Origin of the sequence: Comamonas sediminis (assembly GCF_041107495.1) — a bacterium.
Taxonomy (GTDB): Bacteria; Pseudomonadota; Gammaproteobacteria; order Burkholderiales; family Burkholderiaceae_C; genus Comamonas; species Comamonas sediminis.
On sequence record NZ_JBGBDC010000004.1, the window covers coordinates 342597 to 400267 of the forward strand.

Below are 57671 nucleotides of genomic sequence, written 5' to 3' on the forward strand. Positions count from 1 at the left end.
CCGGAAAGCGCTCCAGGAGAAAAGGGGTGCGCATGCCGCCAGCAAACAGCGTGGTCACCCGGATGCCCAGCGCGCGCAGCTCGGTATGCATCGCTTCACTCAGGCCCCGCAGGCCCCATTTGCTGGCGTGGTAGGCACTGGCATTGGGCCAGGCCCGCAAGGAGGCTGTCGACGCGACGTTGACGATGTGCCCGCCCCGGCCCGCGTCCGATTGGCGCAGCAGCGGCAGCGCCGCCTTGGTCAGCAAAAACGGCCCGTAGAGGTTGGTGTCCACCACGCGGCGCCATTCCTGCTCGCCGATCTCGTCAATCGATGCCGTATGGTCGGTGCCGGCGTTGTTCACCAGGATATCGAGGCCGCCCCATTGCGCCTGCAACGCGGCCATGGCCTCGGCCACTTCGGCGGGCTTGCTGACATCAAAGTGCAAGGACATCGTTGCGGTGCCCCAGCCGTCGGAGCACAGCGCCACCTTGCCGACTTTGCCGCCCTGGCCCGAGGGCAGGTCGGCCAGCGCAACGCGGGCACCAGCGCCCACCAGCTGCTTGGCGATGGCAGCGCCCAGGCCGCTGGCCGCTCCGGTGACCAGCGCAATCTTGTTGTGCAAAGCATGCATGTTGGGTTCCCATTGATAGTCTTCCCATCCCGGGGCAATCGCCATGCCCGCACGCTGCCCACCGCTGCCGCAGCGCCGGGTGGGCTGCGGGTAAGCGATGCCGCAACGCTGTCATGCCATCGGTAAATGCTGCCGCAGCATCGTCCAGCACCCCCGGCGCGGCGTGGCTGGCAGGTACGCCGCTTGCCCCCGGTTGGCATGCTCTTGGACACCCTGACTTCCCAATCGGCCTGGCTTTCCAGGATCTTCGGCTTTGTGCTGGTGCAGATGGGCGACCTCCGGGTCACCGTCGGCACCCTTGCCAAACTGCTGCTGCTGGTCACCCTGCTGGTATGGTTTGCCGGCGCGATGCAGCGCTGGCTGGTGCGCCATATGCCGCAGCGCTGGCATGTGGACGAGGGCACCCGCATCGCGATTGCGTCGGTGCTGCGCTACCTGGTGCTGGTGCTGGGCATGGTGCTGATCCTGCAGAACGTCGGCATCAAGCTGTCGGCGCTGGGTGTTGTCGCCGGGGCCGTGGGTGTCGGCGTGGGTTTTGGTCTGCAGAACATCGTCAGCAACTTCATCAGCGGGCTGATCGTGATGCTGGAGCGCCCGATCAAGGTCGGCGACCGGGTCGAAGTAGGCGCCGTCGAGGGCGTAGTGCGCGAGATATCGGCCCGGCGCACGACGATTGTCACGGCGGACAACATCGCGGTGCTGATACCGAACCAGCGCTTCATTGTCGAGAATGTCAGCAATGCCGCGTACCTGGGCGAGCCGGTACGCCTGCGGCTGAGTGCCGGTGTGCCGCCGGCCACGGACCGGGCTGCACTGCTGCAACTGTGGCGCCAGGTGGCAAGCGCCCATGCAAAGGTGCTGGCCGAGCCTGCGCCCGCGCTGCTGCTGCGCAACCCCGGCGGCAGCCCGCAGTGGGAGCTGAGCGCCTGGTACTGGCCCGAATCGACCAGCCGCGAGCAGCTGTCCAGCGAGCTGGCGGCGGCTTTCGCCGAGCACGTGCCGCGCCTGGAGGCGGCACATGGTTGAGGCAGCAACGCCAGGCCCGGCTGCTGCCGCTGAGGCGCCGCGGCCGCAGCGCTGGGCGCTGGCGGCGCAGCTGTGGCAGGCCGCCTGGCGTTTTCGGGGGCGTACCGTGCTGGCCGTGCTGCTGCTGGTGCTGGCCAAGCTCGCCAGCGTGGCGGTGCCGCTGGTGTTCAAGAAGATCATCGACCTGTTCAGCACCCCGGGCAGCCTGGTCAGCGACGTGGTGCCCGGCACCTCGCCGTTGTTGCCCGGCGGCGGCCATGTGCTGGTGCTGCCATTGCTGCTGCTGGCCGGCTACGCGCTGCTGCGCTTTTGCAGCACCTTGTTTACCGAGCTGCGTGACCTGTGCTTTGCGCGGGTCACGCTGGTGACGGTGGCCGATTTTGCGCAGCGCGCGCTGGCGCATCTGCACCGCATGGGGCCGCGCTTTCACCTGCAGATGCAGACTGGCGCGCTGATCCGCGATGTGGAGCGGGGCACGGCAGCGGCCGGTTTCTTGCTGGCGGCGGCGCTGTTCACCTTGCTGCCTACGGTGGTGGAGATCGCTGCGGTGGTGGCGATTCTGGCGATGGCCTACAGCGCCTGGTTCACCGCGATCATTGGCGCCACCTTTGTCGCGTATGCGGCCTACACCGCAGTCATGACGCGGCGCCGCGTGGCGCGCCAGCGCCAGGTCAATGCGATGGACTCCCGGGCCAGCGGCCTGCTGCTGGACAGCCTGGTGAACCAGGAGGCCGTGCGCAACCATGCGCATGAAGCGCAGGAAGTGGCACGCTACGGGAGCGCGCGGCTGCAGTGGGTGGCGCAAAGCGTCGAGAGCCAGAAGGCGCTGTCGGCCCTGCACCTGGGCCAGGGCGCGATCATCGCCGCCGGTGTCGGCGCGGTCATGGTGTTTGCCGGGCTGCAGGCGCTGCAGGGGCACATCACGGTGGGCGACCTGGTGCTGCTCAATGCCTATGTGATCCAGATCTGCCTGCCGCTCAATGCGCTGGGCTTTCTGTTCCGCGAGGCGAGAGACGCGCAAACCCATCTGGAGACCTTGCGGCAATTGCTGGCCTGGCCGCCCGAGGTGCAAGACAGTCCCCAGGCGCAGCCACTGCCGGTCTCGCATGGCGAGGTGGTGTTTGAGCATGTGGATTTCTCCTATGAACCCGGCCGGCAGGTGCTCTGGGATGTGAGCTTTCGCATCGCTGCAGGGCAGACCTTGGCGGTGGTCGGCGGCAGCGGCTCGGGCAAATCCACGCTGGCACGGCTGCTGCTGCGTGTCTACGATCCGCAGCAGGGCAGGGTGCTGGTCGATGGCACCGATATCCGCACGGCCACCTTGGCGAGTCTGCGCCAGGCCGTCGGCATTGTTCCGCAGGACAGCAGCCTGTTCAACGACAGCGTGGCCTACAACATCGCCTATGGCCGCCCGGGCGCGGGCATGGCCGATATCGTCCAGGCCGCACAGGCGGCCCAGATCGATGCGCTGATCCGCACGCTGCCGCAGCAGTACGACACGCCGGTAGGCGAGCGGGGCATGAAACTCTCGGGCGGCGAAAAGCAGCGCATCGCGATTGCGCGGGCGTTCCTGAAAAATGCGCCGGTCATGATCCTGGACGAGGCAACCTCGGCGCTCGACACCCGCTCGGAAAAGGCCATCCAGGTACAGCTGGACCGGCTCTCGGCGCAGCGCACCACGCTGGTGATCGCGCACCGGCTCTCGACCATCGTCGATGCCGACCAGATCCTGGTGCTGGACAAGGGCCGCATCGTCGAGCAGGGGCGCCACGACGAGCTGCTGGCGCAGCGCGGCCTGTATGCGCAGCTGTGGGAGCTGCAGCTGCAAAAGCAGGAATTCGACCGGGCTGAGCGGCGCCTGCTGCGCCAGTCGCTCCAGCTGGCGGTGCTGCTGGCCAATGTCGTCGATGGCATTCGCGCTCCGCTCGACGCCCGCGGGGTGCAGCTGTACACCCATCTGGCGTCCGAGCCGCTGTATGTCAGCGGCGACCCGGCGGTGCTGTCGCAGGCCCTGACCGACATCGCGCTGCATGCCATCCAGGCGAGCCCGCCGGGCGGGCGTATCGAAATCCGGCTGGAGCGTGCCCAGGCGCGTGCGCGCATCCTGTTGAGCGACAGCAGCCACCGCGCGCCAGCGCCGTCCCAAACCCCGCCCCCCGGGCAGGCCAGGCTGGACCCGCTGGTGCTGGCCTCGGCCCTTGAGCGCCAGGGCGGGCGCTTCGAGATACAGCTGCCCACGGCGCTGCGTGGCGCGCGTTACCTGGTCGAGCTGCCGCTGCGGGCGCCGGAGGAAGCCCCCGATGCCACGCCCCAGGCGCAGCAGCAGCCCGGCCAGCGCCTGGCGGCGCTGCAGGTGATGGTCGTCGATGACAGCGGCAGTGCCCGCGCATCACTGGCGCAACTGCTCGGCCAGGAGGGCGCGGAAGCCGCGTTGTTTGCCGATGGCGCGCAAGCGCTCGGCTGGCTGCAAAGCCGGGGTGGGGCGAATGGCGCGCCTTGGCCGCAGGCACTGCTCTGCGATATATCGTTGGGCGAGGAGGATGGACGGCAGGTATTGCGGCAAATTCGGGCGTTGGAGGAGGAGCGCGGCCTGCCGCTGGAGCAGCGCATGTTCGCCGTGGCCCTGACCGGCGCAGATCTACCCAGCGAACGGCTGGTGGCGCTGATGTCCGGCTTTCAGACGCATCTGCCCAAGGCGGCGCTGGCTACCGCGCTGGTGCCGATGCTGGCCCAGCTCACCGGGACCACTCAGGCACGCGGATTGCCCGATGAACCAGGCAGGCCCGCTCCGAGGCCTGATGTCACATGAAAGGACTCAGCAATGACACAGCATGACGACAACGGCCGCCAAAGTGCACGCCGCCAGATGCAGCAGGACATGGAAGACCGGCAGCAAGGCGGTGGGCGCAGCCAAGAAGACTACCGCCGCCCATCCGGTGGCAGCGGCCAGGGTGACTGGCGGTCCGAGCAACAGCAAGGCGGCTACCAGAACGAGCAGCAAGGCGGCTACCGGGGCGAACAGCAAGGCGGCTACCGGGGCGAGCAGCAAGGCGGCAGCTACGGCGGTGAGGGCGGCTATGGACGCGGCGCTTCGGGCGGCTACCAGGACGACTATGACCGTGGCTATGGACGCGGTCCGCAGGAGCGCGGCCAGCCAGGGCGCGGTCAAGGCGGCGAGGCCTGGGGCGGGGGCTACCAGGGCAATACGGGCGGCGGTGGCTATTCGCAAGGCTATGGCTCCAGCTCCGGCCAGCGTGGCTTCTATGACGACCAGGACTTCTCACGCGGCGGGCGCCAGGGTGGCCAGGGCCAGGGTGGCTACCAGGGGAACTACCAGGGCTCGCAGGGCGGCTACCAAGGGGGCTCGCAGGGCAGCTACCAGGGCGGTTTTCCCGGCGGCGGCCCGCAGGACTTTGGCCGCAGCTACGACAGCCAGGGTCAGGGCGGGCAGACCTACTCCCGCCAGGGACAGCAAGGTGGGCGCCACCAGCAAGAGCACTACGACCCCGACTACCACCAGTGGCGCGATGAGCAACTCCACGCCCTCGACGAGGATTACCGCTCCTGGCGCAACGACCGCTACAAGAAGTTCTCCGATGAGTTCTCCCAGTGGCGCAGCCAGCGCGCAGGCCAGGGCGGCCAACGGGGTGGCAGTACCGGCAGCGGCAGCACCGCGGGCAACACCAGCGCCAGCACCGGTGGCGGCTCCAGCGCGGGCACCAGTGGCAGTGCGGACTCCGGCGCCGGCAGCAGTGCCGGTGGCAGCACGAGCAGCGGCAAGGACAGCGGTACCTTGTCGACCGGCCAGAGCGGCTCGGCGTCCGGCGGCAAGACTAGCAAGTAAACCCGGCTTCGCGGTCTGAACGCTGCCCCCGCCTGTGATGGGCGGGGGCATTGCCATTCCTATTGCCGCTTCAGCTGTGGCGCCGGCGCTTTTCCACCGGCTCCAGCCGCAGCAGCTGCCGGTACTTGGTCACCGTACGGCGGGCTACGACCAGGCCTTGCGCGGCCAATTGGCGGGTGATGTCGGCATCCGACAGCGGCTGCAACGGGTTTTCTGCAGCGATCAACTCGGCAATCACCTCGCGGATCGCGGTGGCCGAACAGGTCTTGCCACTGGCGCTCAGCAACGGGCGCGAGAAAAAATGCTTGAGCTCGAACACGCCCTGGGGCGTGGCGATGTACTTGTTGTTGGTGACACGCGAGACGGTGGATTCATGGATGCCCAGCTCCGTTGCAATTTCGCGCAGCATCAGCGGCTTCATCGCCATCGCGCCAAACTCCAGAAAGCGGTGCTGGCGCCGCACCAGCGCCTGCGCAACATCGAGGATCGTCGCGCAGCGCTGCTCCACGTTGCGCAAGGTCCAGCGGGCGTCCTGCAGATGCTCGCCCAGATCGGCATGGCCGCGTTGCCGGTGGCGCTGGAACAGGCTTTCATAGACCCGGTTCATCCGCACCCGGGGCATCGCTGCGGGGTTGAGTTGCACATGCCAGTGCGCACCGCTGCGCTGCACAATCACATCGGGCACGATGTAGTCCACCTGCTGGGCGCCATAGGCCCAGCCGGGGTGCGGGTTGAAGCGCTTGATGGCATCCATCGCCCGCTCGATGTCACAGCGGCCTTTTTTCAACTGCCGGGACAGTTTGGCCACATCATGGGAAGCCAGCGCGCGCAGATGGTCCTGCACCAAGGCCAGCGCCAGCGCGCGTACTTCCGGATCGGCAATCGTCTCGCACTGCAGCGCCAGGCATTCGCCAACATTGCGGGCGGCCGTGCCGGCGGGCTCCAGCGACTGCACGAGGCGCAGTGCCACCAGCAGCTCGTCCATCTCGAGTGCAGGGCTGGCGGGCAGCAGCGCCAGCAGGTCCTCGAGCGGCGTGCGAAGATAGCCGTCATCGTCCAGCGACTCGACAATGGCGCGCGCCGCACACAGGTCTCTGGGATTCAATGGCATCACGTTGAGCTGGCTGTGCAGGTGCATGGCCAGGCTGACCGGGCTGGCGGCCAGGTCCATCGCCGAGGGCTCGAGCCCGGCACTGACCTGGGCGCCCAGGCCCGGCTCAGCGGTCCACATCAGCCGGTCGTCGGCCGCCGCATCATGCAGCACCACACTGGGCTCCTGTTCCTCGCTGTCATCGGGCTCTTCGAGAAACGGGTTTTCGTCGATCTTGTGCCGCAGCAGCGCCGAAAATTCGAGCGACGACATCTGCAGCATCTGCACCGCCCGCTGCAGCCGTGGTGACAGGGTCTGGGACTGGTGCGTGTCGGCGCGCAATAGCATGGAGCCCATGTGCATTCCTTGTGGTGAAGCTAAACACAGCCGTCAATGCAATGATCATGCCCAGTGACGCAGTGGGGGCGGGCCTGCATGCCGCCGGGAGCGCAAACTGCAGAGGCAGTGGGGACCGCGCGGTGGTTGCGGCGAAAACGGCCCGCAGCGCAGATCCGGATGCCCGTATTTGCAGAAAATCTTTCCGTCTGATGGCGGTTCCATCGGCAATTTCTGCCAGCGCAGCAAAGCTAGGAAGAGGTACAGACATGCACAACAGCAGCGGGCCAGGCCCGGCAAGAACGGGCGATAGCCGCAGCGGCACCCACTGCGGCGGCAAAAGCGGGCAGGACACGGCATGGACAGCACATTGAAACCGGGGCTCGTCTGTCTGCTGGTCGTCGCCGCCGCTGCCGGTGCGGCGGCGGCGATAGCACTGGTGGACCGATGGGGTGCAGGCACATCCAGCCGCGCTGCGGCCGGCTGGCTGGCACTGTGGCTGGCCGTGGCGTTGGGCGTGCTGCTGGGCTGGCGCTGGCGGGCGGCGGCAACTGCCAGCCGGCCCACGGCAGTAGACCCGGGATTGCGGGCAGCCGCTTACCGCCAGGTCGCCGACCGCTTTTCCCATGAGCTGAACAACCAGCTGGGCATCATGAGCAACAGCGCCTACCTGATCGAGCGGCGCTCGCAGGACCCCCGGCTGGACATGCCGGTGCAGGCCATGCTGCGGGCGGCCGACTGTGCGAGCAAGCTGGGCTTTCACCTTTACCGGCTCAGCAGCAGCCAGGGTAGGCCGGGGCAGACCATGGACATCAGCCATTGGTTGCCCAGCCTGCAGGATGTGATGGCGCTGGCGCTGGGCAAACGTGCCAGCCTCGACCTGCATGCCGCGCCTGCAGCCCTGCAGATCTGCATCGATCCAGATGCGCTGGAGCTGGCGATGGCGAGCCTGCTGTCCGGCATCGGGCCCAAGCTGGAACCTGGCAGCCGTGTCGGCCTGAGCGTGCACCAGCTGGAGACTGCAGAAGGCTGGCCGATCCCGCCCGGCGCCTATGTGGGCCTGCATTTGCAAATGCTCTGTGTGGTGCCGCCAGGCGCGGTGGGCGAGGGCCCCCGGCCTGATGCGCAATGGGTGCCTGCCCAGCAAGCGGACGACGCCGGCATGCAGTTGCTCGGCCAGGTGGTGACGCTCGAAGGGGGGCATGCGCGGCTGCGCGAGGAGCCCGGTGGACGGGTGGCGCTGTGGGTACTGCTGCCCCAGGCGCTGAGCCCGCTGCGGGCAGCCACTTAAGCCCTTGTCCCACGGCCGCTGGGCATGGACCTTGCCGGACCGGGAGGCGGTCGCCTTTGACCGTCACCACAGTCACAGGAGCACACCATGCACTCGTTCCATACCTCGGCCCTGGTAGCCATCTCCGCCTGCATCCTCATGCCTCTGGCCGCCAGCCATGCGCAAACGCCCTCGACGGGCATGTCCGGCAATGCCGACGCCCAGCAGACCCAGCCCGCGTCATCCGGCGCCAACGCTACTGGCCAGGGTGGCAGCAACGCCAGCGGCAGCACGAGCGGCGCCACCGGCAGCAGCGGCACAGCGACGCCACCGGTAGGGGATTACTCCAACCGTCCGGGCGCTCCGAGTTCGCCCGCCAATGCAGGCGGCACGAGCGGTGCAGGCAGTACCGCAACGGACCGTCAGTCTACCGGAGGCGCGGGCACGGGCGGCACCGGCGGCACCAATGGCAACGCCAGCGGTGCCACCGGTGGCAGCAGCAGCGGCAATGGCGCCATGGGCAACACGCGTCCTGCACGCGCCGACCGGGGCTGAGCGCCCCCCACGCCCCCCTGCGTCCTGGCAGCCGCAGCCCTCGCTGCCAAGGGCTGCACGAACGGAAAGGCCTGCCGCAAGCTTTGCACCTCCGGCAGCACATAGGCGTAGCCACCGCCGCTGGAAAATGCAGCGTGCAGGCTGCGGTTGTAAACGGCGATCGGCACGTTGATGCAGCCGTAGGAGATACGGTTGTCGGCGGCCGAGCGGGTCATCAGCCGCGGCAGCCGGCGATCCTGCGGTCCGCCGGGCCGTACCCGGTGCAGCGAGACGGCCGCACCATAGTCCAGCCACAAGATGTCTTCCCCCGCCAGATTGCGTCCCGGCTCGAGCCAGAAGCGCCCGGCAGGTGTCGTGCGTTCATCAGCGCGAATCTGGCCGAGCGGGCGCTGGCCGATGCCGGGCACTGAGGCATCACCTCTGGCACTTCCCAGCAGCACCGCCGTGCTCTCGACCAACTGGCCGCGCGCATCGTAGATCCACAGCCGGGCCTCGCGCTTGTCGACGATCACGAACGGGCGCGCGCGGTGGTCGCCGGTCCGCACAATCCAGTGCTGCATGCTGGCCGCCTCGGCTGAGGGCTGCGCCACCTGCGCTTGGCTGGTGGGCACCAGCAGTACCAGAACGGGCAACAGCACCTGCGCTGCACCGCAGCGCAGAGAGCCGGCGGTTCGCCGCTGTGGCGGTGGTTGCATACGAATTCCTTCGCTGGGGGGTGGCCCTGGCCGGGCAAATGCTGTGCCGATGCCGCTGCGCGTGGCCCGCAGGAATGCCGATTGCCCGAGACCGGCCATGAAACCCCATAGCCATTTTGTAGACCATGATGCGGCCCGCGCGGCCGTTGCGCTGGCGCTGCCGTCCATCGAGAAACTGCTGCAGTGCCCCGGCGTCAGCGCCTGCCATGTGCTGCATCTGGTGGTGCTCGACCCCGGCCGCCCCCATGGCAGCTGCCCGTTTTATGAAGCGGTGCTCTACGAGCATTCGGTGGGTCCGCGCGCGCACTGGGATGCGGACTACGCCCAGTTTGCCCGCGACAAGGCGCGGCTGTGCTGGCGCCACCGCATGGGGGGCCGCCAGCTGATCCTGATGGAGCCCCACCGTTTGGCGCATGACGACTCCCTGCTCTGGGGCGGCGTCTGGCTGGACGGCCTGGTGGTCGCGGCCAGTGGCGCCCTGTCCAGCTGGGACGAGGCCTGCTCGCTGATGGTGGCTGCCCACTTGCGTGCGATTGCGCTGGACCGCTCCACGGGTATGGAAATTGCCGGGGTACTGGCTGTGAAGTCTTGAACCGGTACAGCGATCCAACAGCAAGGAGCGAGTGATGGATGACGACAAGCGTTTGAACATTGCAATGATCAGCGAGCATGCCTCGCCCCTTGCGTTGACCGGCAGCACCGATGCCGGGGGCCAAAATGTCTATGTGGACAGCGTCGCCCGCTGCCTGGGGGAGATGGGCCACCAGGTGGATGTGCTGACGCGCCGCGACGACCCCCATCTGCCGGCCGAGGTTGAGATGGCGCCTGGCGTGCGGGTGCTGCATATCGATGCAGGCCCTGCCCACCACATTCCCAAGGAAAAATTGCTGCAGTGGATGCCTGATTTTGCGCAGCAAGCGCGCAGCTTGCTGGAGCCCCGCCGCCGTTATGACGCGATCCATGCGAACTTTTTCATGTCCGGTTGGGTGGGCATGGCCCTGCGCAGTGCGCTGCGTGCGCCGTTGGTGACGACCTTCCATGCGCTGGGGCTGGTCCGGCGCGAACACCAGGGCGCGGCCGACGGGTTTCCGAATGAGCGCGAGACCATCGAGCGGGCGCTGGTCCATGGCTCGGACCGGCTGATTGCCGAATGCCCGCAGGACCGCAGCGACCTGATCCGGCTCTATGGCGCAATGCCGTCGCATATCGACACGGTGGCCTGCGGGGTCGACACCCAGCTGTTCCGTCCCGGCTCGCGCAGCGAGGCGAGGGCGCGGCTCGGACTGGTGCAGGATGAATTCATCGTGCTGCAGCTGGGGCGCATGGTGCCACGCAAGGGCATTGACAACGTGATCCGCGCACTGGCGCTGTTGCCGCGCACAGTGCCCGCCCGGCTGGTGGTGGTCGGTGGCGAGCAGCGCATTCCGGACCCCGAGACCTGCCCTGAGCTGCACCGGTTGATGGGCCTGTCGCATTCGCTGGGTATCAGCGAACGGGTGAGCTTTGCCGGCCGCCGCGATCGTGAGGAGCTGCGTGACTGGTACCTGGCGGCCGATGTATTCGTCACCACGCCCTGGTACGAGCCGTTCGGCATCACGCCGCTGGAGGCGATGGCATGCGGCACCCCGGTGATCGGCAGCAAGGTGGGCGGCATTGCCTATACCGTCTGTGATGGGGTGACGGGCTACCTCGTCGAGCCCAAGCAACCGCAGGCGCTGGCGCAGGCTCTGCAGAAGCTCCATGCGCAGCCGCGCCTGGCCCGGGCGATGGGGCTGGCCGGGATGCAGCGCGTGCACAAGCATTTCACCTGGGGCCAGATTGCACGCGACCTCGCTGCTGTGTTCCAGCGCCTGTCGTCCGCCGGCGGGCGCCTGGGGGCTGCAGCCCCGGCATCGCCGGGCCCCTGGAACGCGCTGTCTGCGCCGCCCTGGCAAACTCCCGCGCTGGGGCAGGGGGGCTATGCGGGGTGGCAGCGATGACCGGCCGCAAGCCCGCGATTTTTGTCGACAAGGACGGCACCCTGGTCGAAAACGTGCCTTACAACGTCAACCCTGAGCTGCTGGAGTTCCGCCCGGGGGCATTGCAGGCCATGGCCGACTTGGCGCAGCAGGGCTATGAGCTGGTGGTGGTGACCAACCAGAGCGGCGTGGCCCGCGGCTATTTCTCGGAAGCAGAGCTGCTCGTGCTGCGCGATGCGCTGGCCCGGCGTCTGCGCGAGGAAGCCGGTGTGCAGCTGCGTGGTTTCCAGTTCTGCCCCCACCAGGCCAGCCCGGATGGGGCGCCGGTCTGTGTGTGCCGCAAACCTCTGCCCGGCATGATCGAGGAGGCCGGTGATCTCTACGACATCGACCTGGCGCGTTCCTGGATGATCGGAGATACCTTGGACGATGTCGAAGCGGGCAGCGGCGCCGGTTGCCGCACCATCCTTTACGACTCCGGCGGGGAGACCGTCTGGAAGCCAGGACCCGGGCGCGCGCCTTCGGCGCGCTGCACGGCGTGGGAAGAGGTCGTCCGCATCATTCTGGAGCCCGCATGACCTCGGCCTCTGGCGCACTGGCGCCACGCCGGGTGGCGGTGTTCCGGGCGCTGATGCTGGGGGACATGCTGGTGGCGACCCCTGCATTGCGTGCTGTCCGCGCGGCTTGGCCGCAGGCGGAAATCACCCTGGTGGGGCTGCCCTGGGCCGAGGCGCTGGCCGACCGGCTGGACAGCATCGATCGTTTTGAGCCCTTTGCCGGTTGGCCCGGTCTGCCCGAAGTGGCTGAGCCCACGCGGCAGCAGCGCGAGCGGTTTCTGCAGCGCATGCGCGCGCGCCATTTTGACCTGGTGCTGCAACTGCACGGCTCGGGCGGCATCGTCAATGCGATGCTGGCCCAGTGGCAGGCCGGCCGCTTGGCCGGGTTCTGCGAAGAGGGGGCCTGCCCGGGCGGGCGGGATGCGCCGGATGCCCCGGATGCAGCCCTTTTTTTGCGCTGGCCGGTCCAGGGCCATGAGCTGCAGCGCCTGCTGGCGCTGACCCGGCACCTGGGCCTGCCCGCCACCAGCAGCGACCTGGATTTCCCGCTGCACGCGGCAGACTACCAGCGCGCCCATGCGCTGGTGCCGCGCAACCGCCGCTACGTGATCGTGCATGTGGGCTCGCAACTGCCGTCGCGCCGCTGGCCGGCCGGCTATTTTGCCGAGGTGGCCGACCGCCTGGCCGAGGCGGGCTGGCCGGTGGTACTGACTGGCACTGCGGCCGAGCGCGAGCTGGTCGCCTCGGTGGCCTCGCTGATGCGTGCGCCGTGCACCAACCTCTGCGGCCAGACCGATCTGTGGACCCTGGGCGTGTTGATCGACAGCGCCGCGCTGCTGGTCTGCAATGACACCGGCGTCTCCCATATCGCCGCTGCACTGCAGACGCCCAGCGTCGTGGCGGCCTGCGGCAGTGACACCGGCCGCTGGGCGCCGCTGGACCGTTCCCGCCATCGGGTGCTGGCCCATGCGCTTGAGTGCCGGCCCTGTGCGCACCGGGTCTGTCCCATCGGCCATCCCTGTGCCTGGGGGCTGTCGGCCGATACGGTGGCGCAGGCCGCTCTGGAGCTGCTCACCACCGGCCGGTGGCACACCGGCCCCTCGTCAGGCGCACCGCAAGTGCCCGCCTGGCCTTACAAGGAACACCATGAGCATGCAACTCTCCGCTGAGCGGACCGTGCCCGTACTGCTGCAGCCGCGCAGAAAACTGCGGGTGCTGACCTGGCACGTCCACGGCAACTATCTCTACAACCTGACGCAGGTGCCGCACGCGTTCTGGCTCGTCACCGATACGGCGCGCAGCACCCACCACAGTGGCCGCAGTGGCAGCTTGCCCTGGGGGCCGGATGTCCATGAAGCGCCGCTGGCGCAGATCCAGTCGATGGAGTTCGACGTGGTGCTGTACCAGTCCAGACAGGCCTGGGAGACGGACCGCCATCTGCTGAGCGCGGCGCAGCAGCGCCTGCCCCGCATCGTGCTGGAGCATGACCCGCCGCAGGACAGCCCTACCAACACGCTGCACTGGTGCCAGGACCCGCAGGCTTTGCTGGTCCATGTGACCCATTTCAATGCGCTGATGTGGGACAACGGCGTCACGCCTTTCCGGGTGGTGGAGCACGGCGTCAAGCCGCTGGCCGAGCATGTCTGGAGCGGCGAGCTGGCCCAGGGGCTGGTGGTGGTCAACAACATCGGGCGGCGCGGCAGGCGGTTGGGGCTGGATGTATGGCAGCAGGCTGCAGCGCAGGTGCCGTTGTGTCTGGTGGGCATAGGCAGCAAGGACGTGGGAGGCGCTGGCGAGGTGGCGCAGCAGGCCTTGCCCGAGCTGATGGCGCGCCACCGCTTCTTCTTCCATCCCGTGCGCTACACCAGCCTGGGCTTGGCCGTCATCGAGGCGATGATGATGGGCTTGCCGGTCGTCGGGCTGGCGACCACCGAGCTGGCCACGGTCATCACCAGTGGCAAGAACGGCTTTATCGACAACCGGATCGACCGCCTGGTCGAGACCATGCAGCTCCTGCTGCTTGACCGTGGCCTGGCGGCGGAGTGGGGCAGCCAGGGCCGCCGGCTGGCGCGCGAGCGCTTTGCGATCGAACGCTTTGCCAGCGACTGGAGCCGGGTGCTGGAGGAAGTGACCGCATGACCAGGGGGCGGTTACCCGGCCACGCGGACAGGCCACCCGCCCTGTGCAGCGCGCTCACTGTGGGCTGGTGTAGCCCTTGAGGCGGTTGTACAGGGTCTTGAGACTGATGCCCAGCACGGCGGCCGTGCGCTCCTTCTGGTAGAGGCATTCCTTCAGCGTCGCCTCGATCAGCTGGCGCTCGGCGGTCGCCATCGAGATACCTACCGGAAGCTGCAAGGTGGCCTCGGCTGCCGGCGGCTGCGGCGTGTCGGGGTCCCCGGCGGCGGCGGTTGCCGCCAGCGGGCGGATCTGTGCCGGCTCCTGGACGTCCATCACCGCCAGCGGCGCGCCGGTTCCGGTCTTGGGCAACCATTCCTCGTCAATGACGCCGCCCTCGGCCATGACATAGGCCCGCTGGATGGCATTGCGCAACTCGCGCACATTGCCCGGCCAGCGGTAGCTGGTGATCTGCGCGATGGCGGCTGCGCCGAGCTTCTTGGGCTCGCCTTCCTGGGCCGAGATGGCACGCAGAAAATGCTCGGCAAGCAGGGGCACATCGCTGAGCCGCTCGCGCAACGGCGGCATCTGCAGCGGAAACACATTGAGGCGGTAGAGCAGGTCCTCGCGCAGCCGGCCTTCCTTGACCGCTTCGAAAGGGCAGCGGTTGGAGGCGGCAATGATACGGACATCGGCCTGCAGGCTCTGGGCCGAGCCGACGCGATGGAAAGTGCTGGTCTCCAGCACCCGCAGCAGCTTGACCTGCAGGTCCAGCGGCATTTCGGTCACTTCGTCCAAAAACAGGGTGCCGCCGGCGGCGCGCTCAAAAAAGCCCTGGTGCTGGCGGTCGGCGCCGGTGAAACTGCCTTTTTCGTGGCCGAAGAATTCACTCTCCATCAGGTTCGGAGAAATCGCGCCGCAATTGACGGCGACAAACGGCTTGGCGCTGCGGGCACTCCTGTCATGCAGGGTCTGCGCCGCCATCTCCTTGCCGGTCCCACTCTCTCCGGTGATGAAGACCGTGATGGACGTGGGAGCCACGCGGGCAATCTGCGCATAGATGCGCTGCATCACAGGCGCGCGGCCCCACAGCCGCCCAAACTGGCCCTGCGCGGTCATCGTGGGCGCCAGTGCCGCATCGCGCGCTTCGGCGCTCAGCGGGCGGGACGCGGGTGACAACGCGGTCAGCTGCGCCAGAATTTTTTTCAACCGGGGAAACTGCACCGGCTTGACCAGGTAATCGGTAGCGCCATGGCGCAGGGCCGCGATCGAGGTGTCCAGGCTGGCATGGCCGGTGACCAGCACCACCAACGCATCACCGACGACGTCGGCGTCCTTGAGCAGGTCCATACCACTGCCGTCAGGCAGCTGGATGTCCAGCAATACCAGCGCCGGTTGCTGCAGCGCCATCTGGCGCCGCGCGTCGCGCAAGCTGTGCGCCACGGCGACCGAAAAATCATCGTCGGCGATCAAGGCCCGCATACTGGCTGCCGAGTCGGTATCGTCATCGACGATCAATACATGCTTCATAACCCTCGTTCCTCCACGACCCCCACAGACAAATCAACACTGTCATGATGGCACCGAAGGCGGCGACAGACTGTGTGAAAAAGTGTCAATTTAGGTGAAGATGCTATTTGCCTTGTAGGAGAAATCTGGAGAATCCTGTCCCGCAACTGACGCTGGCTACAGGAGGCGCTATCGCATGGTGTGCTGGCAGGCGAAGACCCTGGGGCAGGCGGCTGCGGTGGCGCTATGTATTTTTATTCGTAAAATCTATAACGATTGTTTATAGCTACATAGGCAGCGGACCGATAGTGTGGCTGCTGTCGGGTGGGCACGGCGCCATTGCGCGTCGTGAATGCCATGCCATCCAACTGTCAGGTGCCCACGGCATGCGCTGCGCGGGCGGTAGGGGGGTGTCAGTGCGCCGGCAACCGCGCCTTGCGGGCAGTTTGGGCCCGCGCCTGCAGCAGCTCCGCTTCTGTCACTACGGCGGTACCGAACTTGGCTACCGCGAGGCCAGCAGCGGCATTGGCGCCCCGCACCGCATCGTGCAACGGCTCGCCTGCCGCCAGGCAGGCCGCCAGCGCGGCCAGCACCGTGTCGCCCGCGCCGCTGACATCGAACACCTCATGCGCTGCCGACGCGATGTGCACCGCAGGCTGGCCGGCGCTGAACAGTGACATGCCCCGGCTCCCCCGGGTCACGAGCAGATGCTCCAGGCGCAGCCGCGCCCGCAGCGCTTCCATCAGAGAGGCGAACTCGGTGTCATCGCTCCAGCTGCCGGTGACGGCAGCCGCTTCCTTTTCATTGGGTTTGAGCAGCCAGGCACCGGCATACTGGTCAAAGCAGCTGCCCTTGGGGTCCACCAGCACCTGGCAGCCCTGTTGCCGGGCCTGTTGCAGCAGCTGGTCGCACTGGGCCAGCACGCCTTTGTGGTAATCGCTCAGCACCACCCAGGGGTGTTGCGGCAGCAGCTCGGCCACCAGCGCGCACAGCGCCTGCAGCGCGTCCGGCGGAATGGGCTGCTCAATGTCGACGCGCAGCAGCTGGTGGTGGCTGCAGACGGCCCGGATCTTCTGGGTCGTCGTCGCCTGCGGGCTGCGTACGGCCTTCAGGGTCACACCGGCCGCCTCAATGAGACCGCTCAACTGGTCACCCGCTGCATCGCCACCCAGCCAGGTGACCAGGGTGGAGACACTGCCGAGCGACGCCAGATTGGCAGCCACATTCGCCGCGCCCCCTGCGCGTTGCCACTCATGGTGCATCGACAGGACCGGCACCGGCGCCTCTGGGGAGATGCGGTCCACCTGGCCGTCCCAGTAGCGGTCAAGCATGCCATCGCCCACGACGAGTACGGGCTGCGCCGCGCGGGACGGCAGGAAGCCGGATGGATAGCCATCAAGAGGGAGATAAGTCATCATGTGCTCCTGCAAAAATGCCTGTCGAAGCGGAATATCCGGTTCTGTGGCGGGCGTGCGCCAGCGCAGGGCGCAGGCCGGCCGGGCCCGCCGGCCAGCCTGCCCGGCGCTTACACACGCGGTGGATCGCTCTCGCGTTCGAAATGGCGATGCTGGGTGATCGCGCTGACGAAGTCCTCGAAATCGGAGGCCGTCGCACCCATCACCACCCCAGGGTCCTGCTCGCCGCTGGGCAGCGACGTCGGAATCTTGGCCATCTGCATCAGCGCCGAGGCATCGGGCATCACCAGGATGGGCTTGCAATGGCGGTACTGGTTCAGGATGTACTCGGCGGTATAGCCATTGGCGGCCAGCGCCTGCACCCCTGCATCCCCATTGGCCAGCGCCAGCGCGTCGAACAGAAAGCTCGGCTCGTTTTCCAGCGATGCATCGGCATCGATCGCGACGCCGTCAGCGGTTGCCACCGGGCCGATGCGCGGCGCGACAAAGCGGGGCACCGCGCCCTGCGCAAACAGCGCCTGGTGCAATGCGACGGCGCTCTCTCCATCGGAGCCGTCCGCCACCAGGATGGCGACCTTGCGGCCCTGGATATGCATCTCGCCGGGGCGCGAGACCAGCGACAGCGCGGGCGACTGCAACACCTCGGGCGTGGCAGGTTGCACCAGCGCCAGCGGCATGGCCTCGGGCAGCGCCGCGATGCCCAACCCCTGGGCGACCTGCATGGCCAGCGCGTCGGAGACATTGCGCAGCGACGAGACCATGCGCTCGCGGATGGCGGGCACCGTCACCTTGCTCAGCTCGAAACGGAAGGCGGCAGCAATATGGGCCTGCTCGACCGGGCTTTGGCTATCGAAGAACAGCTTGGCCTGCGTGTAGTGGTCGGCAAACTTCTCCGGTTTGGCGCGCACCTTGCCTTGGGCCTCCTGCGCCTGCATGCGCGCCGGCACCGAGACAAAGCCCTGCGCGGCGCCCGCCTGGAACGGGCAGCCACCGGCCAGCGAATTGGGCTCATAGGCGACCTTGCCCCGCGCAATGGCCTGCCGGTGCATGCCATCGCGCTGGTTGTTGTGCACCTGCACGACCGGTGCATTGATCGGGATTTCATGGAAATTGGGGCCGCCCAGCCGAGATATCTGGGTGTCCACATAGGAGTGGATGCGGCCGGCCAACAGCGGGTCGTTGGAGAAGTCGATGCCGGGGATCACATGGGCGGCGCAGAACGCGACCTGTTCGGTCTCGGCAAAGAAGTTGTCCGGGTTGCGGTTGAGCACCATGCGCCCGACGGGGCGCACAGGCACCAGCTCTTCCGGGATGATCTTGGTGGCATCCAGGATGTCGAAGCTGAAGCCATCGGCTTCTTCCTCGGTGAAGACCTGCACGCCCAGTTCGTACTCGGGGTAGGCGCCGGCCTCGATGCGCTCCCACAGATCGCGGCGGTGGTAGTCGGGATCGGCGCCGGAGATCTTCAGTGCTTCGTCCCACACCAGGGAATGCGTGCCGGCCATCGGCGTCCAGTGGAATTTGACAAACACCGACTGCCCTTCGGTATTAACCAGCCGGAAGGTGTGCACCCCGAAGCCCTGCATCGTCGCATAGCTGCGCGGTATCGCCCGGTCCGACATCAGCCACATCAGCATGTGGGTGGACTCGGGCATCAGCGACACAAAGTCCCAGAACGTGTCGTGCGCACTGGCGGCCTGGGGCATCTGGTGGTGGGGCTCGGGCTTGACGGCATGGACCAGGTCGGGAAACTTCATCGCATCCTGGATGAAGAACACCGGCATGTTGTTGCCGACCAGGTCCCAGTTGCCTTCGTTGGTATAGAACTTGACGGCAAAGCCTCGCACATCGCGGGCCGTGTCCTTGGAGCCGCGTTCACCCTGCACCGTTGAAAAGCGCACGAAGACCGGGGTGACCTTGCCGGCCTTCTGAAAAGGCGCCGCGCGCGTCAGGTCGGTCAGCGGCTCGTAGCATTCGAAATAGCCATGGGCCCCAGAGCCTCGGGCATGGACGATGCGCTCAGGAATGCGCTCGTGGTCGAAGTGCGTGATCTTCTCGCGCAGGATGAAGTCCTCCAGCAGCGCTGGACCTCGCTCGCCATATTTGAGCGAGTTCTGGTTGTCGGCAACCGGCACCCCCTGGTTGGTGGTCAGGACCTGGCCCTCGGAGTCCACGCGCACCCGGTCGAGCGTGCCGATGGTCGCGTTCGTGCCAGCGGGCGCGATGCTGCCGGTCTTGGCCGAGGTTTCCAGCTCCGACAGCGTGCTGGCGGTGGGCAGCCGGGATGGCGCATCGGCATGTGCGCCGGGCGCCGGGTTGAGGCCGCTGTCGAAGCCGTGCTCGCCCGCCTTGTTGGGGTTGTAGGGGCGGGCTGCGGCCAGTTCCTCGGTTTGCGCTGCTTTGAGCGACAGCAGATCGGCCGCCCCGCTGGCAGCCGGCCCGCTGTCCGTATTGCGCGCAGGTGCGGCTTGGGTGCTGGGGCTGGACACGGAATCAGTGGTTTTGGGCATGGAACACCTTTTCATGGGGGAGGGAAGAGCAGGCCCGCGAGCGGGTCACAGAGCGCGACGGCGCCTTCGGCCTGTTAGGCATCTGCCTGTACCGCATGCCACAAGAGGCTTGCGGCAACGGACGGCTCCCCACACAGGGCAAATGCCGTGCCTGCGGGCCTGCGGCGGCATAAACGAAGGCAGAACCCATCTCCTCGCGGCGAGGCACGCCAATTGCCGGTGGCATGTCGAGGATCTATGCCCTGCCGGGGCATATGCCCTGCATCACCCAGGAGAGCCCTATGACCCCTTCTTATGACCGTGCACCCTTCCTCGCTGCCGTGCTGGGACTGGCGGCGGCGCTGCTGCCACCGCTGGGGTATGCCCAAGCGGCTGCTGCGGCCCCCGACGCGGATGCGTCGCATGGCGCGATCATCGACCGGACGCCCGAGCGCCGGGTGCCGGAGCGCCCCGCTGTTCCGGCCCCCCGCAGCACCGATCCGGAACCCGATGGCAGCCGCCAGACGCTTCCCGATGCCGACAGGCGGCATGACACGCGCCCGGACCACGACGCATCTGGGCGCCTGGCTGTGCCCCAGCCAGACCGCGATGGCATACCGGATGCGTCCACGGCACCTGCTGCCCCTGCGGCCAACGGTGCCCCCGGCGCACCGCCTGACCGACCTGCTCCCGGACGGACCCCTGTACCTGCCCCCGTCCGCTGAACCCCGGCCCCCAAGAACCTCGACACCGAAGGAAACCCCCTATGAAAGCCTTGACCTACCACGCTGCCAAGGATGTGCGCTACGAATCGATGCCCGACCCGGTCCTCCGGGACGATGAGGACATCATCATCCAGGTCACCGCCACGGCGATCTGCGGCTCGGACCTGCATATCTACCGGGGCAAGATTCCGGACATGGAGTCCGGGGACATCCTGGGCCACGAATTCATGGGCGTGGTGCAGGAGGTCGGGCCCGCAGTGCGCCATGTCCAGAGAGGCGACCGCGTGGTGGTGCCGTTTGTCATCGCCTGTGGGGAGTGCTTTTTCTGTGACAAGGCCTTGTTTGCCGCCTGCGAAGAGACCAACCCCGGGCGGGGGGCGATTCTCAACAAGAAAAAACTCCGGCCGGGCGCGGGCATGTTCGGCTACAGCCACCTCTACGGCGGCTATTCCGGCGGCCAGGCGGAATATGCGCGGGTGCCCAAGGCCAATACCGGGCCCATCGTGATACCGGCGGCCCTCAGCGATGAGCAGGTGCTGTTTCTGTCCGATATTTTGCCGACCGGTTACCAGGCGGCGCTGAACGCGCGTGTGAGCCCGGGCTCATCGCTGGCCATTTTTGGCGCCGGGCCGGTGGGCCTGATGGCGGCGCTGTGTGCCCGTTTTCTCGGTGCGGAGCGGATCTTCATGGTCGACGACAACGATGAGCGCCTCGATTTCGCGCGGCAGACCTATGGTGTCACGCCGATCAATTTCGACAAGATCGACGATCCGGCCGACTTCATCCTCGAAGTGACCAAGGGCCGGGGGGTGGACGCGACGATCGACGCCGTGGGCTTTGAGGCCAAGGGCAGCGCGGTCGAGACCTTGCTGACGAACCTGAGGATCGAAGGCTCCAGCGGCAAGGCGCTGCGCCAGTGCATTGCCGCCACGCGCCGGGGCGGCGTGGTCAGCGTTCCCGGGGTCTATGCCGGGTTCATCCACGGCTTCCTGTTCGGCGATGCGTTTGAAAAGGGGCTGTGTTTCGAGATGGGCCAGACCCATGTGCAAAAGTACCTGCCGGAGCTGCTGGGCCATATCCTCAGCGGCGCGATGCATCCCGAGGTGATCATTTCCCACCGCATGGCCTTGGCCGATATCGTCAAGGGCTATGAGATTTTCGACAAGCAGCAGGACCATTGCCGCAAGGTGATATTGACGCCCTGATGCGGGCAGGCACTGCCGGGGCATGGTGGTTTCATGCGCAAGCCTGCAATTGTTTCTGCAAATCTTTCTCTCCGCTGCGGGAGTAAAGCCCGGCACAACGGCGTTTCCCTCGACGTGTTCCCATGGCATGGATCCTGCATTAATCGGTGTGCCGAAGCTCTTTTCGGTAATTCCTCCAGGAGAGAATCATGACCCAGCAACATCGCAATGATACGAACCAGAAGCAGGACAACAACGCCAAGTCCGAGCAGCAACGCGGCGGCGCGCAGCAGCAGAACCAGGACAGCAGCCAGCGCAAGCAAGACCAGCAGGGCAACAAGAGCGAAGGCAGCAGGAACGACGCCAACAAAGGCAGTCAGCAGCGCTAAGCAGCCTGCGGCTTGGTAGCCATTACCAAGCCGCTTTTTGATGACCTCATCGCTTCCAGGTTCTATCCCATGCCCGATGCTTTCACGCCCGATGATGTTTTTCTTGACCAGGTTATCTCCGGCTTGGATATGTCCCAAGATAACCAGGTGCTGTGCACAGTCCAATATGCGGACAAGGACAAAGATGATTATCTCTCCGATATATGGCTGCTTCCCACCGAACCGGGGGCAGCACCGCGGAAGTTGACGGCTGAGCCGTCCAAGAATACGGCGGCGCGCTGGTCTCCGGACGGCCGGCAGATCGCGTTTCTGTCGGACCGGCGTGATGGCACCGCGCAGCTGTACCTGATGCCGGGTGAGGGCGGTGAGGCCCGGCAGATCACCAACCTGGCCCGTGGCGCCAACGATATCCGCTGGCGCCCCGATGGCCAGGCACTGCTGGCGCTGGGCAATGTCACCGTGGACCCCGACGCGGGCCGCGAAGGTGCGCGCCAACGCGACGGCGCCCACCGGGCAGCCCCGGATCTGAATGCGCCGCAGCGCTGCTGGCGGCTGCCGTACAAGATGGATGGCAGGGACTACACGCTGCATACCCGCAACCACCTGTTTTTGGTGGCAGTGCCCGGCGGCCAGGCCACGCAGCTGACTGCAGGTGACTACGATGTGCGTGCGGCCGCCTGGAGCCCGGACGGCAACAGCATCTGCATTGCCAGGACGCGTGAGGCAGACAACGAATACCACTGCACCGATATCTGGTTGCTGCATTTGCAGGACGGCCAGGTTGCGCAGTCCGAGCGCCTCAGTGTGGCGCAAAGCAACAGCGCCTCGCCGAGCTGGTCACCCGATGGCCGCTGGATTGCCTTCATGGGGGCCGAGCAGGCCGGCGATGCCCAGAACCGGCTGTGGCTGATCGATCTGCACAGCAAGAAGGTCAGTGGCCTCGGGTCCGCATCGCTGGAGGTGCTGGCCGGCGATCTGTGCTGGTCCAAGGATTCGCGTTCACTGGGCTTTGTGCAGGTCAAGAACGGTCTGCAGTGCGCCGCCTCGATCGCCATACCTGCGGGCGAGGTCCGGATATTGCGGGGCGGAGATTTCCATGTCGGCGCGCTGGTTCAGGCCGATGGCCTGGCGTACACGCGGGAAGACCTGGTGCATCCGCAGGAAGTCTATTTCCAAGGGCCCGGCGATGCGCAGGAACGCGCCATCAGCCATTTCAACGACTGGCGGAATGACCGGCACGCGCTGGTGGCCGAATACCGCCGTTTTCAGGTGCCCGATGGCAACGGAGGCAAGGAGTCTGTGGATGCCTGGATATTGCGTCCGGACAAGGCATCGGGGTGTTTTGCTCCGTCCACCAGGCCCTTGCTGCTCGATTTTCACGGCGGCCCTGCCAGCTATGTGGACCTGACATTTGCATCGCACGCTTACTGGCAGATGCTGGCATCCCAGGGCTGGACGGTGGTGTCGGCGAACGCGGTGGGATCGAGCAGCTACGGCAGAGCGTTTTGTGGGCGCCTGCGCGGCAAATGGGGCGAGCTGGACCTGCCCCAGCACCTGGATATTGTCCGTCAGCTCCAAGCGGAGGATCTGGTGGACGCGCATGTGGCAGTGACCGGCAACTCCTATGGCGGATTCATGGCGGCCTACAGCATCGCGCATGAGAGCAGCTTGAAAGCCGCCGTTGTCAGTGCGCCTGTCGCCAATATCGAATCCCATTTCGGCACGTCGGACAGCGGGTACTACTCGGATACCTATTCCATGGACGTGCCGCAGGAAGATTTCCGCCGCACGGTCTACCGCCTGTCGCCGACCTTTTCGATCGAACATGCGACGGCACCGACCTTGTTCATTCAGGGGCTGGAAGACCAGCGTTGCCCGCGTTCGCAGACCGAAGAGCTGTATGTGAAGCTGGCCTACCTGGGTCAGGCCAGAACCGAGATGGTGCTGTATCCGGGAGGCAGCCATTCGTTCGCGGTGTCCGGCAAGCCGTCGCACCGGGTCGATCTGCTCGAGCGCATGCGGGCCTGGATGGCCGATTCGCTGCCCAAGGCATGACCGGGATGCGCTTTTTCAATCCAGGGCTGAGCGGCGGTGACCTTGTGTCCGCAGCCGCCAACAGCCCAGCAACCAGGAGACCGAGATGAATGCAGACAAATCGCCCAGCCGGGCCCGGCGGGTATTGCCGGGGCTGGCGTTAGCCCTGGCCAGCATGCTGGTGCTGAGCGCCTGTGACCGCGACAAGGCAGACTCCGCGTTTCCCGTCCCCAAGGTGCCGCCACCGCCTGCAGAGCCTGGCGGACCGGGCGCGACCTACCCGGGTGCCGGCAGCCCGGAAAGAGGCAGCAATGCCGCGCGGGTGGATGCCCAGGGCCATGGCGCCACGATCACCGGCAAGGACCCGGACCTGGGCGTGACGCCGAAAGCGCCCGATTCCGGCGCTGGAGGCGCCAGCGGTGGCGCGGGTGCGGGTGCGGCCGGCCCAGGTGCCGCAGGCCCAGGTGCGGCCAGCGCGCCGCCTGCCACCAGCGCTGCGCCGAGCGACAACGCAGCCTCCGGTGGGGCTGCGCCCGGGGGCAGCGGTGCGGTGCCCGACGGCTCCACCCACAGTGCGCCTGCCGGTGGTGGCGGCCACTGAGACCGCACAGGCCATTCCATCCCAGGCAACCGACGTTCCCCTTTCCGTGTATTTCAAAGGAGCAGCCATGACAACCATCACCCGTTTTTCAGTGATTCTCTGCGGTCTGGCATCGGCGGCCTCGGCGCAAGCCGACGTCAGCAAGCAGGACGAGGCCTTCCTGCAGCAGGCCGCAGCCGGTGGTCTGTACGAAGTCCAGGCAGGCCATCTGGCCCAGCAAAAGGGCACCAGCTCGGCGGTCCAGTCGTTCGGCTCTACGCTGGTCAAGGACCACACAGCGGCCAACGCGGAACTCAAGGCACTCGCCAGCAGCAAGGGTGTGCGTTTACCGACAACGCTGCCGAATGACAAAACCCAACGCCTGGCCAATGTGGCGCAAGCGAAAAGCTTCGACCAGACCTTTATCGATGAGGTGGGGTTGAACGACCATGCGCACGACATCGGGCTTTTCGAGAAGGCCAGCAGGTCTGCAGATGATGCCCAGGTGCGGGCCTTTGCCGCCAAGACCTTGCCGGCCCTCCAGGCCCACCGCGCACATGCGCTGGGCATGAAAAAGAACCAGGGTCAATAGGCAGTGCCGGCCCAGACTGCGGCAACTGCCCCGCGTCCGGCATTGCAGCAGCGCAGGTCTGCTGCCCGCTTTGCCGGACGGGCTGACACGGGGCTCACATGCCGGTGCCAAACGATGCCATCAGCTTTTGCATTGGCAACGTGCTGAGCATGTCGGTCAGCAGCTTGATGTTGACGGGCTTGACCAGGTGGGCGTCAAAGCCTGCTTCCTCGGACTGGCGCCTGTCTTCTTGCTGGCCCAGACCGGTCAACGCGATGATGGTGATGGCCCGGCCCCAGGGCAGCTGGCGCATGCGGCGGCAGACTTCCAGGCCATTCATGTCGGGCATGCCAATGTCCAGCAGCACCACTTCAGGCTGCAGGACCTGGCCCTGGCTCAGCGCCTGGGCACCACTGCAGGCGGTTTGCACATGGTGGCCTTCCATTTTGAGTATCGTGGCCAGCGACATCGCTGCGTCGGCATTGTCGTCGGCAATCAGCACGCGGCGCGGGATGCTGTCGCGTGGAGCGAGTGGCAGCGGCAGCGGCGGGGTTTCCAGCTCAGCCTGCGGCAAAGCGACGCAGAAGCGGCTTCCCCTGCCCAGGCCTTCACTGTGCGCCTGGACGCTTCCTCCGTGCATCTCCACCAGCCGCTTGACGAGCATCAGGCCTATGCCCAGCCCACCCTGTGAACGCTCCAGGCTGCGGTCCACCTGGCTGAACATTTCAAAGATATGGTCGAGTTGGTCCTGGGGGATGCCCGAGCCGTTGTCCTGGACGGTGATCAGAACGCGAGGACCACTGCTCTCCACCTGCAACTGGATGAGCCCGCCCGGGGCCGTGTATTTGGCTGCATTGGTCAGCAAATTGCCCAGGATCTGCGTCAACCGGGCAGAGTCGCCATTGACCGCCACGGGTTGCGAGGGCAGTGTCAATTGCAGTTGGTGGCCCCGTGCGTCCAGCGCGGGGCGGCACATTTCAACGGCTTGCCGAACGGCGTCTTCCACCGCGACGTTCTCCATGCGCAGCTCCAGCTTGCCGCGGTTGATGCGGTTGACATCGAGCAGGTCATCCACCAGGCGCACCAGCTGCTGGAGCTGGCGCTCCATGACTTCATTGGCTTCCATCACCTGCTGCCAGTTGCCGCGCGAGCGTCTCTGCACCTCCAGCATGTTGCGCATCGGTGCCAGCGGGTTGCGCAGCTCATGGGCCAGCATCGCCAAGAATTCGTCCTTGTGCTGGCGCTCCTTCGCCAACTCCGATTCGCTTTGGTGCCGCTCAATGAGTTCGGCCGCCTGACGCGCCAGCAGATCGATGTAGCGCAGCGCATCGGGGGAAGGCCCCCCGGGCTGGCGGTAATGGTTGTTGAGCATGCCCAGCAGCCGCCCATCGCGGCTCAGCAAAGGGGTGCACTGGATAGCCCGGATGCCATCCTCGACGACGATCTCCAGCCCGACGGTGCCGCGCAGCGCTTCGAGTTCCAGCACATCGGGAACGACCAGGCGCTGTATATTCCGCGCTGCCTCACCGCAACTGGCATCCCAGCCATCTTCAAGAAAGTGTGCGACGAGGCGCTCGCCCAACCCCTGGTGCACGACGATACGCAGGCTGCGTTTGTCTGGATCCCATATCTGGATATTGCCTTTATCGGTGCCCGAGATATCGGCCGCCGCCGCCAGAATCTTTTTCAGCAGCAGCTCGAACTGGCCCGGCCCGACCAGCTCGGCGCTCAGCGCCTGCAGGCGGGCCAGCGAATCGAGCTCCTTGCGCAGATGCGCCGCAGCGCGTTCGCGCTCCACGACGATGACGGTCGCCAACGCACCGAATTCGGCCACGCGGCGCTCCCAGGCATTGGGCTCGCGTGCCTCGCCCAGACACAGAAAGAAAGAGCCGACAGCCCTGGAGCCATGGCCTTGGGCCGGGTGGGAGTGGCACGCGCGAATTCCGTTTTCCAGGCACAGCCGCCGCCAAGCGGGGGACCATTGCGATGAATTCTCTACGTCGGCACAGGTGACCGGCTCGCCGGCGTAGATCGCGGTGCCACAGGTGCCGATCAGGGCCTCGCCGATGGGCAGACCCCGGACCGACTCCGAAAAAGACGGCGGAAAATGCGAGGAATAGCCACCGGCCATCTCGCTGCGGTCATGGTTGGTCAGCAGCACACAGGCCCGTGTGCCCGGAGCCAGGCGCCCCACGGCCTCGGTCAGCGCATCCAGGCACGTGGCCATTGGTGCGCCTGAGGCGATCATCAGTAGCGCCTGCCTTTGCTCCAGGTCGAGCTGCGCCATCTGCTGGGCCAGTTGAAATGGTGAATCCAAGGGGCTCTCCAAATAGGTACGGCGAGGCCGGACGAGGGAATCGCTACAAAGGCATGGAGAACAGGGAGTGCTAATTCCGCAGGCCATGGCGGCAGTAAGGACGGTCACCCATTGTCCGCACAATATGAACAATTGTGAGTCAGCTGGTGGCTGTATACGGCGTAGGAGTCACCTAGGCGGCTCCCGGGCTGGACATGGTCATGTATACGGTGTAGCACGGTGTGCAACGCGAAAGCCCGCTGGCAGGGCCAGCGGGCTTCATACAACGCAGAGGATTGTCAGCGCATTGCGATAAGAAAGCCGATGCTTGCGAGAAGCCGTTCATGCCAACTTGAACCGGATGGAGGGGAAATGCATGAACTCGGCAGGAAACGGAATGGGAGGTTGGAGAACCTCAGGCAGACGTTCAGCGCACGGACATCTCAGGGCCGCGCGCTACAGGCCAAACTGCGCATCGCCAATGCTTCATCTGCATCGCGCAGTGCGCAGGTCTGCGAACGCGTCTACGTTGCCAACTGCTTGGCGTTCTGAAGGGCGGCCAGACGGCGGTATTTTTCGAAGGTCTTGCTGATGTCCGTGGACACGGCGGGAACATAGCGGTTTTGCTTCTCACCACGCTGCGCGACTAAGGGTCGGGTTGGCATGGTCAGCATCGGAAATGATGGCTGGTGTTGCATGACGAACTCCTTTCTTCGATGGCTCCATCATCTGCGCTCAAGCGGGGGCGCAGTGTAGGCCTCGTCTGAGGAATGTCAAAAGGTTTTAGCTGACTGCCTGTAGTGCTTTTGCCATTGCAGCCATCGCAGCCGTTCCGGTTACCGCCAGTGTCTGGTCTACGGTGAGCAAAAAAACGCCCGCATGAGCGGGCGTACAGTAAGAGGAATGCCGAGCCATCACTGCTGCGACTGCTGGCGCTGGCGCTCGCGTTCAGCATCGCCCCCGTCCTGGTGCTCGCGCTCCTGGTGTTCAGGGGGGAGCCTCAGTTGGTCCTGCATCTTGGCTTCATCCTCGGGCTTTTCGCCATTGGGGCTTTGGAATCCTTGCTGTCGGTTCGTCATCGCTATCTCCTCATCGGTACACGCAGCTGTCAAGGCTGCAAGACCAGCTTAGGCGCGAAGGGGCCTGCGCGGTGTAGTCGCTGTTCTCGCATGGTCGTAGTGCGGCGAATGCGCCGCAACTGCCTCAACTTCCTCAACTCCCTGCGGGCATGCGGGATGGGCTGTCCGCACAGCCGCCCTCAGTCACTTTGCGCTAGGAGAAGGAGGCTGCCTGTCCAGCAGCACGAGTTCGCCGTCCACTTCGATGGCGTTATGCGCCAAGGATTTTTGCAATGGCATCCCCAATACCCGTTGTTCCCAGAAATCCGGGATGCTGGGTGTCCAGGAAGCTCCCAACGTTGGGTCGTTGATCAGCGTTTGAAGGCCTGCCTCGGTGAGATGGAGCCGGTGAGGAGTGCGCCCGCTTTTCAAGACCTGGAGGAAAGCCGATTCAATCGTGTCGTACAAGCTCATAGCAGTGGTTGGATGAATAAGGTGATAGGCCCTGTAATTAGTGCGGAAGAAATGGTAGCGCAGTTCCCAACGCTGTGAAAAGCGGGGTGGAAGCACGTGTAACGCAGGCGCGGGGAAATGGCCGGCAATGGATGCCTTGCCATGGCGCGCACGGCGTGCGCGTTGTCGGCGATCTGCAATAACGTCAGGTGCGCAGCCCCTATAAGCCGATGGCAGGCGATGGCCATCGAGGGCCCCTCTGCATATTTCCCTGCCCGGGCCGCGCGGCCTCAGGTAATCGCCAGGTGGTCTCTGTTGTCAATGACCGGCTATGAACTGCAAGAGACGCGTTGCCCGCCATGCCGGTCTGCGTCCTTCGCATGGGGCGAGGATTTTGCAGACTCCCTGGCGCATGGCGAAGGGAGTAGGCGCGATAGGCCGATTCCAGTGCATAAAGCCGCCTGAAGAGGCGGGTCCCGAAAAGGTCCGGCCGGCGTTGCGGTACCTTATTTGAATCGGCGGGTTAATAGCATGTTTTATTTTTTAAATAACCACGGAGAATTTTGTAGCGAGCGGGCTCGGATGGCCATAGCCCAGGCGCTGTCGGCAGTGGCTCAAAAAAGCCGGCGCTGTCGGGGCCGGCGATAGGTCATTTACTGGGAGGGCTTGCTTTTATTGTCGGAAACAGCAGTGGCGTCTGTGGTGGTGGTGCTGCTGCGGTTGCGGCTGCCGCGCCAGCGGTTGAAGTCATCGGAAAATGTCTGATAACGCTCACCACGCCAGGCTTCATAATCGCTGTCCAGATTCGCGATCTGCTCCTGGCGCCACTGGTGATAATCCTGGTCATGCTGGGAATACTGCCGGCCTGGCGCGTCCTGGCCTGGGCCGTAGGCCGAGTGGGCCCCAGATGGATGGCGGCTCCCGGAAAAGCTGCCTTCATCGCTGCTGCCCGCGCCGGAGCTGCGGCGCATGCCGTATTGGGGATAGACATCGTCGGGCTGCGCGATGGAAGGATCAGCGGCCCCGCTGCGCCAGTCCGGCGATGCTGAGAATCGCCCCCCGTTCTCCCGCCTTTCATACTCGGCATTCCAGCCCCGGTTGTCGCCCCAGCCTTGCTCCCGGTAGCTGCGGTCCTGTGCCTGGCTGGACGTATAAGGCCCAAAGCTGCCGCGCTCGGCGTCGCCGCTATCGTTTGTCGCGGTGCCATGTCGGCCCTGGCTGGGATCCGCATATCCACTATCGCCGTCCGAGTGCCTGATGTCAGATCCTCCATGGGGGTCATCCCGGCCATGTCCCTGCTTGTCAAAATACCTGGTGCTCATCGGTGTGCTCCTGTTGTCGACCGCTCGGTCGGTCATTCCAATTTATGGCTCCTGACCATCCCGGTTTGTAGGGCATGTCTTGTGTAGTCGTAGGCGTTCGAGGGGCGCAGAAGGCAAACCAACGCTCATTACTGGTGAGGGTGCGTTTGGGAATTGAACGATGGCGCCCTTTATTCAATAAATTTACTTCTAGATACGATTTAACGGCAAACTATCGAAGCTTGCCCTGTATCGGCAGCGCTCCCTAGAGCGAACCGCGGTCCAGTTGGCGTTTCAATGAAGGCGTATGGGACCGTACGGAGAGGGTGTTCGTGATTCCCTACGGTTTGTCGCCAAATGCCTGCCGACGGGTGTGGATTTTTGTTCTGGCAACAAATGCTGTTCTCTCATCGCTCAACAGAAGCAGCCGTGGAACAGGATGCTTGGTACCCGGTGCCAACGCCCTGTAACTGGCGATACCGCGCAAAGTGGGCGCAGCGATGGTGAATGCCCGGCGTTAATGCCTGGCCTGCGCCCGAATACCGCGAAGGTATTTTCAGTGCGCTGCGCGCGACCTATACGTTTGTATATTTTGTCAATACCTTTTTCAAGTTTCAGCCGCGAAATGCCATGAGGCATGCGGCCGATCCCCTGGTTTACACCTATTTTTCCATAGCATTTGCAGTATTCCTGCTACAAGACCATTAAATGAATTGTATTTGGAGCCAGGCTGGTTAGAATATTAATAATGCCCATTAATTATTAAAGTACTTAAATTGATAGATGTTTTAAATAATTGATGCCGCATGTGCGTGCAGAGGCACGCTGCCATTTGATTTTTCGGTGAGTGACTTCTAACCATTTGAGGTTTCCGATGAAAAGAACTATTGGTGTTTTTAATGTGCCTTTAGGGTCGAGATGGCTGGTGCTATGGGTATTGCTGGTTTGTGCATGGTCTGCACGGGCGCAGACCTGTGACCTGGGCGGCAACAGCGCTGCCTCGGGGCAGACGTTTCCACTGGTGGGCTATAACAGCACTGCTTCGGTGACGATGAGCACCGCCTCCACGTTCAACAACGGCGGCACCGTGACATTTCAAAATGTCCGGGGCCTGGAGAGATCGGTCACGACACCGGCCTTTTTGCGAGCCACCGGCAACACGGTGCTCAGCTATACGTTTTCCCCTCCGGTGCCTGCCAATCGCATAGCGCTGTTCATTTTTGACATCGGCATTGCCTCGACACCCACTTATACGCCGAGCATGACTCTGGCCGTGACCGGCGGGGCCAGCCCCAGCCATTTCTCCTTGTCGACGATGTCGGCCGGTGGTGCTGCGCCGTATGATGTCTTCAATTACAACCCCGCAACGGGTGTGATCTCGCGAGGCAACCCGTCGCCGACCGTCAGAGAATCGGGTGCCGTTGTCGGTAACTCCAGCAGTCTCGTCTCCAGTCTGACACTGACGACCTCCGGCCTGGCCAACGGTGATCTGGTAGGTTATGGATTGGCCTCGATACCGACCTGCGTCACGACAAGCAAAGTGAGCTACGGGGCAACCGGCAATTTTGCGTTTGCCCATACCAACCTTTCATCGCCCACGGCGTCGCTGACGACCACGGCTGTCAACACGCCCGTTACCAGCGCCCCCGCTTACGTTCCCAATCCCACATTGCCGGTCAGCATCGCGGAAACGCTGCCGGCGTCTCCACCGGGTTGGCGCCTGGCAACGGCTTCCTGCACCGATGCCAACAGCGCCATCACCGGCAACACCGGCCTGTTGGGCAGCCGCACAGGCAATACCATTTCCCTGCCAGCCAGCGTGCTCCATCCCGCTGCCAACATCAGTTGCCAGATGGCCAATTCGCTGCTGCTCGCAGCGGACGACACCCAGACCACCTTGATGGATGTGCCAGTCAACGGGACGGCTTCGATCTTCGCCAACGATACCGGGACCAATGTGGCCTTGGTCGGTCTGAACGGCGCTGCCTGCACCGCCTTTCCCTGTGTGCGCAATCTGGCGGGCGGAACGCTGTCGGTCAGCGCGGCGGGCGACTACGGCTTTGTACCAGCGGCTGGCTTCACCGGGGTGGTCACCGTACCGTACCAAATCACCGATGCGGCTGGACTGACGGCGAATGCCAACATCATCATCACGGTGACACCGGCGCCCCGGCTGGGCCTGGCGAAATCCAGCAACGGGCCCTGGGCGGTGCAGCAGAGCGGGGCGCTTTATACATTGAGCGTCAGCAACACCGGAACGGCGCCCACCTCGGGCCTGGTGACCGTGCGTGACAGCCTGCCGGCAGGCATTTCTGCGACTGCGGGCACCTACGGCGGCTGGAACTGTGCGGTCAGCGGCCAGGCGGTCAGCTGCACCAGCAGCGCGCCGATTGCGGTTGGCGCGGTCTCTGCGATTGCCCTGCCGGTGACGGTGGGCGCCGCCGCGGTGCCCGGTGTGGCCAACAGTGCCACCGTGGGCGGCGGCGGAGACCCGGCCAACGGCGGCAATGCGCCGGAACCCGGCAGTTGCAGCGCCGGCGATCCACGCTGCGCCAGCACCAGTACGGCAGTGGCCGTGCAGGCCGATCTGGGCATCACCAAATCGGCCAGTCCCAGTGGCAGCTATCTGCCCGGGCAAGCCCTCAACTACCAGATCGTCGTCAGCAACGCCGGCCCCAGCGATGCCAATGGCGTCACGGTGACCGACAATGTGCCGGCCAATGTGGCAGTCAGCAGCTGGAGCTGCACGCCGGTGGCCAACTGCGGGGCCAGCAGCAGCGGCACCGGCAACGCCATCAACCTGACCGGCGTCAACCTGGCCAGCGGCCAGAGCGTGACGGTGAATGTCAGCGGCGTGGCGCAACTGAGCGCCACCGGTGACATCGTTAACAGCGCCTCGGTCACGCCCCCGGCCGGGGTGGGCTGCAGCGTGCTGCCTTGCGCGAAGACGAGCACCACCACCAACACCAACAGCGGCGCGCCAGCGCTACGTATCCAGAAATCGGCGACCCCTGCGGCCTTTGCGGTCGGCCAGCCCGGCACCTACTCGATTCTGGTGGGCAATAGCGGCACCAGCAGCACGGTGGGCCCCATCACCGTCAATGACACGATGCCCGCCGGTGTAAGCATCAACCTGCCTGTTACCGCAACGGGCTGGGATTGCAGTGCCAGCTCCTCCAGCCAACTGGCCTGTACCAGCAATGCGGTGCTGCTGCCAGGCTCCAACGCCCCGGTCATCAATGCACCGGTCAGCGTGGCCAATGGCACATCCGCTTTGGTCAGCAATTCTGCGACGGTCTCCGGCGGTGGCGCCAGTTGTACGACTGGTTGCCAAAGCACGGTCAATACCAGCGTCAACACGCCCCGACTGGATGTCGTCAAAACCCTCAGCAGCCCGTTTGTCGTGGGCGTTGCCAGCCAGTATGTGATCACAGCCACCAACAACGGCCAGGCACCCACCTTGGCCGGCACCATCACCGACGATATCCCGGCCGGCTTGGCCATCGGCAACCTGCCTGCAGCCTGCACGGCCGCAGGCCAGACCGTGACTTGCCAGGTGCCTGCTGGCATTGCCACCGGCGGCGCGGTCAGCTTCACGATTCCCGTGACGCCCCAGCCCAGTGCCATTGGCCAAAGCCTGGTCAACACCGCGCAGGCCGATGCCAACACCGGCGACCCCAGCTGCCCGGCTGAAGCGCACTGCAGCGGCACCACCGACAACCCCGTCACCGCCCCGCAGCTGAGCTTGACCAAGCAAAGCTCCGTCGGTGCCTTCACCGTCGGTGTGCCTGCCCAGTACGTGCTGACCTTGAGCAACACCGGCACGGCTGCCACCACAGAGGCAGCGGTGGTGACCGACACCATGCCGGCGGGCCTGACCATCGATACGGCCAGCCTTCCTGCCGCTTGCACGCAAGCGCCAGCGGGCAGCCAAACGCTGGTCTGCACGGCAGCGGCCGGCTTGGCCAGCGGTGCCAGCACCAGCTTCACCATCAGTGTGACGGCGCAAAACGCAGTCAACGGCCAATCGGTCAGCAACCAGGCGACCGCTACCGGCGGCGGCGATCCGCTGTGCGCAGCAGGCACAGCTGCGGCTGACCTGCCCGCACGCTGCAAGCCCCAGTCCACCACCGCAGTGGATGCGCCCCAGCTCACGCTGGCCAAAACGGCCAGTAGCCTGTCGGTCGGTGTCCCTTCGAGCTACACCTTGACGGTGACCAACACCGGTACCGCGCCCACCAACGCGCCCATCACGGTGACCGACCTGGTGCCATCGAGCATGACCCTGGGCACCTTGCCCGCAGGCTGCACCGCAGCCGGCCAGCAAGTGAACTGCGTGAGCGCCGCGAGCCTGGCGGCCGGATCGAGCATCAGCTTTGTGCTGCCCGTCACCCCCCAGGCGAGCGCAGCACCGAGCGTGAGCAACTCAGCGAGCGTGCAAGGCGGTGGTGACCCCACTTGCCCCACGACGGACAACTGCAAGGTCACCAACACCACGGCCGTCGATACGCCCAGCCTGCAGCTGAGCAAAACCGACAACGGCCCCTGGGTGGTTGGCCAGGCAGGCGCCCAGTACACGTTGACCGTTGCCAACACCAACGCCAGCGTGGGCACAGTGGGCCCCATCACCGTGCGTGACAGCATGCCAGCGGGCATCACCCCGGCAGCGGGCACCTACGGCAACTGGGTTTGCACCGTCAGCGGCCAGGAGGTGGGCTGCACCAGCGCGGCCAGCATTGCCGGCGGCAGCAGCGATACGATCAACCTGCCTGTCACCGTGACAGCTGCAGCCATCGGTGGTGCGACGGGCGATGTCACCAACCACGCGTCGGCCGCTGGTGGTGGCGATCCGTACAACGGCGGAGCAGCACCGCAGCCGGGTGCCGCCTGCACGGATGCATCGCATTGCACCAGCAAGCTCACTTCCGTCAGCACCGCTGCAGCGCTCAGCATCGCGAAGGCGCTGACCCAGGTCAATGGCGCAGCATCGCCCGCCGGCTACCAGGCGCAGCCCGGCGATACCCTGACCTACACCATCACCGTGACCAACAGTGGCGGTACGCCGGGGCAGGTCACATTGACGGAGACGGTCTCGGCGGGCACCAGCTATGCCGGTACGGCAGAAGGCTGGAGTGCGGGCGAATGCACGACCGCAGGCACCAGCTGCACGCAAACGGTCCAGGTGGCAGCCGCATCGAGTGCCGTGGTGGGCTTCACGGTACTGGTGGATACGCCACTGGCGCAGGCGGCGATCAGCAATGCCATTACCAGCGATCTGCCAGGCGCTTGCGGGGCGGACTGCACGGTGAGCACCTCCGCGGCCTCTGCCAATGTGGTGGTAGCGACGCAGCCGCCGGTCACTGTGGCCGTGGGCAGCCCTGTCACCGTTGTCAGCAGCTGTACCAACCAAGGCCCTGCGGCGGCGCGCAATGCGGACTGCGTGGTCTCTGGCGTGCCCGCTGATGCCACCAATGTGAGCACGGTATGCACGGTCGACGGCACGCCAGTGACCCCCCCGGTGGCCAATCTGGCAAGTGGCGCGGCCATCAGCTGCACGACCATCTTCACGCCGGCAAGTCCCGGCGTGGTGAGCATCACCACCGCTGGCCGGAGCAACAGCTATGACCCCGACAGCAGCAACAATACCGCCTCCACGGGGGTGAACGTCAGCCTGACACCGCCTGCGTTGACACTGAGCAAGACCAGTGCCGGGTCGGTGGTGGGTGGTGAAAGCCTCAGCTACACCTTGACGGTGACCAACAGTGGCCAGACCGACGCTGCTGCAGGCGTGCTGGTCTATGACCAGCTGCCAGCGGGCATGGTGGCTACGGCGGCCACCGGCGGCGTCTGCACACCGTTGGGCAGCGCCGGTGCGTTGCTCAGCTGCGCAGTGGGCAGCCCGGTGGCGGCCAACGGTGGCACCGCAGCGATAGTGCTGACTGCCACTGCGCCCGATGTGGAAGGCAATCTGACCAACTACGCCTCGGTGGACCCTGCTGGCGGCACGCCGGCCGTGCCGGGTCCTGGCTGCGCGGGAGCGAACTGCGCCAGCGCCACGACAGCCGTCAGCGCCCAGCCGGGGCTGGTGCTGCGCAAGACCAACAACGCGAGCAGCGTGACCGCGGGCAGCACGGTGACCTATACCGTCAGTATTTCGAACCCCGGCAGTGTGGCGGTCAGTGGATTGCGCTGGTCGGACACCCCGGGCAGCGGACTGAGCGATGTGGCGATCGCCGGGCAAACGGGTGATGACAAGGGCTCCGACCCGGGCGCCTGCACGGGCCTGACCTGCAGTGCCATCAGCGTGGCTGCCGGTGGCCAGGTGAGCTATACCGTGCGCGCCAAGGTCAACGGCGCCGCTGGTGGCACTGCCGCCAACAGTGCCGTGCTGGAAGGTGGCCGCTGCACGGTGGATGCCCCGTGTACGGCCACCGACAGCGATGCCATCGTCTCTGGTGAGGTGATCCCGGTGCCTCTGGGTTCAGACGCGGCCCTGGTGCTGCTGGCGCTGCTTTTGCTGGCAGGGGGCTGGACCCAACTGCCCGCCCGAGCCAGGCGGCGCTGATATCGCTGGGCCTGGCGCCTGGCCGGGCAGTGGGCGCCAGTGCCGCAAGAGTGCGGAAAGAGCTAAAAAACAGCAGGCCACCGTAGAGGTGGCCTGTTGGTGTCTGCTTCTTGTTTTCAGCGCGTCGCTGGTGCCTGGGGCGGCAGGTTCAAAAGGGCAGGCTGGCGCGTTCAGCGCAGCGCCTGCGCCGGATGGAGCCGGATGGCACCGGCAAAGCCATGTTCGACGCGCGAGAAAGGACGGCCGCTCGTCAGAACGCGGGGCCGTGCCGTCCAGGCGATATGGGCGCCCAGTGCTTCCAGCCTGTCCACCAGCGCCTGGTCTTCGCCGCATTCGCGGGCATCAAAACCCCCGGCCTGCAGGTAACAGCTGGCAGACAGCGCGAGATTGGCGCCGTGCACATGCCGGTGCCCTTCGCGGTCCTGGTAGCTGGCTTCAAAGCGGCTGCGCGCGGCCTGGGCCTGCAGCCCATGGGCGGCCCAGCTGTCGACCTCGACCGTGCCGCATACGACATCGGCGCCCAGCGAAAGTTGCGCTGCGAGCCAGTCGGGTGCGACACAGGTGTCCGCGTCCGTGAAGGCCAGCCAGCGGGCCTGGTGGTGCAGCAGATGGCGGGCACCTGCGGCCCGGGCACGGCCGACGTTGTGTGCGTCCACTGACAAGGCGACGACCGGCCATTTCGCCACCAGCGCAGCGGTGCCGTCCGTGCAGCTGTCGAGCACGACCACCACCTTGACGGCTTCGCCGCCCAGGTCGGGGTGCGCGGCCGCCGTCAGGACGCTGTGCAGGCAGGCCTCCACCAGGTCCTCTTCGTCATGTGCAGGTATACAGATGCCAATCATGGTGTGCCCTCTAGAGTTTTTCCCAGACGTCCAGCAAGAAATCGGGTTCGCGGTGCTCAACCAGGCTGCGCAGCGCGGTATTGGCGCCCATCTGCGCATGCAGCGTGTCCGCGGCCTGTAACAGGTCAGCGGCCTCGTGGCGCCAGTGGCACATCAGCCAATGGCCGCCGGGCGCCAGCGATTGCAGGCAGCGCTCGCTGAAAAGTCCCAGCTCCGAGTCGCTGAGGTAATAAGCCAGCTCGGACACCACCAGCAGGTCAAAGCCGCCGTCGGGCACCTGCGGCCACTGCCGGGGCACCTCCAGCTTTTGCAGATGCAGGTCCCGCCGGCTTTCGCGCTGGATGCGCGCATTGCACAGCAGGATCGCGGACTCGGAGAAGTCGGCGGCGACCAGCTGGTCGCAGCGCTCCAGCAGCGCTATCGTCATTTCACCATTGCCGCAGCCTGGCTCGAACGCGTGGCGGTAGCGCTCGCGCGGCAGCGCAGCCAGCAGCAACTGCCGTTTGCGCCGCTCGTACCACGCGGTTTGCACGTTCCAGGGATCCGCACAGGCCTGGTACAACGCCTCAAAATGCTGGCGCTGGCTCATCGCAGTACCACCTCGAAGTTGCGCAGCAGGCGCGCCGTGGCCCAGCGGGGCAGGATGGCAGGCCGGCCGGTGGACGGATCGGGCAGAAGCTGGGTGCGGAAGCAGGACACGGCCAGACATTTACGGTCCAGCTGCTCAGCGCTGAGCGGAATGCGCACGGCCTGCTGCCAGGGCACCCGCACATCGCCAGGGCTGGCCCAGTGCCAGGTCCAGATCGGCACCTCGAAACGGCGGCTGCCGACTTCCTGGGCCGCCGCAGCGCAGGCCTCGCCGGTCGCCTCGTGGTCAGGGTGGCCGTCGTAGCGCCAGGGGCAGAACACCGCATCGGTCGGCCGCAGCAGTTGCTGCAGGCGCGACTCCAGCTGGGGCTGGTGGTCCTGCACCTGGCCGTCGGGAATGCGCAGGTGGATGATCTGGCTGCCGGGGCATAGCAGCGCCAGTGCCTGCGCGCTTTCCCGCTCGCGGGCCTGGGCCAGCTGGTCGGGCGTCCACAGGCGCGAACCTGGGTGGCTGGCCTCGCCGGAGGTGACGGCGATCACCGTGCAGGGCAATCCGCTATCGGCACAGTGCTGCATGATGCCGGCAGTCGCCAGGATTTCATCATCGGGATGGGGGGAGACGATGACCACCCGCTGGCAGCCTTGCAGCAGACCGGACAAGGGATCGTCGGCCAGCGGTGCCTGGGCCAGCCAGGGCTGCCACTGCAGTTCAGGTGTGCCTTCGCCGAAAATCTCACGGGATATCAGAGCTTCCATGGAAGGGTGTCTTTCTGTTCGGTAATGGATTGGCCCAGCGCTGCCAGATCGCGCTCGGCATGGCTTTGGCGGATGAAGATCGGCAGATCGGCAAGCAGCAGCGCCAGCTGGCGGTTCTTGCACAGCGGCCCCGGGCCCAGCGCGCGCGGCACACGCCGCAACACCTGCTGCGCCGCCGACTCGGCCGCCAGACGGCTGCGATTGACCTCCAGGTGCCAGCCCTGGTCAGGACGGGTGTCGATGCGGGCGGCAGTGGCGCGCAGCAGCGCAGCGGTGCTGCTGAGTGCGACATCGACCGCACCGAGGTGCGCCAGCGCATGCGGGTCTTCGCTGGTGCAGGCGCTGGCAAGCAGGTAGTCGGCGATGCGGGTGCTGGCGCCATACCAGCAGGCCGCAACGCCGGCGCCCCCATGGGTGAAACCGGGGCGGGCCAGGTAGTCGCCGGGCTTGCCGACCAGCGTGCCGGATGCGTTCTTCAAACGCACATCGACGCTGGCGCTGGCGGCCATGCCGACGGCCTCCCAGCCGTCGCCGGTAACCTCGACCCCCGGCTGGTCCAGCGCCACCGCCACCAGGCAGCGTTTCGCGCCGGGAAGCCAGGCGGTGATCAACGCATGGTCCACACTGCGTGCGCCGGAGCACCAGGCCTTGGTGCCCGACAACTGGACCGGGCTTCCGGGATCGAGGCGATGGACGGTGTTCAGCGGCGTTGCCTGCACCTGGTGGCCGGGCGGCTCTGCGCCCCATACGGCCCAGGTCTGGTTGCCCGCCAGGGCCGTGGCGCCCAGTTCGGCGAGAATCGCCAGCGCATCGGTATGGCCTTCATAGAGTTTGGCCAGGCTCAAATTGCAGGCAGCTACGCTCGCCAGCGCTTGCCAGCGGCTCAGTGTCTGGCCATGGCCGGGCAGCGGCAACTGGTCCAGCTGCTGGTCGATCAGCGCACGCAGCTGGGCCATGGGTTCCGCCTGGGGCATGCGGTCCAAGAGGTCGGATATATCGTCGGTATCAATCATTGTGAGGCCGCCCCGTTGCGGCACCGGACAGGGGCTGCACAGCGGGGGCGGGGGCTGGAAACATGCACATCCATGTATCCTGCATGGCATACCGCGTGGACGTGGAAGGACGGCCCACCGACTCCTTGTCAGTGCCGGCTGACCGCGGTGGAATGGCGCTCGAAGGCGTAGCGCGCGGGAGGCGGCATGCCGAACGTCGTGGGCCGCGCAAGCGCTGCCAAGAAACGCTTGCACCACCAATGCACATCCTGGGCCTGGATGCGCGCCAGCAGCCGCCGGTGGCGGTCAAGACGTTCGTCCAGCGGCATCTGCAGCGCCTGGTCGATGGTGTTGGCCGTCGTATGAATGTCGTAGGGGTTGACGAGCAGCGCTTCGTGCAGCTGCTCAGCCGCCCCGGCAAAGCGGGACAGCACCAGCACACCGGGGTCGTCCGGATCCTGGGCGGCAACAAACTCCTTGGCGACCAGGTTCATGCCGTCGCGCAACGGGGTGACCAGGCCGACAGCGGCGGCGCGGCACAGACCCGCCAGGTGGGCGCGGGTCAGCACCTGGTGGATGTAGCGTACCGGCATCCAGTCGAGCTCACCGAAATCACCATTGATGGCCCCGCACAAGGTCTCGAGCCGTGCCCGTATCTCCGCATAGGCCTGCACGCTTTCGCGCGTGGGCGAGCCGATCTGCACCAGCGTGGCACTGCGCCGGTGCTGCGGATGGCGGGCCAGCAGATCGCGGAAGGCGCAGATGCGCTCGGGCAGGCCCTTGGAGTAGTCGAGCCGGTCGATGCCGAGCACCAGCCGGCGCTGGCTGTATTCGCGTTGCATCGTCGCATGGACCTGCAGCGCCTCGCTGGTCGTTGTCAGCGACGCAAAGGCCTGGGCATCAATGCCGATCGGGAACGACTCGCACCGGGTGCGTTTGCCAAAAGCCTGGAAGTGGCCGCCAGGCCGTGCCTGGCCGCGCGCCTGGTCAACCACATAGCTGCTGAAATGCCGCAGGTCCTGTTTGCTCTGCAGCCCCACCAGGTCATAGGTCATCAGGGACTGCATCAGCGCCTCGTGCTGCGGCAGCGCCATGAAGATGACCGGTGGCGGAAACGGGATGTGCAAAAAGAAGCCGATCCGCTGGCGGCAGCCCAGCGCCCGCAACTCCGCTGCCAGGCCGATCAGGTGGTAGTCATGCACCCAGACCACGTCGTCCTCCTGCAGCAGCGGCAGCAGCTGCCGGGCGAACTGCTGGTTGACGCGGCGGTAGCCATCCCAGTAGCCAGCGTCGAAGGCCGCCAGATCGAGCCGGTTGTGGAACACCGGCCAGAGCATGTTGTTGCAGTAACCGGCGTAGTGGCTGTCATGGTCCTGGCGGCGCAGCTCGGTGGTGACCCGGGTCACGTCATGCCACTGTTCGCAGTGCATCTGCGGCGTGTCGCTGTCGGTGACGGCACCGCTCCACCCAAACCAGAGGCCGCCCTGGCGCTGCAGCGCCTCTTCCAGTGCCACCGCGAGCCCGCCCGGCGCAGTGTCATGCGGGTCTGCGACGCGGTTGGAGACAATGACCAGGCGGCTCATACGCGCGCCTCCAGGCTGCGCCGCGCAGTGAGCTGCGCACAGGCGGTATGCAGCCAGGCATGGACCTGGGGTACGCCGCCGAGCCGATAGCGGGCGCAGCTGGCGCCGGGACCGACCTTGATGGCCACCCCTTGCTGCTGCTGGACCACTGAAAAACCGGTTTCATCCGTCACATCATCTCCTGCAAAGCAGGCCGTGCGGCCTGCAAATGGTGCCTCTTGCATGAACGCCGCAATGGCGGCGCCTTTGTTGATGCCTGCCGGCAGTGCCTCGATCACGCATTTGCCACGCACCAGCACCCAGTCGGGGCGTCCTGCGACGGCTGCCTCCAGCACCCGCAGGCATTGCGGCTCGAGGGTCGGATCGCGGCGGTAGTGCAGCGCCACACCGCTGGGTTTGGACTCCACCAACAACGCAGGGTGGCGGGCGGCCAGTTGCCAACAGGCCGTAGCGATGTGCTCCAGACCATCGCCCAATAGTTGGCTTTGCTGCCCATCTGCCCGTCTGCGCTCGGCACCATGGCTGCCTGCGCAGGGCAGGCGCAGCGGATGGACATACCGGTCAACGGCGGCAATCTCGCGGCCGGAGATGACCGCCACAGCGCCACCGAGCACGGTCTGCAACTGCTGCAGCAGCGGCACCAGTCCCGGCGGCACGATGATGCTGTCGGGCGTCGCAGCCAGCGGTACCAAGGTGCCATCGAAGTCAAGGAAAAGCGCCATATCCGGCTGCGGATAGGGCGGCATCAGCGGGTCAGTGGGCATCACAGCCTTTTGCAACAGGTTCAGGAACGGAGCGAGGGGATATCAGGGGTCCAATGGCTCGGGGCTCACGACCCGCTCCGATTCAGGGTCCTGCGGTATGTCGGGCTCGTTGTCCGGGGAGAAGGGCGGGTGGGGCGGGTCATCGCCGGGCTCGGGCGTCAGCGGCTCCTGCTCGGGATATGGTTCGCCGACCGGGTCCATCGATTCGTCTTCGGGGAAATTCCGGGGTTCGCCGGTGGGTTGGGCAGTGGCCATGGTGCGCTCCTCAAATCAATGGTGGATGGTCCAACGGTCAGCGCCGCCACGGGCGGGGACCGCATGTCCTGTAGATTGACCCGGCCAGCGCCGCAGGTCTGTAGGATTTGTGCGCCCGCGCTTGGAGTCCTGCGGGCGCGTTGCTGCGCCGTGCAGCGCGATGCCTGCGATAGCCTCGCCAGGCTTGTGGGACCTCTCCGGCAGGCCCGTCGTCCCGCGTCTGCTGCGCAAGTTGTCATTTCCTCTCACAGGGTCCGGGGCCAGACGTTCACACTGGAGCGAACCACAGGAGGCAGGCATGAAAGACCAGCAAGGGAACGCTCCAACATCGACACGCACCATCTGGAAAGGCGCCATCAGCTTTGGGCTGGTGCATGTGCCGATCGGCCTGTACACGGCCACGCGCGACTCGGGCATCGACTTTGACTGGCTCGACAAGCGCTCGATGGAGCCGGTGGGCTACAAACGCATCAACAAGCGAACCGGCAAAGAGATAGCCAGCAGCGATATCGTCAAGGGCGTCGAGTATGAGGACGGACGCTATGTGATCCTGAGCGCTGAGGAGATCAGCGCGGCGTTTCCGAAGACGACGCAGACCATCGAGATCGAGGCCTTTGTCGATGCTGACGAGATTCCGCTGATCTACCTGGAGCGGCCCTATTACACGGCGCCGCTCAAGCGCGGCGAGAAGGTCTACGCGCTGTTGCGCGAAGCGCTGCGCAAGACCAACAAGGTGGGCGTGGCCAAGGTGGTGATCCAGACCAAGCAGCACCTGGCGGTGCTGGTGCCCTGCGGGCGGGCGCTGGTGCTAAACCTGCTGCGCTGGGGCGGCGATATCCGCTCGTTCGAACAGCTCGATCTGCCGCCGATGACCGCCAAGGCGGCGGGCATTTCCAGCACCGAGATGGACATGGCGGTCGCGTTGATCGAGGACAAGGCCCAGGCCTGGAATGCCGATGACTTCCGAAACTCGTTCTCGGAGGAGATCCACAAGCTGATCGACGCCAAGGTCAAATCGGGCGATGTCGAAGAGGTCGCCAAGGTGGAGGAGAAGTCCGAGCTGTCGGCAGGCGCCGAGATTCTGGACCTGACGGCCTTGCTCAAGCGCAGCCTGGCCGGTGGAGCGGGCGCCAAAACCGCCGGGGATGCCAAGCCTGCGCCGGCGGCGTCCAAACCCAAGGCGGCGCCCGCGAAGAAGAAGGCAGCCACGGTCACCCAGTCTGCCCGCGCTGCAAGCAAGGGCCGGGCCGGCACTGCGAAGGCATCCAAGACTTCCAAGACGGCCAAGGCTGCGCCAAGGCGCCGCAGCGCCTGAGCTGCTGGTAGGAGGATTTCAGCATGCCCAGCTCCTTGTCCAAATACCAGAGCAAGCGCAATTTCGCGGTCACGCCCGAGCCGGCCGAGGGCGGTGAACCGGTCGCCGGCCAGCTGCAGTTCGTCATCCAGAAACACTGGGCCAGCCATTTGCACTACGACCTGCGGCTGGAGCTCGACGGCGTAATGAAAAGCTGGGCGGTGCCCAAGGGGCCAAGCCTCGACCCCAGCCACAAACGTATGGCTGTACAGGTGGAAGACCACCCAATCTCATATAACCGTTTTGAAGGCCAGATTCCCGCAGGCAACTATGGCGCAGGCAAGGTCATCGTCTGGGACAAGGGCCTGTGGACGCCGCTGGCCGACCCGCTGGAGGGCTACCGCAAAGGCAAGCTGCACTTTGAGTTGCAAGGCCACAAGCTGCAAGGCCGCTGGACCCTCGTGCGCATGAAGGGCAAGGAGAGCGACCGGCAGCCGCCCTGGCTGCTGATCAAGGAGGCGGACGACTTTGCCCGCAGTGCCGAGGAGTTCGAGGTGGTCGAGGCCCAGCCCGACAGCGTGGCAGGCCTGGCGCCGCCGCTGCCGCCTCCTCAGGCCCCAGGGCGTGCAGTGCCCGCTGCTCCGGCAAAGCCCAGGGCCAAGGTGAAGGCGAGTACCAGGACCAAGACATCGCCGCTGCCCAAGACCTTGGAACCCCAGCTGGCCGTGCTGGTTGATGCCCCGCCTGCCGATGCCGAAGATTGGGCCTGGGAGCTCAAGTTTGACGGCTACCGCATGGTGGCGCGGAAAAAGGGTGCGCAGGTTCAGCTGTGGACGCGCAATGGCAAGGACTGGACGGCGAAGATGCCCGGCCTGGCGCAGGCGCTGGGCCGGCTGCCGCTCGCCGATGCCTGGCTGGATGGGGAAGTGGTGGCACTCAATGCCCAGGGGCTGCCCGATTTTCAGCTGCTGCAAAATGCGTTCGATGGCAGCGCCCAGACCCCGCTGGTCTACTACCTGTTTGACCTGCCATTTGCCGATGGCCAGGATTTGCGCGGACAGCCCTGGCAGGCGCGGCGCGAGACCTTGCAGGCGGCGCTGCAGTCTAGCGAACAACTGGGCGACGCGATTCGCCTCAGTGAGGCTTTCGCAGGGGACGCGGCGCAGCTGCTGGCCTCGTCCTGCGCGTTGGGCATGGAGGGCATCATCGGCAAACGCAAGGATGCTGCCTACCATGCGGGACGCACGGCCGACTGGATCAAGCTCAAATGCCAGAAGCGGCAGGAGTTCGTCATTGGCGGCTACACCAGTCCCAAGGGATCGCGCACCGGGCTGGGCTCGCTGTTGCTGGGTGTGCATGATGGCCACGGGCGGCTGGTCTATGCCGGCAATGTCGGCACCGGCTTCAATGAGGCCAGTCTGCGCGAGCTGACCCAGCAACTCGAGCGCATCCAGGTGCGCGTCTGCCCTTTTGCAGACCCTGAGCGCATTGACTACCAGGCGCAGTGGGTCAAGCCCATGCTGGTCGCCGAAGTCGCGTTTGCCGGGTGGACGGCACAAGGCCGGGTGCGCCAGGCAGTTTTCCATGGCTTGCGGCAGGACAAGCCTGCGCGCCAGATCACCAGGGAGGAGAGTGCGACGATGCCCCCAACGCAAAAAGCAAAGCCTGCGCCCGTTGCAGCGATCGAGGTCAGCCACCCGGAGCGCGTGATGGACGCCTCCACCGGCGTGACCAAGCTGGACCTGGTGCGCTATTACGAGCGGGTCGGCCCGCTGATGATGCCGCACCTCAAAGGCCGGCCCACATCGCTGATGCGCACGCCCGACGGCGTGGCGGGCGAGCATTTCTTCCAAAAGCATCTGCAGACGCGCGAGATGGCGGGAATCGTTCAGCTGCCCCAGTCGCTGGATCCGGAGCATCCGCCGCTGCTGAGCATTGCCAGCATCCAGGGCCTGCTGCAGGCGGCACAGTTCAATGTGGTCGAGTTTCACACCTGGAATGCCCAGCGCGACAAGATCTTGCGGCCTGACCGCATGACCTTTGATCTGGACCCCGGCGAGGGCGTGCCCTGGTCTGCGGTGCAGGAGGGCGCAGAACTGGTGCGGGTGCTGCTGCAGGAGCTGGGGCTGCCTGCTTTCTTGAAGACCAGCGGCGGCAAGGGCCTGCATGTGGAGGTTCCGATCCAGCGGCGCCATGACTGGGACACCGTCAAGGGTTTCTCCAAGGCGATCGTGCAGCATCTGGCCGAGACCATCGCGCAGCGCTTTGTCGCGAAAAGCGGGCCCAGCAACCGCAAAGGTAAGATCTTTGTTGACTACCTGCGCAATGGCTGGGGCGCGACCACGGTCAGTGCCTGGTCGGCACGGGCGCGGCCAGGGATGGGGGTGTCAGTACCTATCGAATGGGCCGAGCTGGATCGGATCTCGAGCGGCGCGCACTGGTCCATCACCTCGGTGGAAGAGCGTTTTCGCAAGGGCAATGCACCCTGGGATGGCTACAGCGCCGCAGCCGTGTCGATCACCGCAGCGATGAAGCAGCTCGGGTATTCGGCCGAGCAGTCCGCAGCCCAGCGCTAACGATGCCAGCGCGCGCCGAGCAGCCGGTCTTTCGGCTGTTGAATGGATATTGAAATGGCTATCCGTCAGTCAAATAACTGCGGAGCGCTTTCCGATGGGCTTGTAGGAATTTATGGGTTCTCTCTGTAATTTAGTGTTTTCTGACTAGAAATTCTTGGCAGTTTTGTTACAGTTTCTGCACCATAAAGCATTGGAGGCCAGAGATGTCTACGCAAACCGGAAACGACCAGGAAAAAGATGCCTATCTGGACACCCTGAAAGCCCAGGGTGCGGAGCTGCTTGCAGAGTTACCGGCCGAAGGTACGATTGAACACGCCCGCCTGTCGCTGATCGACGCCAAAATCGAGCAGCTGACCCGGCCGATTACCGCCGGCAGCTGGAAGCTGCCCGACGAGTGAGCCGGGCACCGGTGCCAGGCACCGGTGGCCAGCGTGGGTATATGTAAAAGAACTTTGCAATCTGCTTGAAAAGCGTTAAGTTAAATAACCTGAATATATAAACACTTTTGCACCGTTTATGCTCGGGTGGAAAGGGGGTCTGATGCGACAAGCACAGGACCTGCTTGTGACTACACAGGCGCAGTACGAGCGTTTGGAACTGGAAGTGATTGGTTTGCGGGACCTGGAGCCCCTGTTAGGCTCACCGCAATATGATCGTCTGCAGGATGTGGAATTGGCACTGAAGCATTACCAAGCGCAATTTCGCCGCTAAGCGACACGACATAAAGCCCGCATCTGCGGGCTTTTTCATGCCTGCCTGAGACAGGCTGCCGCACAGGCCTTATTGCTGCTGCGACTGCTCTTGCTGGCGCTGGTTCTGTTCGCGGCCTTGTTGCTGCTGCTGCGCAGGGCGTTGCTGGTTTTGCTGGTCCTGCTGCTTTTCTGCAGGTTGCTGGCCATTGGGGTTCTGGTTGGGTTGCTGCTGGTAGGTCATTCGGGGTCTCCTGAAAGTGGAATCACAGCATCTGTTTCGCTGCCCTGTCAGGTTAAGGCTGCCAGGCCCTGGGGACTGTAGTCGGGTTGCTTGCAAGGCTGTAGTGGCCGGCGGTGCGCTGCCGTCAACGCAGTGCCCGGCGGTTTGACTGTCTGGTCAGACAGCAGCGCTGCGTTTCACCGGCGCTGCTGGATCGCCTGCACAAACGCGCTGAACGCGGGAGATGCATGGCGCCGGTTCGGGTAGTACAGGTGGACGCTGCCCGGTGATGCGGGGGCGGGCGGCGGCACCATGGTCGCTGTGATCAGCTGTCCATTGCGCTGGGTTCAACCGCTGGCGGTTGGTCGTTGGACTGGGTGGGCTATCAGGGCACATTCATGGTCAGCGCTGGCGTGCTGCTGCTGGCCGCGGGCCTGTTCGCCCGAACGGCAACCGCCAGGCGCGCCGCCTGCGCGTAGCGTTCAAAAAGGGCTGTTTTTGGAGGCCGGCAGAGACGGGACCACCCGCCAGTCCGGCTTGGCTTGCCTTGCCCTGGTGCGGCTGCACCAGCAAGCCCCGCAACAGCAAGTCCAGCCCCGCCGCCGCCTGCGCCATGCGCGCCGCACCATCGGCGCCCTCGGCAATCCAGAATGCTGCCTCGGCCAAACTGCCGTAGGCTGGTTCGTTTGTGCTGCTACTGGCGCTGTGGGCTGCGCGGCGCCTGCGGCCAACCTTGCCTGCGGTGGCCGATGGCAGCGCTGCCCCTGCATCCCATGCCGCTTGACGCGGCGACGCCGCTGCCGATGACCCGCAGCCCCAACACCTCGGCATCCTGAAACCCTTGGCCCGCCGGGACGGCCATGGGTCTGGACACCGTGGCCGTCCGCACCGCCGGGATCCTGCCCGCCGGCCTGCTGATGGCCAGTGGGCCCTCGCCGGGCGTTGCTGCCGGCCCGGCCGGGTGGGGAGGTCGTTGCCCGCCTTATGCCTGCACGCATACTTGCCCAACAAATATGCTTAGTAGATTTAATTCGTTTTCGCGGAGTAGGCCCCTGCGCACAATCGCAGCTCTCCCCCGGGCGCCTTTGCGTCCGGGGCTGTGTCCGAGAGATGATGGTTTTTATGCAAGCACTGAGTCCCCTGTCCGTGAAAGCCCTGTTGGCGGACGGCAAAGAGTTCGCGTTTCTGGATGTGCGCGAAGCTGGTGAGTTTGGGGAGGGGCATCCGTTCCTGGCGATTCCGCTGGCCTATAGCCGGCTCGAAGCCGATATCGACCGCCTCGTGCCCAGGCGGTCCACCCGCATCATCCTGATCGATGGCGGCAACGGCGTTGCCCGCCGCGCTGCAGAGGCCCTGGCCGCATGGGGTTACAGCGATCTGTCCATCACCGAGGGCGGGGTGGCTGCCTGGCAGGCCGCTGGCCTGGTGCTGTTCAAGGGGGTCAACCTGCCTTCCAAAACCTTTGGTGAGCTGGCCGAGGCCGCGCTGGGCACGCCCCATATCAGCGCGCGGCAGCTGCAGCAATGGCAGGCATCGGGTCACCCGCTGGTGGTACTGGATGGCAGGCCGCTGGCCGAGTTCAACAAGATGAGCATTCCCGGCGCGATCAGCTGTCCCAATGGGGAGCTGGCGCTGCGCCATGCAGACCTGATACCCGATGCGCAAACCACGGTGGTGGTCAACTGCGCAGGCCGCACCCGCTCCATTGTGGGCGCGCAGACCCTGCGCGATCTGGGTCTGCCCAACCCCATCTATGCGCTGGAAAACGGCACCCAGGGCTGGTATCTGAACGACCTGCCGCTCGACCATGGGCAAAGCCGCAGCTACCCCGAACACCGCCGTGCACCGGCACCCGAGGTAGCGGCCCGCCTTGCCCAGCTAAGCGCCGAGCATGGGGTGGAGCGGATCGGCGCGGCTGGCCTGGCTGTCTGGCTGGCCGACCCGGAACGCACCACCTATCTGCTGGATGTGCGCTCGCCCGAAGAATTTGCTGCCAGCCCGATCGCCGGGGTGGCCCATGCGCCCGGCGGCCAGCTGGTGCAGGCCACCGACCAGTACCTGGGAACGCGCAATGCGCGCCTGGTGCTGGTGGATACCGACGGTCTGCGCGCGCCGATGACGGCGGTCTGGCTGCGCCGCCTGGGGCATGAGGCCTATATAGCCACGCCCGATGCGCTGCCTGCCATCCCCGCAGTGCAGCCGGCCGCAGCGGCGTTGCCCCGCATCCGCAGTGCCGATCTGGCTGCAGACCCTGCTGCCTATGACCTGGTCGATCTGCGCGACAGCGCCAGCTACCGCGCTGGCCATATTGCGGGCGCGCGCTGGTCCATCCGGCCGCTGCTGCAGCGCAACGATGGTGCCCGTCCTACCGTGTTCATCACGGCGGAGCCAGCGCTGGCGGCCGCCGCGGCACGCGATGTGGGCGGCACCGCGCTGGTGCTGACCGAGGGGCCCGCGCAGTGGCGGCACGCGGGTCTGGAGGTGGTGGCCAGCGCCGATGTGCCCAGCGACGCCGAGCGCATCGACTACCTGTTTTTTGTGCATGACCGCCACAGCGGCAACAAGGCGGCCGCACGGGCCTACCTGGAATGGGAAACCGGCCTGCTCGCGCAGATCGATGCGCAGGAACGGGCGCTGTTCTGTTTGCGCTGATCCGCGCCTTCCATTGCCTGCATTCGCCAGGGGCCGTAGCGCGGCCGTTGGCAGCCTCTTTCTCCCTCTCTTTTTGATTCGAACACTCCATGCCTACCAGCCGCCGTATCTTTTTGAAAAACGCCGCCGCCTCCGCCAGCGTGGCCGCGCTGCCCTTTGCGCTGCCGCAGATCGCCTTTGCCGCAGGGTCCACAACGTTGACCATTGCACAGAGCAACGACATCCTGTCGCTCGACCCCGCCAACCACGAGAACAACAGCACGCAGTCGGCGCTGGTCAACCTCTACGAATACCTGGTCAACAAGGAGTTTCCGAACGGCAAGATGGTGTTCACGCCAGCACTGGCCCAGTCCTGGAAGCAGGAAGACCCGCGCACATGGGTGTTTGAGCTGCGCAGCGATGTGCGCTGGCATGACGGCAAACCGTTCACTGCCGACGATGTGAAGTTCACTGTCGAGCGCATGAAGGGCAACCCCAAGCTGCTCAGCGCGGTGGAGAAGTTCCGCTCGGTCGAGAAGGTCGAGGTGCTGGGACCGCACCGGGTGCGCCTGGTTACCAGCAAGCCCGATCCGCTGTTCCTGCACAACTTTGTCGGCAATGGCGGCTCGATCCTGCCCCAGCATGCCTTCCAGGCCGCAGGCAGCGAAGAGGCCTTCTTTGCCAAGCCCATCGGCACCGGGCCCTACCGGTTTGTCGAGTGGAAAAAGGCCGACCGCCTGGTGCTGGCGCGCAACCCGCAGTGGTGGGGTGGGGCGTCGCATTGGGAGCGGGTCGTGATCCGTGCGATCCCGGAGACGGCGACGCGGGTGGCCGAGGCGTTGTCCGGCGGGGTGGACCTGGCGGTGAACATTCCGCCCGAGGATATCGGCCGCCTCAAGGCCAATGCCGATACCGGCATCGTCGCCTTCAATATTGCGCGCAACTTTGGTTTGCACCTGCGTACCGAGCCCGGTGTGGTCACCCACGATGCGCGGGTGCGTGAGGCGATCGACCTGGCGATCAACCGCCAGGAGCTGGCCGACGTCGTGGCCGATGGCTACGCCACCGCCGCGCGCGGCCTGTTCCCGCCCGAGATTCCCAATGCCAACACCCGCCTGACGGCAACCAACTCCTTCAACCCCGACAAGGCCCGCCAGCTGATCCAGGCGGCCGGCGCCAAGGGGGCGAAGATCCGCTTTGGCTCGCCCAGTGGCCGCTACATCAAGGACCGCGAGGTCTCCGAGGCCATTGTCGGCTACCTGCAGGATGTGGGGCTCAATGCGCAGCTCGAAGTGCAGGAGTGGAGCATCTACAACGCGCGCGTGGGCAGTGACTCGCATGGCGAGATCTACTTCTGGGGCATGGGCTCGTACACCGATGCCTCCTTCATTCTGAACATGGGCTCGCTCAAGCGCTTCAATCCGCACTGGAGGAACGCCGAGTTCGAGCGCCTGGCCACCGAGTTGCCTGCCACCACCGGCGAGAAGGAGCGCCAGGCCATCATCTGGCGTGCGCAGGAGATCATCACCCAGGACCGCGCCCGCATCGGCGTGCTCTACCCCAAGGCGATCTACAGCGTCAACAAGCGGGTGCAGTTTGCCGGCCGCTTTGACGAGATGATCCCCGCTGAACAAGTGCGGCGCGCATGATTTTCTCGGCCTTGTGGCGCTTGCTGCTCCAGGCGGTGCCGGTGCTGTTCACGGTCACCCTGATCGTGTTTGCGCTGGTGTTTCTGGCCGGCGACCCGACCGTGATGATGATCCCGGACCAGGCCTCGGAGGCGGACCGCCTGGCCATGGTCGCCGCCTGGGGGCTGGACCAGCCGGTGCACCTGCAGTACCTCAACTACATGCGCAACCTGCTGCATGGCGATTTTGGGACCTCCTACCGCTATGGCAGCTCGGCGCTGCCCATCGTGCTCGAACGCCTGCCCGCCACGTTGCTGCTGGCCGCTGCATCGATGCTGGTGGCCGTGCTGATCGCGGTGCCGGCCGGTATGGCAGCGGCCTTGCGGCGCGGCAGCTGGGTCGACCATGCGGTCTCCGGCGTGGCCGTGCTGGGCAAGGCCATGCCCAATTTCTGGGTCGCCATCATGCTGATCCTGGTGTTTGGCGTCAGCCTGCGCTGGCTGCCGGTATCGGGCAGTGGTACCTGGGCGCACCTGGTAATGCCGGCATTGACCTTGGGCACCGCCTTTGCCGGGGATCTGGCCAAGCTGGTACGCGCCAGCATGCTTGAGACCTTGAGCCAGGACTATATGCGCACCGCCTATGCCAAAGGCATCCCCGACTGGCTGGTGATTGGCAAGCATGCGCTGCGCAATGCGGCGATCCCGACGGTGACGATGACCTCGCTGCACGTCGTGGCGCTGCTGGGTGGCGCGCTGGTGACCGAGACCATTTTTGCCTGGCCGGGCCTGGGCCAGCTGATCGTGCAGGCGATCAACACCAAGGACATGGCGGTGATCCAGATCAGTGTGCTGGTGATTACTGCAATGACCTTGCTGGTGAACTTTCTCACCGATGTGCTCTACCGCCTGATTGACCCGAGGATGAAGCTATGAGCGGCGTGGTTCTCAACACCGGCACGGCCCTGCAGGCCGATGCGCCCGCAGTGGCGGCCCAGCCTTCGCGCCTGCAGCGCTTTTTGCGCGCGCTGTGGCGCAGCCGCAGTGGCCGCTTTGGCGCCATCTTGCTGCTGCTGATCCTGCTGGCCACCTTGGGCGCCGATCTGCTGCCGCTGGCCGACCCGGTCAAACGCCATCTGTCGCTGCGCTACCTGCCGCCCGTCTGGCTGGACAAGGGCCAGTGGGCCTACCCCCTGGGCACCGATGGCCAGGGCCGCGACATGCTGGCGCGCATCATCTATGGCGCGCGCAGCTCGGTAATGGTGGGGCTGGCGGCGGTCGCGCTCTCGGGCGCCATCGGGGTGGCCATCGGCGTGCTGGCAGGGCTGCGCGGCGGCTGGCTGGACCAGGTGCTGATGCGTGTGGTCGATGCCATCCTGGCGATTCCGGCCATGCTGTTCATGCTGGTGGTGGCCCTGGTGGCCGGCGCTGGCCTGGCGCCGCTGATTGTGGTGATAGCGCTCACCAACTGGGTGATCTACACCCGCATTGCGCGGGCCGAGGTGCTGCGCGTCAAGGAGCTGGAGTTCGTGGCGGCGGCGCGGGTCAGCCGTGTGCGCAGCTCACGCCTGCTGCTGCGCCACATCCTGCCCAATATCCTGCCGGCCCTGGTCGTCGTGGCCACCTTGAACATCGGCACCGTCATCCTGACGGAGTCCTCGCTGAGCTTTCTGGGCTTTGGCATCCAGCCGCCCGATATCTCCTGGGGCCAGATGCTGGCCGACGGACGCCAGCAGCTGGCGACCAGCTGGTGGATCAGCACCTTTCCCGGTGTGGCGCTGACGGCCACCGTCTTTAGCATCATCTTGCTGGGCGATTGGCTCAGAGACTACCTGGACCCCCGCCTGCCATGACTGCCGCCCCAAGCCTCGCCCCTGCGGCCAACGCCCCCAGCCTTGCCGTGCTGCAGACCCGCCGGGCAGATACGGTTCTGCGCTACCGCAATGCCGGTGTCACGCTGCAACCCCACGATGGCGGCGAGCCGCTGCGCCTGGTGCGTGGCGTGGACCTGGAAGTTCAACGCAGCCAGGTGGTGGCACTGGTGGGCGAGAGCGGCTCTGGCAAGACCTTGACGGCCTTGAGCGTGCTGGGCCTGCTGCCGGGCAATGCCCGCTTCAGTGCGGATGAGGCCCTGCTCAATGGCCGCGATCTGCGCCAGCTGGGCAAGGCCGATTGGCGCCGCCTGCGCGGGGCCGACGTGGGCATGGTGTTCCAGGAGCCGCTGTCGTCACTGAACCCGGTGCTGACCATTGGCGACCAGATCGAAGAGGTGCTGTACTACAAGCGCCAGCTCACGCGCCGCCAGCGCCGGGCCGAGGCCATTGACCTGCTGGCGCGCATGGGCCTGCCCCGGCCGGCGCAGCTGCTGCAGGATTACCCGTTCCAGCTCTCGGGCGGCATGCGCCAGCGTGTGATGCTGGCTATTGCGATGGCGGGCGAGCCGGCCTTGCTGATTGCCGACGAGCCCACCACAGCGCTGGACAACACCGTACAGGCCCAGGTGCTGGAGCTGATGGTGCGCACCGCCGAGCAGTCCGATGTGGGGGTGCTGCTGATCACCCATGACCTGTCGGTCGTCGCCCAGGTGGCCGACCAGGTGCATGTGATGCGCCACGGCGAGATGGTCGAGTCTGCGCCGGTGCAGCAGCTGTTTGCCCGGCCGCAGGCCGCCTATACGCGCCAGTTGCTGGCGCTGGCGCCACGCATCCCTGCGGTGGTGCGCCAGCCGCTGGCAGAGGCCGGCTTGCCAGCGCCGCAGGCTGCGCAGCAAGCGCCAGCGATTCTGCAGCTTGATGCCGTGAGCAAGTACTACCAACAGCCCCGCGCCTGGCATTTCAAAGCCCAGAAGCACCTGGCGCTCGATAGCGTGTCATTCTCTCTGCAACGGGGGCGCACCCTGGGCCTGGTGGGCGAGTCGGGCAGCGGCAAGTCATCGCTGGCACGCATCATTGCCGGCCTGGCGCAGGCCGATGGCGGGCAGCTGCGCTTTGATGGCGCCGATCTGAGCGACCCGGCAGTGCGCGCAGGCGCCAGTATCCAGATGGTGTTCCAGGACCCGTATGCATCGCTGAACCCGCGCATGCGCATTGGCCAGTTGATCACCGAGCCGCTGGCCGAGCAACCGGGCTGGACGGCAGCGCAGCTGCGTGCGCAAGCGGCCCAGTTACTGGAGATGGTGGGCCTGCCGGCCTCGGCCCTGGACCGCTTTGCCCATGAGCTGTCGGGCGGTCAGCGCCAGCGCGTCTGCATTGCGCGGGCGCTGAGCGTGAAGCCCCAGTTGCTGGTCTGCGACGAGCCCGTCTCCGCACTCGATGTCTCGGTGCAGGCCGAAATCCTGGCGCTGCTGCAGCGGCTCAAAAAGGATTTGCAGCTGAGCATGGTGTTCATCGCCCATGGGCTTGAGAGCGTCTACGCGATCTCGGACGACATCGTGGTGCTGGAAAAGGGCCGGGTGGTGGAAGCCGGCCCGCGTGACCAGATCTTTGGCGCGCCGCGCCACGCCTACACCCGCAGCCTGCTCGATGCGATGCTCGACATCGACCCGTCGCGCAGCCGCTTCAGGACCCGCCCGGCTGCGCCGGCCGGCGCCGCGCTGGCCCGGGTGGCCTGATGCCGCGCCGTGCTTGCGCTGATTCCTTTTTGATTCCCACAGTGTGTAGAACACGATGAGCCTGCCCACCCAACTTCATCTCAACCTCAATATCTATGGTGCAGGCGCCCATGCCGCTGCCTGGCTGTGGCCGCAGAACGAACCGCTGTGGCCGGTGACGCCCGACTATTTTGTCCGCCTGGCCCAGACGGCAGAGCGGGGCGGCTTTGACGCAGTGTTCTTCTCGGACCGCGCGGCCTTCCCCGGCAACAGTCTGCACCGCCCGTTTCCGGCCATCGAGCCCAGCATCCTGCTGACCCTCATCGCCGCGAAGACCGAGCACATCGGCCTGTTGGCGACGGTGTCTTCGTCGTACAACGAGCCCTTCAACATTGCGCGGCGCTTTGCATCGCTGGATCTGGTCAGAGGCGGGCGCTCGGGGGTGAACATCGTCACCTCGGCCGATGTCGAAGCTGCGCGCAACTTTGGCCGCAGCGCGCCGCTGGCGCATGCCGACCGCTACCGGCGCGCAGCGGAGTTCAGCCAGGTGCTCAAGGACCTGTGGGCCAGCTGGGGGCCCGGCGGCATTGTGGCTGACCGCGCAACGGGCCAGTACTTTGACCCGGCGCAGATCCGTCCGATCGCCCACCACGGCGAGTTCTTCTCGGTCGAAGGGCCCATCAACGTACCGCCCAGCCCGCAAGGCCGGCCGCTGGTGGTGCAGGCCGGCGGCTCGGATGCCGGCCTGGACCTGGCCGCCCAGCATGCCGATGCGGTATTTACATTGGCGCCGTCGCTGGCGCAGGCGCAAGGCTACCGCCAGGCGCTGGATACCCGGCTGAAGGCGCTGGGCCGTGCCACCAGCGCCGTCAAGGTGTTCCCCGGCCTGGTCACCGTACTGGGCGGCACCGAGCAGGCCGCGCAGCAGCGCGCCCAGGCGCTGGCCGACCTGGTGCCCATCGAGCAGGGGCTCAACTACCTGTCCGACCTGCTGCAGACCCGCTTTGGCCATGCCGACCTGGACCAGCCGCTGCCCGCTGACCTGCACCTGCCAGGCAACGGCATGACCACCTTTGCGAAGAATGTGCTGGACAAGGCGCGCAGCCATGGCTGGACTGTGCGCGAGCTGATCCGCGCGCAAAACGGCGGCGGCAGCAACCACAACACCATCGTCGGCACGCCAGAGCAGGTGGCCGACTACATGCTGACCTGGTTCCGCAGTGGCGCCATCGATGGCTTCAACCTGATGCATGACGTGCTGCCCTCGGGGCTGGAGGACTTTGTCGACCAGGTGGTGCCGCTGCTGCGCAAGGCAGGGGTCTACCGCGAAACCTATAACGCCAGCACCTTGCGCGGCAACCTGGGGCTGGCTGCGGCCTGAGCCCCTCTTACAACACCCCCGCCGGGCCCGGCCCGCGCTTTTTGCAGAACCGTTTATGACAATCGACCCTCCCCAGACCCTGACCCCCGCAGCACAGAGCGCGGCCAGCGGAACCGCCCGCACCGACTGGCAAGCGCTGTTTGACGAGATCGCCGCCGGCTCGGCCGAGCGCGAGGAAAAGCGCATTCTGCCGTTTGCGCAGATCCAAGCCTTGAAGGACCGCCGCTTTGGCGCCTACCGCCTGCCGGTGGCCGATGGCGGCACGGGGGCCAGCATGGCGGGGCTGATGGAGCAGGTGATAGCGCTGGGCGCAGCCGATTCCAACGTTGCGCATATCTTGCGCAACCACTTTGTCTTTGTGGAGCGCTTTGCGCGCAACCCGGTCAGTGCGCAGGCGCATTTCTGGCGCGATCAGGTGGCCCAGGGGGCGATCTTCGGCCTCGCCAACACCGAGCTGGCACAGGCCAGAAGCGGCGAAAAGACCTTCACACGCCTGGTGCCCGACGGCGCCCACTTTCGCATGACCGGCGCCAAGTTCTACAGCACTGGCAGCCTGTATGCGGATTTCGTCATCGTGCGGGCACGCGACGCGCAGGAGCGCGATGTCACTGCCATCATCCCCACGCGGCGCGAAGGCGTGAACCTGGTCGATGACTGGGATGCCATGGGCCAGCGCATGACCGGCAGCGGCACCACCTTGTTCGACAGCGTGCGGGTGGAGCCCGAGGAGATCATCGTGGACAGCGCCGGCACCGGCTACAGCCGGCCCTACAAAAGCACCTTGCCCCAGCTGTTCCTGACGGCGGTGAACACCGGCATCTTGCGGGCCATTGTGCGTGATGCGTCGGCGATGCTGCACAAGCGGTCGCGCAAGGGCTTTTTCTTTGCCGCTGCCGATACCCCGGCAGAAGACCCGTTGCTGCTGAAGATCGTCGGCGATCTGTCGGCCCAGCTGTTTGCCGCTGAGGCAGTGGTGGCTGCGGCCAGCCATGCGCAGGATGCCTCGCTGGCCACGGCGGAGGGCGACCCCGCGCTGAAAGACACTGCCCACCATGCCGCCGTGCTGGCTGCCAAGGCCAAGCTCATCGTCGATGGCCTGGTGCTGCAGGCCGGCACGGCAGTGTTTGACCTGGGCGGCGCCTCCTCCACGTTGCGCACGCAGAACCTGGACCGCCACTGGCGCAATGCCCGCACCGTGGCATCGCACAACCCGGCGCTGTACAAGGCGCTGGCGCTGGGCAAGCTGGCCGTGC

General features: G+C 65.8%; 46 protein-coding genes (2 of these 46 cut by a window edge). 27 read left to right on the plus strand and 19 right to left on the minus strand.

Annotation, left to right across the window (positions count from 1 at the left end; translation table 11 throughout):
* A protein-coding gene (locus AB7A72_RS11715) for an SDR family oxidoreductase (RefSeq protein ID WP_239812487.1) crosses the window boundary here: on the minus strand, positions 1-613 show its 5' portion. The gene continues 131 nt to the left of window position 1, outside the view; the window shows 613 of its 744 coding nt (coding positions 1-613); it begins with the start codon at positions 611-613; its stop codon lies beyond the left edge, outside the window.
* A 198-nt stretch (positions 614-811) separates the two neighbouring features.
* On the opposite strand from AB7A72_RS11715, the gene AB7A72_RS11720 reads away from it, so the two are divergent.
* The 3 genes from AB7A72_RS11720 to AB7A72_RS11730 are packed head-to-tail and all read left to right on the plus strand — an operon-like array spanning position 812 to position 5483.
* On the plus strand, positions 812-1639 hold the full coding sequence (locus AB7A72_RS11720; protein ID WP_369460074.1) for a mechanosensitive ion channel family protein: 828 nt from the start codon (positions 812-814) through the stop codon (positions 1637-1639).
* A complete protein-coding gene (locus tag AB7A72_RS11725) occupies positions 1632-4448 on the plus strand; it encodes an ATP-binding cassette domain-containing protein (protein WP_369460075.1) in 2817 nt (938 codons plus the stop codon). Before AB7A72_RS11720 ends, AB7A72_RS11725 begins: the two co-directional genes overlap by 8 nt.
* A gap of 12 nt (positions 4449-4460) precedes the next feature.
* Entirely contained in the window at positions 4461-5483 is a 1023-nt protein-coding gene (locus AB7A72_RS11730; protein WP_369460076.1) for a hypothetical protein, read from the plus strand.
* 70 nt (positions 5484-5553) lie between these two features.
* Here AB7A72_RS11730 and rpoN read toward each other — a convergent pair whose 3' ends face one another.
* Positions 5554-6930 carry an RNA polymerase factor sigma-54 gene (gene rpoN, locus AB7A72_RS11735; RefSeq protein WP_369460077.1) on the minus strand — a complete coding sequence of 459 codons (1377 nt, stop codon included), beginning with the start codon at positions 6928-6930 and terminating at the stop codon, positions 5554-5556.
* A 337-nt stretch (positions 6931-7267) separates the two neighbouring features.
* Here rpoN and AB7A72_RS11740 point away from each other — a divergent pair, with 337 nt between their 5' ends.
* Positions 7268-8200, plus strand: a complete 933-nt coding sequence (locus AB7A72_RS11740; RefSeq protein ID WP_312462293.1) for an ATP-binding protein — start codon at positions 7268-7270, stop codon at positions 8198-8200.
* 401 nt (positions 8201-8601) lie between these two features.
* Here the strand turns inward: AB7A72_RS11740 and AB7A72_RS11745 are convergent, their stop codons facing one another.
* Entirely contained in the window at positions 8602-9429 is an 828-nt protein-coding gene (locus AB7A72_RS11745; RefSeq protein ID WP_369460078.1) for a L,D-transpeptidase, read from the minus strand.
* A gap of 97 nt (positions 9430-9526) precedes the next feature.
* Here AB7A72_RS11745 and AB7A72_RS11750 point away from each other — a divergent pair, with 97 nt between their 5' ends.
* Genes AB7A72_RS11750 through AB7A72_RS11770 form a run of 5 tightly spaced genes read left to right on the plus strand, consistent with a single transcriptional unit; the run spans position 9527 to position 14083 of the window.
* Positions 9527-10021: a hypothetical protein gene (locus AB7A72_RS11750; protein ID WP_369460079.1), complete on the plus strand. Its 495-nt coding sequence runs from the start codon at positions 9527-9529 to the stop codon at positions 10019-10021.
* A gap of 34 nt (positions 10022-10055) precedes the next feature.
* The gene (locus AB7A72_RS11755) at positions 10056-11408 is read left to right on the plus strand and encodes a glycosyltransferase family 4 protein (RefSeq protein WP_239812479.1); all 1353 of its coding nucleotides are present in this window, start codon (positions 10056-10058) and stop codon (positions 11406-11408) included.
* The gene (locus AB7A72_RS11760) at positions 11405-11965 is read left to right on the plus strand and encodes a D-glycero-alpha-D-manno-heptose-1,7-bisphosphate 7-phosphatase (protein ID WP_239812478.1); all 561 of its coding nucleotides are present in this window, start codon (positions 11405-11407) and stop codon (positions 11963-11965) included. The genes AB7A72_RS11755 and AB7A72_RS11760 overlap by 4 nt, the downstream gene beginning before the upstream one ends.
* A complete protein-coding gene (locus AB7A72_RS11765) occupies positions 11962-13113 on the plus strand; it encodes a glycosyltransferase family 9 protein (RefSeq protein ID WP_239812477.1) in 1152 nt (383 codons plus the stop codon). Before AB7A72_RS11760 ends, AB7A72_RS11765 begins: the two co-directional genes overlap by 4 nt.
* Positions 13091-14083: a glycosyltransferase family 4 protein gene (locus AB7A72_RS11770; RefSeq protein WP_239812476.1), complete on the plus strand. Its 993-nt coding sequence runs from the start codon at positions 13091-13093 to the stop codon at positions 14081-14083. The genes AB7A72_RS11765 and AB7A72_RS11770 overlap by 23 nt, the downstream gene beginning before the upstream one ends.
* Before the next feature lie 54 nt (positions 14084-14137).
* Here the strand turns inward: AB7A72_RS11770 and AB7A72_RS11775 are convergent, their stop codons facing one another.
* The 3 genes from AB7A72_RS11775 to AB7A72_RS11785 form a co-directional block, all read right to left on the minus strand.
* A complete protein-coding gene (locus AB7A72_RS11775; RefSeq protein ID WP_239812475.1) occupies positions 14138-15589 on the minus strand; it encodes a sigma-54-dependent transcriptional regulator in 1452 nt (483 codons plus the stop codon).
* A gap of 392 nt (positions 15590-15981) precedes the next feature.
* The gene (locus tag AB7A72_RS11780; protein WP_239812474.1) at positions 15982-16983 is read right to left on the minus strand and encodes a bifunctional heptose 7-phosphate kinase/heptose 1-phosphate adenyltransferase; all 1002 of its coding nucleotides are present in this window, start codon (positions 16981-16983) and stop codon (positions 15982-15984) included.
* A 110-nt stretch (positions 16984-17093) separates the two neighbouring features.
* Positions 17094-19493: a catalase gene (locus tag AB7A72_RS11785; protein ID WP_369460080.1), complete on the minus strand. Its 2400-nt coding sequence runs from the start codon at positions 19491-19493 to the stop codon at positions 17094-17096.
* Positions 19494-19774: 281 nt separating this feature from the next.
* On the opposite strand from AB7A72_RS11785, the gene AB7A72_RS11790 reads away from it, so the two are divergent.
* From AB7A72_RS11790 to AB7A72_RS11815, 6 genes are all read left to right on the plus strand, one after another.
* Positions 19775-20197 carry a hypothetical protein gene (locus tag AB7A72_RS11790; RefSeq protein ID WP_239812472.1) on the plus strand — a complete coding sequence of 141 codons (423 nt, stop codon included), beginning with the start codon at positions 19775-19777 and terminating at the stop codon, positions 20195-20197.
* Between the two features lie 41 nt (positions 20198-20238).
* Positions 20239-21402, plus strand: a complete 1164-nt coding sequence (locus AB7A72_RS11795; protein WP_239812471.1) for a zinc-dependent alcohol dehydrogenase — start codon at positions 20239-20241, stop codon at positions 21400-21402.
* 188 nt (positions 21403-21590) lie between these two features.
* Positions 21591-21770, plus strand: a complete 180-nt coding sequence (locus AB7A72_RS11800; protein WP_239812470.1) for a hypothetical protein — start codon at positions 21591-21593, stop codon at positions 21768-21770.
* Positions 21771-22013: 243 nt separating this feature from the next.
* Positions 22014-23825: a S9 family peptidase gene (locus AB7A72_RS11805; RefSeq protein WP_369460081.1), complete on the plus strand. Its 1812-nt coding sequence runs from the start codon at positions 22014-22016 to the stop codon at positions 23823-23825.
* A gap of 85 nt (positions 23826-23910) precedes the next feature.
* Entirely contained in the window at positions 23911-24405 is a 495-nt protein-coding gene (locus AB7A72_RS11810) for a hypothetical protein (RefSeq protein ID WP_369460082.1), read from the plus strand.
* 67 nt (positions 24406-24472) lie between these two features.
* The gene (locus AB7A72_RS11815) at positions 24473-24976 is read left to right on the plus strand and encodes a DUF4142 domain-containing protein (RefSeq protein ID WP_369460083.1); all 504 of its coding nucleotides are present in this window, start codon (positions 24473-24475) and stop codon (positions 24974-24976) included.
* Positions 24977-25070: 94 nt separating this feature from the next.
* Here the strand turns inward: AB7A72_RS11815 and AB7A72_RS11820 are convergent, their stop codons facing one another.
* From AB7A72_RS11820 to AB7A72_RS11840, 5 genes are all read right to left on the minus strand, one after another.
* A complete protein-coding gene (locus AB7A72_RS11820; RefSeq protein ID WP_369460084.1) occupies positions 25071-27272 on the minus strand; it encodes a hybrid sensor histidine kinase/response regulator in 2202 nt (733 codons plus the stop codon).
* A 503-nt stretch (positions 27273-27775) separates the two neighbouring features.
* On the minus strand, positions 27776-27949 hold the full coding sequence (locus AB7A72_RS11825; protein ID WP_158400602.1) for a hypothetical protein: 174 nt from the start codon (positions 27947-27949) through the stop codon (positions 27776-27778).
* Between the two features lie 216 nt (positions 27950-28165).
* Entirely contained in the window at positions 28166-28330 is a 165-nt protein-coding gene (locus AB7A72_RS11830; RefSeq protein WP_312835513.1) for a hypothetical protein, read from the minus strand.
* Positions 28331-28513: 183 nt separating this feature from the next.
* Positions 28514-28783, minus strand: coding sequence for a hypothetical protein (locus AB7A72_RS11835; RefSeq protein ID WP_239812464.1), 270 nt, complete (start codon positions 28781-28783; stop codon positions 28514-28516).
* 632 nt (positions 28784-29415) lie between these two features.
* Positions 29416-30084, minus strand: coding sequence for a hypothetical protein (locus AB7A72_RS11840; RefSeq protein WP_369460085.1), 669 nt, complete (start codon positions 30082-30084; stop codon positions 29416-29418).
* Between the two features lie 1030 nt (positions 30085-31114).
* Between AB7A72_RS11840 and AB7A72_RS11845 the strand changes: the two genes are divergently transcribed.
* Entirely contained in the window at positions 31115-36628 is a 5514-nt protein-coding gene (locus AB7A72_RS11845) for a prealbumin-like fold domain-containing protein (protein WP_369460086.1), read from the plus strand.
* A gap of 170 nt (positions 36629-36798) precedes the next feature.
* On the opposite strand, the gene AB7A72_RS11850 is transcribed toward AB7A72_RS11845, so the two are convergent.
* The 7 genes from AB7A72_RS11850 to AB7A72_RS11880 form a co-directional block, all read right to left on the minus strand.
* Entirely contained in the window at positions 36799-37470 is a 672-nt protein-coding gene (locus tag AB7A72_RS11850) for a glycosyltransferase (RefSeq protein WP_312462314.1), read from the minus strand.
* Positions 37471-37480: 10 nt separating this feature from the next.
* On the minus strand, positions 37481-38059 hold the full coding sequence (locus tag AB7A72_RS11855) for a methyltransferase domain-containing protein (RefSeq protein ID WP_369460087.1): 579 nt from the start codon (positions 38057-38059) through the stop codon (positions 37481-37483).
* The gene (locus AB7A72_RS11860) at positions 38056-38814 is read right to left on the minus strand and encodes a PIG-L deacetylase family protein (protein WP_239812458.1); all 759 of its coding nucleotides are present in this window, start codon (positions 38812-38814) and stop codon (positions 38056-38058) included. The genes AB7A72_RS11855 and AB7A72_RS11860 overlap by 4 nt, the downstream gene beginning before the upstream one ends.
* Positions 38802-39788, minus strand: coding sequence for an acyl-CoA dehydrogenase (locus AB7A72_RS11865; RefSeq protein WP_369460088.1), 987 nt, complete (start codon positions 39786-39788; stop codon positions 38802-38804). The genes AB7A72_RS11860 and AB7A72_RS11865 overlap by 13 nt, the downstream gene beginning before the upstream one ends.
* Before the next feature lie 167 nt (positions 39789-39955).
* Positions 39956-41389, minus strand: a complete 1434-nt coding sequence (locus AB7A72_RS11870; RefSeq protein ID WP_369460089.1) for an alpha,alpha-trehalose-phosphate synthase (UDP-forming) — start codon at positions 41387-41389, stop codon at positions 39956-39958.
* The gene (gene otsB / locus AB7A72_RS11875; protein WP_369460090.1) at positions 41386-42153 is read right to left on the minus strand and encodes a trehalose-phosphatase; all 768 of its coding nucleotides are present in this window, start codon (positions 42151-42153) and stop codon (positions 41386-41388) included. Before otsB ends, AB7A72_RS11870 begins: the two co-directional genes overlap by 4 nt.
* Positions 42154-42195: 42 nt before the next feature.
* Positions 42196-42408 (minus strand): hypothetical protein, encoded by a 213-nt coding sequence (locus AB7A72_RS11880; protein ID WP_313333269.1) that lies wholly within the window; start codon positions 42406-42408, stop codon positions 42196-42198.
* 298 nt (positions 42409-42706) lie between these two features.
* Between AB7A72_RS11880 and ku the strand changes: the two genes are divergently transcribed.
* The 4 genes from ku to AB7A72_RS11900 all read left to right on the plus strand — a co-directional run bounded on the left by ku (position 42707) and on the right by AB7A72_RS11900 (position 46989).
* Positions 42707-43723 (plus strand): non-homologous end joining protein Ku, encoded by a 1017-nt coding sequence (gene ku, locus AB7A72_RS11885; protein WP_369460091.1) that lies wholly within the window; start codon positions 42707-42709, stop codon positions 43721-43723.
* A gap of 23 nt (positions 43724-43746) precedes the next feature.
* The gene (gene ligD, locus AB7A72_RS11890; RefSeq protein WP_369460092.1) at positions 43747-46278 is read left to right on the plus strand and encodes a DNA ligase D; all 2532 of its coding nucleotides are present in this window, start codon (positions 43747-43749) and stop codon (positions 46276-46278) included.
* Positions 46279-46481: 203 nt separating this feature from the next.
* The gene (locus AB7A72_RS11895; RefSeq protein ID WP_239812451.1) at positions 46482-46676 is read left to right on the plus strand and encodes a hypothetical protein; all 195 of its coding nucleotides are present in this window, start codon (positions 46482-46484) and stop codon (positions 46674-46676) included.
* Positions 46677-46818: 142 nt separating this feature from the next.
* Positions 46819-46989: a hypothetical protein gene (locus tag AB7A72_RS11900; protein WP_239812450.1), complete on the plus strand. Its 171-nt coding sequence runs from the start codon at positions 46819-46821 to the stop codon at positions 46987-46989.
* 69 nt (positions 46990-47058) lie between these two features.
* On the opposite strand, the gene AB7A72_RS11905 is transcribed toward AB7A72_RS11900, so the two are convergent.
* On the minus strand, positions 47059-47211 hold the full coding sequence (locus tag AB7A72_RS11905; RefSeq protein ID WP_239812449.1) for a hypothetical protein: 153 nt from the start codon (positions 47209-47211) through the stop codon (positions 47059-47061).
* Between the two features lie 1101 nt (positions 47212-48312).
* Between AB7A72_RS11905 and AB7A72_RS11910 the strand changes: the two genes are divergently transcribed.
* The 7 genes from AB7A72_RS11910 to AB7A72_RS11940 all read left to right on the plus strand — a co-directional run.
* Complete coding sequence (locus AB7A72_RS11910; protein WP_369460093.1) at positions 48313-49842, plus strand: rhodanese-like domain-containing protein; 1530 nt, start codon at positions 48313-48315, stop codon at positions 49840-49842.
* A gap of 89 nt (positions 49843-49931) precedes the next feature.
* Positions 49932-51470 carry an ABC transporter substrate-binding protein gene (locus tag AB7A72_RS11915; RefSeq protein WP_369460094.1) on the plus strand — a complete coding sequence of 513 codons (1539 nt, stop codon included), beginning with the start codon at positions 49932-49934 and terminating at the stop codon, positions 51468-51470.
* Positions 51467-52384 (plus strand): ABC transporter permease, encoded by a 918-nt coding sequence (locus AB7A72_RS11920; protein ID WP_313333257.1) that lies wholly within the window; start codon positions 51467-51469, stop codon positions 52382-52384. The genes AB7A72_RS11915 and AB7A72_RS11920 overlap by 4 nt, the downstream gene beginning before the upstream one ends.
* The gene (locus AB7A72_RS11925; protein WP_369460095.1) at positions 52381-53301 is read left to right on the plus strand and encodes an ABC transporter permease; all 921 of its coding nucleotides are present in this window, start codon (positions 52381-52383) and stop codon (positions 53299-53301) included. The genes AB7A72_RS11920 and AB7A72_RS11925 overlap by 4 nt, the downstream gene beginning before the upstream one ends.
* Positions 53298-55058, plus strand: coding sequence for a dipeptide ABC transporter ATP-binding protein (locus AB7A72_RS11930; protein ID WP_369460096.1), 1761 nt, complete (start codon positions 53298-53300; stop codon positions 55056-55058). Before AB7A72_RS11925 ends, AB7A72_RS11930 begins: the two co-directional genes overlap by 4 nt.
* Before the next feature lie 55 nt (positions 55059-55113).
* Complete coding sequence (locus tag AB7A72_RS11935; protein ID WP_369460097.1) at positions 55114-56418, plus strand: NtaA/DmoA family FMN-dependent monooxygenase; 1305 nt, start codon at positions 55114-55116, stop codon at positions 56416-56418.
* A 55-nt stretch (positions 56419-56473) separates the two neighbouring features.
* Positions 56474-57671, plus strand: the 5' portion of a protein-coding gene (locus AB7A72_RS11940; protein WP_369460098.1) for an acyl-CoA dehydrogenase family protein. It continues 35 nt past the right edge of the window; 1198 of the gene's 1233 nt are visible here — the first part of the coding sequence; its start codon is at positions 56474-56476; the stop codon falls past the right edge of the window.

Coding starts and splice junctions, on each gene's coding strand:
- AB7A72_RS11840 (WP_369460085.1), bottom strand. CDS start 30,084: ATGAGCACCAGGTATTTTGACAAGCAGGGACATGGCCGGGATGACCCC.
- AB7A72_RS11835 (WP_239812464.1), bottom strand. CDS start 28,783: ATGAGCTTGTACGACACGATTGAATCGGCTTTCCTCCAGGTCTTGAAA.
- otsB (WP_369460090.1), bottom strand. CDS start 42,153: ATGCCCACTGACCCGCTGATGCCGCCCTATCCGCAGCCGGATATGGCG.
- AB7A72_RS11895 (WP_239812451.1), top strand. CDS start 46,482: ATGTCTACGCAAACCGGAAACGACCAGGAAAAAGATGCCTATCTGGAC.
- AB7A72_RS11930 (WP_369460096.1), top strand. CDS start 53,298: ATGACTGCCGCCCCAAGCCTCGCCCCTGCGGCCAACGCCCCCAGCCTT.
- AB7A72_RS11855 (WP_369460087.1), bottom strand. CDS start 38,059: ATGAGCCAGCGCCAGCATTTTGAGGCGTTGTACCAGGCCTGTGCGGAT.
- AB7A72_RS11865 (WP_369460088.1), bottom strand. CDS start 39,788: ATGCCCCAGGCGGAACCCATGGCCCAGCTGCGTGCGCTGATCGACCAG.
- AB7A72_RS11785 (WP_369460080.1), bottom strand. CDS start 19,493: ATGCCCAAAACCACTGATTCCGTGTCCAGCCCCAGCACCCAAGCCGCA.
- AB7A72_RS11850 (WP_312462314.1), bottom strand. CDS start 37,470: ATGATTGGCATCTGTATACCTGCACATGACGAAGAGGACCTGGTGGAG.
- AB7A72_RS11810 (WP_369460082.1), top strand. CDS start 23,911: ATGAATGCAGACAAATCGCCCAGCCGGGCCCGGCGGGTATTGCCGGGG.
- AB7A72_RS11750 (WP_369460079.1), top strand. CDS start 9,527: ATGAAACCCCATAGCCATTTTGTAGACCATGATGCGGCCCGCGCGGCC.
- AB7A72_RS11910 (WP_369460093.1), top strand. CDS start 48,313: ATGCAAGCACTGAGTCCCCTGTCCGTGAAAGCCCTGTTGGCGGACGGC.
- AB7A72_RS11725 (WP_369460075.1), top strand. CDS start 1,632: ATGGTTGAGGCAGCAACGCCAGGCCCGGCTGCTGCCGCTGAGGCGCCG.
- AB7A72_RS11795 (WP_239812471.1), top strand. CDS start 20,239: ATGAAAGCCTTGACCTACCACGCTGCCAAGGATGTGCGCTACGAATCG.
- AB7A72_RS11920 (WP_313333257.1), top strand. CDS start 51,467: ATGATTTTCTCGGCCTTGTGGCGCTTGCTGCTCCAGGCGGTGCCGGTG.
- AB7A72_RS11765 (WP_239812477.1), top strand. CDS start 11,962: ATGACCTCGGCCTCTGGCGCACTGGCGCCACGCCGGGTGGCGGTGTTC.
- AB7A72_RS11770 (WP_239812476.1), top strand. CDS start 13,091: ATGAGCATGCAACTCTCCGCTGAGCGGACCGTGCCCGTACTGCTGCAG.
- AB7A72_RS11755 (WP_239812479.1), top strand. CDS start 10,056: ATGGATGACGACAAGCGTTTGAACATTGCAATGATCAGCGAGCATGCC.
- ligD (WP_369460092.1), top strand. CDS start 43,747: ATGCCCAGCTCCTTGTCCAAATACCAGAGCAAGCGCAATTTCGCGGTC.
- AB7A72_RS11775 (WP_239812475.1), bottom strand. CDS start 15,589: ATGAAGCATGTATTGATCGTCGATGACGATACCGACTCGGCAGCCAGT.
- AB7A72_RS11815 (WP_369460083.1), top strand. CDS start 24,473: ATGACAACCATCACCCGTTTTTCAGTGATTCTCTGCGGTCTGGCATCG.
- AB7A72_RS11825 (WP_158400602.1), bottom strand. CDS start 27,949: ATGCAACACCAGCCATCATTTCCGATGCTGACCATGCCAACCCGACCC.
- AB7A72_RS11830 (WP_312835513.1), bottom strand. CDS start 28,330: ATGACGAACCGACAGCAAGGATTCCAAAGCCCCAATGGCGAAAAGCCC.
- rpoN (WP_369460077.1), bottom strand. CDS start 6,930: ATGGGCTCCATGCTATTGCGCGCCGACACGCACCAGTCCCAGACCCTG.
- AB7A72_RS11870 (WP_369460089.1), bottom strand. CDS start 41,389: ATGAGCCGCCTGGTCATTGTCTCCAACCGCGTCGCAGACCCGCATGAC.
- AB7A72_RS11860 (WP_239812458.1), bottom strand. CDS start 38,814: ATGGAAGCTCTGATATCCCGTGAGATTTTCGGCGAAGGCACACCTGAA.
- ku (WP_369460091.1), top strand. CDS start 42,707: ATGAAAGACCAGCAAGGGAACGCTCCAACATCGACACGCACCATCTGG.
- AB7A72_RS11745 (WP_369460078.1), bottom strand. CDS start 9,429: ATGCAACCACCGCCACAGCGGCGAACCGCCGGCTCTCTGCGCTGCGGT.
- AB7A72_RS11790 (WP_239812472.1), top strand. CDS start 19,775: ATGACCCCTTCTTATGACCGTGCACCCTTCCTCGCTGCCGTGCTGGGA.
- AB7A72_RS11905 (WP_239812449.1), bottom strand. CDS start 47,211: ATGACCTACCAGCAGCAACCCAACCAGAACCCCAATGGCCAGCAACCT.
- AB7A72_RS11915 (WP_369460094.1), top strand. CDS start 49,932: ATGCCTACCAGCCGCCGTATCTTTTTGAAAAACGCCGCCGCCTCCGCC.
- AB7A72_RS11925 (WP_369460095.1), top strand. CDS start 52,381: ATGAGCGGCGTGGTTCTCAACACCGGCACGGCCCTGCAGGCCGATGCG.
- AB7A72_RS11935 (WP_369460097.1), top strand. CDS start 55,114: ATGAGCCTGCCCACCCAACTTCATCTCAACCTCAATATCTATGGTGCA.
- AB7A72_RS11800 (WP_239812470.1), top strand. CDS start 21,591: ATGACCCAGCAACATCGCAATGATACGAACCAGAAGCAGGACAACAAC.
- AB7A72_RS11880 (WP_313333269.1), bottom strand. CDS start 42,408: ATGGCCACTGCCCAACCCACCGGCGAACCCCGGAATTTCCCCGAAGAC.
- AB7A72_RS11760 (WP_239812478.1), top strand. CDS start 11,405: ATGACCGGCCGCAAGCCCGCGATTTTTGTCGACAAGGACGGCACCCTG.
- AB7A72_RS11720 (WP_369460074.1), top strand. CDS start 812: ATGCTCTTGGACACCCTGACTTCCCAATCGGCCTGGCTTTCCAGGATC.
- AB7A72_RS11900 (WP_239812450.1), top strand. CDS start 46,819: ATGCGACAAGCACAGGACCTGCTTGTGACTACACAGGCGCAGTACGAG.
- AB7A72_RS11780 (WP_239812474.1), bottom strand. CDS start 16,983: ATGACTTATCTCCCTCTTGATGGCTATCCATCCGGCTTCCTGCCGTCC.
- AB7A72_RS11730 (WP_369460076.1), top strand. CDS start 4,461: ATGACACAGCATGACGACAACGGCCGCCAAAGTGCACGCCGCCAGATG.
- AB7A72_RS11740 (WP_312462293.1), top strand. CDS start 7,268: ATGGACAGCACATTGAAACCGGGGCTCGTCTGTCTGCTGGTCGTCGCC.
- AB7A72_RS11845 (WP_369460086.1), top strand. CDS start 31,115: ATGAGCACCGCCTCCACGTTCAACAACGGCGGCACCGTGACATTTCAA.